Genomic DNA, 57,124 nt, shown 5'->3' on the forward strand with positions numbered 1-57,124 from the left:
ATTCGAGCGTGAAGGGCTTGGTGATCATCTCCATGCCGGTGTCGAGAAAGCCGTTGGCGCGCGTGGCCGACTCGGCGTAACCCGTCATGAACAGCACGCGGAGCGCGGGGCGAGTGGCCCGGGCGGCATCGGCAAGCTGGCGGCCGTTCAGCCCGGGCAAGCCGACATCGGTGACCAGCAGGTCAATACGCGCCGGCGAATTCAGTATCGCAAGTCCGGACGGTCCGTCGACGGCCTCCAGCACCTCGTAATTCAGGTCGCGCAGGATCTCGCACACGAGCTCACGCACCGACGCATCGTCTTCAACCACCAGGATCACGTGGCCGCCGGCTGCGCGATGCGCTTCCGTCAGTTCCGTTGTCACCTCGGTCTTGCCCGCACCGCCGGTGAACCGCGGCAAATACAGCCGGATGGTCGTACCGGCATCGGGCGCGCTTTCGATGGTCGCGATTCCGCCCGATTGCTTGGCAAACCCGTACGCCATCGATAAACCCAGCCCCGTGCCCTGCCCGAGCGGCTTGGTCGTATAGAACGGATCGAAGGCGCGCGCCTTGACGTCGTCGGGCATGCCGGCGCCCGTATCCGACGCCGATACCACCACGTACTGGCCCGGCGCGACATCGGGATGCGACGTTGCGAACTCGGGCCCCAGCTCCACGTTGTCCGTCTCGAGCGTCAGGCGGCCGCCTTCGGGCATCGCGTCACGCGCGTTGATCGCGAAGTTCAGCACGGCGTTTTCGAGCTGATTTGCGTCGCAGCGCGTGAGCCAGAGTCTCGGATTGGGAATCACGCGCGTATCGATCGCCTCGCCCATCGTGCGCTTGAGCAGATCGTCGATGGAATGCAGCAACTCGTCCGCGTTCACCGGCTTCGGGTCGAGCGGCTGACGCCGCGAAAACGCCAGCAGACGATGCGTCAGCGATGCGGCGCGGTTCGCAGCGCCGGTTGCCATCGTGATGAAGCGGTCGATGTCGTCCGTCCGGCCGAGCTGGGTATAACGGCGGATCAGTTCGAGCGGACCGGTAATGCCTTGCAGCAGGTTGTTGAAATCGTGCGCGATACCGCCCGTCAGTTGCCCGAGCGCCTCCATCTTCTGCGCCTGACGCAAGGCCTCTTCGGTTTGCTGCAGCGCGTGCTGGGTTTCCTTTTCGCTGGTGACATCGCGGCCGTTGCCGTACAAGGTGTCGCCCTCGGGCGCCGCAACCCACGATACCCATCGGTAAGACCCATCCTTGTGACGGTTACGATTTTCAAACCGCACGATCCCCGAACGCGCGACGGATTGCAGCGCGGTTTCGGTGGCTTCCACGTCATCCGGATGAACGATTTCCGCGAACGACTTGCCGATCAGTTCGTCCTCGCGAAAACCCAGGATGTCGGTCCACGCGGGATTGACCGCGCGCAGCACGCCCGAACTGGTCGCCACGATAAAAAGATCGCGCGAATTGCGCCAGATGCTGTTGCGCTCGCGAGTGCGGGCATCGACTTCGGCCGCGAGCGAATCGTTCAGGCGGCGCAATTGCGTTTCGCTCACGCGCAGGCGTTCTTCGAAACGCTTGTGGCCCGTGATGTCGTAGGTCACGCCAAGAAAACGCAGGCCGCCGCTGCTGTTGGCGATGGCTTCGCCGCGCCGTGCCATCCAGCGCTCTTCGCCATTGTCCGCGCGGCGGATGCGATATTCGAGGTAATCCAGCGCGCCCGTATGCATGTCCTGGTGCGCCGTCAGCACGCGTGCGCGGTCATCGGGATGCACGAGGTCCAGCAGCACGTCGAGATGGGTCTCATGGCGGGGCGTCAAACCCCACTGCCAGCAAAGTTCCTCCGATACCGCAATACGCCCGCTGTCCGGAAACAGCTCGAAGGTACCAATTCCGCCGGCCTGCTGCGCGATCCGCAAACGCTCTTCGCTTTCCCGCAGCGCGCGGTCGCCAGCGTGCCGCTCGATTGCCAGCGCCGTCACGCTCGCCACTTGCGCAATGTCGTCCAGTTCTTCGGGCGACGGCTTTTTCGGCATCGAATAGTAATTGGCGAAGGTGCCGAGCACGCGGCCATCGGCGGCGCAAATGGGCATGGACCAGCACGCGCGCAATTCGAACTTCCGGGCGATATCGCGAAAAGCGGCCCAGACCGGGTCTGTATCGATGTCCTCGACAATCACCGGTTCCCCGCGAAACGCCGCGGCCCCGCACGATCCCATTAAAGGGCCGGTTTCGAGGCCGTCGACAATGCGGTTGTATTCGTCGGGCAAACTCGGCGCCGCGCCATGAACGAGGCGTTTTCCGGTGGCATCGACCAGCAGCACGGAGGCGCGCATGGGCTGCTCCGAGCGGTTTTCCACCCGATGGATCACGTGTTCGAGCACTTCGGCGAGCGGCATGCCGGCCACAACGCGTCCCAGTACCGCGCGCTCGAATTCAAGCTGGCTCAGCGTCGAGAACAGTGGGGGTTTTTGCATGGTCCTAAGCAAAAGCCGGTAGGTCGCAGGTGGCGTAATGCACGACAAAACATACAGACTTTACGCACAACGCGACGGAATGTTCCAAATCTTAGCATCCGGGTCACACGTGCCACGGATTAGCTACCCGGATGAACAATTTGTGTACACCCATGCTGCGTCGGCTATTGGCCTGATCGCAATTATGTTTTTGGCACTCGGGCATGCATTGTGCGAGATTTCACGTGGTGAGCAGCACGCATTTTTCTCGGATTCCATTGGATTGATATGGCAGTTGAATCGCCCTGCATCAGCATCTGCAAGTTCGACAGCAAAACCGGCCTGTGCATTGGCTGCTTGCGCACGAAGGACGAGTGCAAGAAGTGGAAGAAGCTGAAGAACAAGGCCCGGACAAAAATCATCGACGACAGGCCCAAGCGCGAAGAGAAGTTGAAGAAGGCGCGCAAATAAGGTCGCAAGTTTCGCCAAGCAGACTTACCCATAAAAACGCGTGACGGCTTAACGCGAATCCAATAAATCACGGACACGAAAACCCAACAAAGGGAGTTCAGTCATGGTTAATCACGTTAAGTTGAACCGCATTTTGACGGTAGTCGCCGCGGCGCTTGTGACCTCGTTCGCCGCGCAAGGAGCCGTGGCGCAAACCACGGGCATGAATCACGGACAGAGCCCGAACGACGACATGAGCGCACCGGCGAATAATCCTCGTCTGATGCCGAATGCGCCGCTCGGGAGCGAATATCCCAGTCACGGCAATGTGCAGGCCGGAGAGATGAACCTGAATCCGACCGATCCGCGCGCTCAGCTGGTCAACGGTTTGCCCAATAACACGCAAAGCGGCGGTTATGGCTCGCCGCTCGCGGGCAACAAGGCGAACGTGCCGCAGAATTGAGTTGCTGAAGCGAGGCTGTGCGGTGGATGGCTTGCGGCGGTTCGCGCGAATGCGCTCAATGTCGCCAAAACCGATTTCGCGCACGCCTCGCCTCCCTGCAGGCATCAGTCATCGGGCGTTTTGTACGGCAACGGTAGCCTGGAAGGCGTGGTCGTGGTGTTGTCGATAACCCGATCCACGTCCGCTGTCTTTTCCAGCTCGGACAGAAACTTGGCGGTATCGAATTGCTTCGATACACACCCTTGCACATAGATAAATCGCCGCTGCAGCGTGAGCCATAGCGTCGAATTTTCACGCCAGTGCACGGTCGCGTTGATTGCGTTCAGACGCCGTTGCACGGCTTCGGCAATCTCGCCATCGTATCGATACGCATTGGACAAGCGGCATCGCCCCTCCACCCAGCAACTATTGCCGCGCTCGATGCGGTAATGGGCATCGTCGAGCCATTCCTGGTCGGTCTGCAACGGACCCAAAGGCGCGGGGCAATGCGCAACAGCCGTAGATATCTGAAAGAACGGATCGTTACCGTGATTCGTGCGCGCACCCGCTGCGATCGCATTAGAGCCCGCAATTGGACTCGCGAACGCAAACAGAGTGCAACACATGGCGGACCGGATCAGTGCGTTTGATGGGTTCATCGGCGTGGGATCGAGACGGCGATATCGCAAGAATACGCGCGTGAGCAAGCTTCGCTGGAACACTCCCCGACACGCGAGCACAAACCCGCACAATTCCCCGCAGATTCAAGACAGACGCGGGAGAGCCGCCTACCTACACTGCGGCTTCCTCTCCCTCGAACGCTCCCACTGTGCGCAAACGTCTGTCTCACCTTTGTCTTTCGACGCTCGGCCTGACCGGTGTCTCACTGGCGCACGCCGAGAACATCTATATGTTTTCGCTCGTGACCGGCATCGCACCGCGATATGAGGGTAGCCGCGATTATCGGCCGGTCGTCGCGCCGGTTATCGCCGCCCAGTTCGACAACGGCTTTTTTCTTAGCCCCATGGAAGGCGCCGGCTACAAGAAGGAATTTGCGAACGGCTTGTTTGTATCGACGGCGCTCGATTACGACTTCGGCCGCAGCGACAGCAATCGCGCCGACCTGCCCGGCTCTAATTACCTCAAGGGCATGGGCCGCATTCCGGGCTCGCTGATGCTCTCTGTGCAGGCGGGCGCGCATGTGTTCGGTACATCGACCATCAGCATGACGCTCGACCAACCGCTCACACATACCGGCCGCGGCTTGAGCGGTCACGTCGCCATGACCGTGCCGGTTCTGCAAACGCCCACGAATCAAGTCGATATCACCGGCTCCATCCACGCGGGCACCGGGCGTTATGCGCAAACCTTCTTCGGCGTTACCGACGCACAAGCGGCCAATAGCAACTTCCGGCCTTATTCGGTGAAAGGCGGTATCGACAGCGCGAAGGTTTCGGTTGGCTGGACCGCCACCGTCTTCTCCCCACGATGGTCCGTGCACACCGAAGCTGGCGCAAGCCGTCTTATCGGCAATTCCGGCGACAGCCCGATCGTGCAGAAGAAGGTCAATTACTTCGCGATATCGGCGCTGACCTACCGCTATTGATCCCCCCTCGTTCCCGTCGATCCTTTACGACCCTGTCCTGTTACCGAACGGAGCACACAATGTTCGCATGGCAAACCCCTCTCAACTACGCCTCCTATGCTTCCCGCTCCTGGCCTGAACGCCCGGCGCCTCACAGACAGGCACGTCCGGCCGGTGTGGCCAGTCTTGTACTCGCGGGGGCGACGGGTTTTATCGGCGGGAATGTGCTGGTTTCGCTGGTCAACGGCGGCTTGCTGGACCGCGTGGTGTGTCTCGTGCGTGCCGCCGACATCAGCGAGGCGATCGCGCGGCTACGCGCTTCAGCCGCGCGGTGCGGCTTGCCTCGCGTACAAGCGGAGCGTTTGAGCGCGGCGAACGTGATCGTGGGCGAACTGGGCGGCGAGTTCTGCGGCGCCGATCTCGCGCGTCTTCGCGACGCATCTCATGTGATCAACTGCGCCGCAATGGCATCGTTCTCGAGCAACCCGCAAGTGCTCGATATCAACGTGCGCGACACGTTGCGCTTTGCATCGCGTTTCGATGGAAGCGCCGCGCTGCAACGCTTCCTGCACGTCAGCACCGCAATGGCATGCGGCACGCAATGCGGCGGCAACGTGCGGGAGTCGGCGTTTTCGCAGGCGGACGCGGGACATCTCGTGCCCTACACGCAAAGCAAGCGGGACGCCGAACATCTGCTGCGCAGCAACTTTCCGCGCCTGCCGCTGGTGGTCGCGCGGCCATCGATCGTGGTGGGGCATACCGTGCTGGGGACACTGCCGTCGGCGAGCATTTTCTGGGTGATGCGCGTGGTGCATGGCGCGCGCCGTTTCACCGCACGCGCCATGAGCCGGCTCGATGTCGTCTCCGGCGACGATTGCGCACGCGCGCTGATGCTGCTTGCCGTGAAGCCGAATCTGGCGTTCGACCTGTACCACGTGTCGGCGGGAACGGAAGCGCCGACTATCGGCAAGATCCTGATCGCGATGGACGAAGCCACCGGCATTCACGGCCGCCGCTACACCATTTGCGGCGAGCGCGATTTTCGCAAGATGGCGCGTGACGTCGTCGGCCGCGAGAACTCGGCGAGCGGCCGGCTGATCGAACACGCGCTGCGGCTGTATGCCGGCTTTGCCGCGCTCGATTACACCTTCGACAACCATCGTCTGCGCGATGAAATCGGCTTCGAGCCATTGCCGTTCACCGACTATGTCAGCGAATGCGTGCGTACATCGCGGGGCGTGGGCATTGTCGAGCAGATGCGCTGGGACTTCAAATAAACGGTTCGCGCGGGACTGCGCCGCAATGACAGCTTCCTGCATGACCCGGCATGTGGAAGTGCTCCATGTAAGGACAACCATTCAAGCATGCTTGAGGTTACACGCATAGAATCGAATCACGTTCTTCGATACCAACCTCAAGGTGCTCCCATGACGCGTAAAAGTGCGATCGTAATTGGCGTAGGCGCGGAACTCGGCCTGGGTGCCGCGCTCTGCAAACTGATTGCGCAGCAGGATTATCACGTGTTTGTCGCGGGCCGTTCGCTTGAAAAGCTCGACACCGTCGTGCGCGCGATTACGGTGAACGGGCATCACGCCGAGTCAGTCGTAACCGATGCAACATCGGAACCCGACGTCCTCAATCTCTTCGATAAAGCCATGGCGTCCCGCGAAGGAATTGAACCGCCGTCGCTCGTCATCTATAACGTCGGCAATAACAGGCGTGTCGACTTTTGCGATTTGAGCCTGGACGATTTCGAAAGCTTCATGCGCACCGGACCCGTGGGCGCATTCCTCGTGGGCCGGGAAGCGGCGCGCAGACTCGTACCGCTGGGACGCGGCACGGTGATCTTCACGGGTGCTTCAGCGAGCCTTCGCGGCAAGCCTGGCTTCGCTCACTTCTCGGCATCGAAAGCGGGCGTGCGCATGATCGCCCAAAGCATGGCGCGCGAATTCGGGCCGCTTGGATTGCACGTCGCGCATGTGGTGGTGGATGGGGGTATCGACGGTGAAAGGCTCAGGACTTCGCGTCCGCAAGCCGTTGCCGAACGTGGCGAGAATGGCTTGCTCAACGTCGATGCAATCGCCGAAACGTTCTGGGCCATTCACGCGCAACATCCGTCGGCATGGACGCAAGAAATCGATTTGCGGCCGTTCAAGGAATCGTTCTAGTCTCCGGGGCTGATCGCACATCATCAATTGCGGTCAGTTCCCGAACAAGCTCACCTCGTAGCTGGCCGAGCGCGGTTATTTCAACAGCAAGCGCGTTCGGATAAAGCCAGGCTCTTTCGAAAGCGCCTGGATCAATCCATTCGATGGCGCGCGGTCCAGATCCGTGACCACATATCCCGTTTCGCCCTGCGTTTGCAAATGCTGCGCGACAATATTGGCGCCCTCCGCCGCAAGCTTTGTGTTGAGCGTGGCGAGCGCGCCCGGCGCATTGCCGTGAACGTTGAGCAAACGCGCGGCTGCGTCGAGCGGTCCCGGATTCACGTGCGGGAAGTTGACGGCCCCGACCGTGTCGCCCGTGGTCAGAAACGAAATCAGCTTGGTCGCGACCTCCGTGCCGATATTCTCCTGCGCCTCCTCCGTGCTGCCGCCAACGTGCGGCGTGAGGATCACATTCGGCAAGCCCTGAAGCACGCTTTTGAATTCATCGGCGTTTGTTTTCGGCTCTTCCGGGAATACATCGATCGCCGCACCGCCCAGCCGCTTCGCGTTCAACGCTTGCGCGAGCGCTTCGATATCGACGACCGATCCGCGCGACGCGTTGATCAGGATTGCGCCGGGTTTGAAGCAGGCGATCGTCTCTGCATCGATCATGCAGTTGGTTTGCGCGGTCGCCGGCACATGGAGTGTGACGACGTCGGCTTGCGATACGGCGTCGGCCAACGATTGCGATGCACGCGCCGAGCCCAGCGACAAACGCGCCTGCACATCGTAATAAACCACGCGCATTCCCATGGCTTCGGCAAGCACGCCAACCTGCGAGCCGATGTTGCCGTAACCCACGATCGCGATCGTCTTGCCGCGCGTTTCGAACGACCCGCTTGCGCCCTTCGCCCACTTGCCCGCATGCGCCTGTACGCTTTTTCCGGCACGCGGCGCAATAGCAGAATGGCTTCTGCAATAACCAGTTCCGCCACCGAACGCGTGTTCGAAAACGGCGCGTTGAACACCGGAATGCCTGCTTGTGCAGCGGCGTTCAGATCGACTTGCGACGTACCGATGCAAAAGCAGCCAATCGCAAGCAGATGACGCGCGGCATCGATTTCATCGCGCCGGAGATGCGTCGCCGATCGAATCCCGACAAGGTTGTGCGCCTGGAGCGCGCTCAGCAGCTCTGCGCCAGCAAGCGCGCCTGCGCGCCGCTCGACCTCGAGCTTTGACTCGCTGAAACGGGCAACCGCGGTGTCGTGGATATTTTCGAGTAGAAGTACAGAGGTCATGGAACGCTTTTGAGTCGGTGACCTGGGCGTTGTGGGCCCAGCAAGTGGCAAGAGTAGGCAAGGGCGCGCAAGTGGTGTCCCCGAACAAGTCGACGCCAAGCAATCGACGTCGTGTTCGATGTTACCGCTTGCAGCGCCCTAGCATTCGCCACCCTACTCGTGATATGGCCTTTATTTCAAGGCTTCCGGAATACTTTGTTTGGCGATTCCTTGACTGATTGTTTTCTTGGGAAAACAATCAGTTCGTTTGAAACGTCCCAATACTGTCGGGTATCGCACTAAACTGGGTTCTCACGCCACCAGAGGGAACCGTCAAAGCCATTACTCAGATTCGACCTTGTTGAAGGTCGCAGCAAGCAGGAAATCACGACCTTGCTCGATGCTGCGCTTCGTACGTCACCGGCGAGTTTTGAAGCCACACGGTATGCTAATAACGTAGGTTTTCTTACGTAACCGCCCCAGGATCCATGTCGATGAATTCCATTGCCAGACGTGCATCGCGGACTTACGCCATGCCTGAGCGCAGCGACCGGCTCGACTTCTATATCCGCGACCAGACCCTGCGCTCCGCCATCACGGAACGGCACAAGCACGACTACTTCCAGATCCAGATCAATCTGGGGGGCGACACGCAGCAGCATATCGGCGATGTAACCCGTGCGTTTCCAACCGGAGCCGTCGCGTTTATCGCGCCGCATCTGGCGCATATGATCCCGCATCCGGCGCAATCGCGGTTTATCGTGATCAACTTCGCGCTGGATTTCCTCGGGCTCGATATCGATGCCTACGATGGCCGTATCGACCTGAACAACGTTCCTGTCGTCCGCTTTCCGGAGCTGGCGCCCTTCCGCTTTCAGAGCGAGCTGGATTTCCAGCTCGTGCCGGCCGATCTCGCCGAGGTGGAACGCATCGTTCGGGTCATGATGGACATCGATGGCACGCGGGGATTTGGCGCCGTCGGCCGCTTGCGCGGATACCTGCTGCAGTTGATCGGACTGGTTTGCGCACGATACGCGGACTCGTTGCTGCAACTCGCGGCGCTCAGCGAGCGGGCCGTCAGCCGCCGCGGCTCAGTCAGCAAGGTGATGCGCCATGTACTCAAGCACCTGAACGACGACGCGCTGTCCCTGCGATCCACCGCGGACGCCGCCGGTTTGACGACGGGGTATGTCGCGCGTTTGATGAAGAAGGAAACCGGACGCACTTTCGTGCAATGGGTCACGGACCAGCGAATCAGCCGCGCAAAAGCGCTGCTCGCCGACGATACACGCCGCGTGAAGGACATCGCTTTCCTGGTCGGCTTTCGCGATGAAGCCTATTTCACGCGGCGCTTTCGTCAGGCTGAGGGTTCATCGCCGACGCAATTCCGTGCAGCGCAATTTGCGGGCCGGTTAGTTTAGTCCAAGGCGCGGGCCGGTTTTGTCCTGCTATCGAAGATGCTCGAAGCATATCGTTCATGGGTGATGCAGCCTTTCTGCACCGACACCCCCATCTCTTCGAGTACTCGATATGACCGAATACGTCTTCGCTCCTTCTCCCATCGTTGCGGTTCCCATCGCCGGATCGACGGCGTCGTTTCCAGTGCGCCGCGTGTTTTGCGTCGGACGCAACTACGCCGATCACGCTCGTGAAATGGGCGCGAACCCGGATCGCGAACCGCCGTTCTTCTTTACCAAACCCACCGACGCCGTAGTGCCCGCGGCAGGAACGCTCGCTTATCCGATGCTGACCGAAGACCTGCATCACGAGATCGAAATGGTGATTGCGATCGGCAAGGCGGGAAGCAGGATCGATCCCAAGGACGCGCTCGATTACGTGCTGGGTTATAGCGTTGGCGTCGATCTGACGCGTCGCGACCTGCAGGCAATCGCCAAGAAAATGAGCCGGCCCTGGGACTGGGCCAAGGGTTTCGATGAATCCGCACCCGTCACGCCCATTCATCTCGCCGAGAAAATCGGCCATCCGGGAACCGGCAGGATCTGGTTATCGGTGAATGGCGCAACGCGGCAAACGGGCGATCTCGCCGACATGATCTGGCCGGTCGCGGACATCATCAGCCACGTGTCGCAAGCAGTTGTCATCAAACCTGGCGACCTGATTTTCAGCGGCACGCCGGCCGGCGTCGGCGCGTTGAAGCGCGGCGACAAGGTTGCGGGCGGGGTCGATGGTGTAGCGGAGTTTGAGTTCGAGATCGGCAAGGCGTAGGCGCTTTCCACGCTTTTCGTTCATGCGGTCGCTTGCCTGGATGTGTATAACGTCAACACGTATTCCATTCATCGCGAGCGACCATGAGCAAACCTTTTCCGCCCGACGAACACGGTGGAGACAAGCGCCACCATCTGCGTTTTCATCTGCCGCACATGCATCTTTCATCGGTATTCGGCGATGACTGGTTCGCGCTCAAAGCCGAACGCTTCGCACGGTTCTTCGGCACGCCCACTTTTCTGATCGGACAGACAGTTATTGTCGCGTGCTGGATCGGGGTGAACGTCGCGGGCCTGACGAAGTTCGACATCTATCCGTTTATCTTGCTCAACCTCGCCTTTAGTCTTCAGGCTGCTTATGCTGCGCCGCTGATCCTGCTCGCGCAAACACGGCAGGCTGATCGCGACAAGGTGAATTCGGACGCCGATGCCCGACATCGGGAAGATATCGCCGCAGCGAACGAGGAACGCCAGAAGCAGGCGGCGAAGCAGGCGGATCAACTCGTCGCGCTGCTCGAGCAGAATACGCAACTCACCGAGATCACGCGGCAAATGAGCGAACGCATCGAAGCGCTGACGCTTGAGGTCCACGGCCGATTGGCGCAGGTGAATTTTAAAAGTTGAGAGGTGTTCGGTCTCCCGTAAAGGCTCACCTTGGAAGATTCGGCTTTTACCGGTGCGGGAAACACTGGATTCAGGTGATGACGATCCGCTTACCAAAAACGAACGCGAATCTGGAAACCCAGCGTAAAAGGCAAGTCGCTTGATGGTATCGGCGGAATCAAGATGATATTCGCGCCGATACGACCGTATTCGGCCATGATCAAAGGCGCAGCCACGGGCCCGACCTTATGATCGTGGCCAAATCCCCACTTGCCGTAATCGTAGCCCGAGATAACGCCGCCCATGACGGCGAGGCGGACGTAACCCCAATGCGTCAACTCCGGCGCCCACACGCCGCCGCCATAAAATGAAGGCGCTGAAAGCGAATTTCGAAAATATCCGCCAGTCACGGCCCACTGGGGCGAAACCCAACATTCCAAACCAACGCCCGGATTGAATTGATCAAAGTGTTTTTTAGGATGTACGTGGTAGGAGCCGATCATGGCGTCGGCCCACAGGCCATCGCCACATATTTCGGCTGCGGTGCCGTAAGCAGGTACGACAAACGCTGCCAGCGCGAAAAGCGCCGTTGGTAACAGAGACTTCTTGCGAATCACCGCTAACGTTTTCATTCGGCCCGGGCCTGTACGTTTACCTTCGCTCGGCAGCAGTCACCGAACGGGCGAGTTTTTTGGTATTAAATCCGAGCGAACTGTACATGAACGTTATGTTTATTTGTGTGAAGCTGCGAGGGTTTCAGAGCCCTTGAGTCGCGATTCGTCGCAACTCAGATATCAGTGAGTGCTGCCAGCTATTGATATGCGCGTCTGACCAAGAAACTTGATGCGCATAAAGTTTCCGCTTGGCGTGGGGCGACATAACAGGAAGGCCGTGCCGACTTGCGTCTGACACGGCCCTCGCTTGCTGATCTACTTCGAATGAAACAACCGCCACTTAATCAAATAGTGACGGCGCGGTCGAACCCCTTAGTGCTTCTTCAACGCGTCCTTCATGTCTTCGCGGGCATCGCCTGCACCTTTCTGCACCTTCCCGGCGGCCTGCTGCACGTCGCCCTTGGCTTCTTGGGCGCGGTCACCCGTCACCTTGCCGACGACTTCGTTGACCTTGCCCTTGGCTTGCTTTACTACGCCGTCTTTCTGATCCTTGTTCATCTTCATCTCCTTTCGTATCAAAAGCGCGAATCCGATGTAATGAAGTTCGCGGCGCCATGTCAGGAAATGTCCTGACCGTGTAGACAGCATCGCAAATCCATAGTGGGTCCGACAGCCGATGGCGTCTGATTAGCGCGTAGGCGGAATCGCACATTGCAAGCTTGCATCAGCGCAAATTGGAGCGCCGCGATAAAGGGAGATTGCGATAACCACTGTATATTTGTACAGTATCGTACCTTGCCGTTATCGCCGAAAGAGGGAGACAAAATGGACATCGAAGAAGATCGTATCGACACCCCCGAATTCGCCCGCGTGGTGAGAGACCTTAAGCGAATCACACGCGAGGTTGCGCATCGCTATATCGTGCAAGGAGTCCCACTGTCGTGGCGGCTCCTGCTCGCAATCGAAGCAGAGGCTCTCGCGGATCTTGGTTTTGCCGGCCGGCACGAGTCAGCGCTCAGAGCTCTGTTTGCACGCCCGGTTGACCTGAGCTTTCCCGAAACAGACGATCTTGTAGACTTTCGCAGGTCCAATGCGCTGCCGCCCGTGTTTGCATTCGCAGTTGATGCTTACGACCAGGCCGCACGCGCCGGGCATCCCGAGTTAGCGGTTGCAGTCACGCTTTAAAAGCGGCTTCGCCCGCAGGTTCACCTCTAAGGATCATTCCTGATGCCCCTGACCGCCAGGACCGACGACATTTTCGAGCGAGAGCGCGCGAGTTGGTACGCCGATCCGGTAAGTGCGTTCGATGCGTGGATGGCCGGTCAGGCATTCAAGGCATCGTCAGCGAACGTCTACCGCGCGCAATGGGGCCTGTTTCTTGAATGGCTGGACGTCAAACGCGTCAATCTCAAGACCGTGGACCGGCTCGCCATCGAACAGTTTGTAACCCAACTGGATATCCGGAAACCACAGCGCGTACGCTATCTACGGCTCATCGAGCGCGTGCTGGACCATGTTCGTCAGATAGAACTCGCGTCCACGAATCCTGCTCGGTTTATTGCACAAGATGGCGAAGCACCCTGGCGGGATGCACGGGAGAACGAGCCAACCGGTTTTCTATCGCACAACGAGCGCGCGGCGCTGGTCGCCTACCTTTTCTCGCCGATTGTTGATTTATCGGCCGGTCAACGCTGGCGTGAAAGCAGGGACCGTGCACTCGTCGGCGTATTTCTTGGCGGGGGAGTGAAAACGGGAGAGGCGGCCGCGCTGACCGTTAGTAGCTTTGACTGGAATCAGCCATGGCTCACAGTCGAAGCCTCAAATTCCGCGCTCATACGACAAACCCGGCTCGCGCCTTTCGCCGTCGCGTTGCTTGATCAGTGGATCAGCGAACGAAAAACCGCCGGATTGCCAGGCGACCTGTTATTTCCGTCTACCGCGTCGGGGCGGATCATGCACAAGGCCACGATGCTGCGCTCTATCGATGCGGTCACGCTGGCCGCCGGTATTGCAGATTCCCGGGTAGCCCGCGCCAGTCCCCAGACCTTGCGCAACACGTTTGCCGCGGACCGGTTTGAAAGCGGAACGATGCCCGAGCAGGTCGGACAGTGGCTGGGATTTCAGCAAGACATTTCAGCGCACAGGCTGCATCGGGCGTGGGAACGCTGGAAAGGTGAGGAAATACGGGAGCGTGATTTGGCCCATGCAAAGAATGACGCTTCGGTTGCGGACGAACGATCCGCCGGAAAATCAGGTCCCGAATAACCTCACCTTTCGACTTGCTGGCTCGCATCGAGCATTTCTGCGGTCTTGAAGCATGCGACAGCCATAATCCGTGACGCCGTGGCACCCGACGATCGCTCACAATCAGGGCACGAAAGCTCGAACTCGTTTCCGTGCTGAGCAAGTTCGGGCTCACCAGCCATGCATGTTGGACAACGCGACGGCAGCACGATAAACGCGTCGACTTCGGTGCCGAGCGCCAGAATTTCCTTGTTCAATAACCGTCCTTCTTCGACCAACGAGCAAATGAGCCGGGCTGCACTTCTACTGATTCCGCTTTGCGCGCGAAGGGTGTCGCGCTCGGAGGAGAGTTCATCGATTTCGTCGGATTTCTCGCGCAGTTGCAGCTCAAGTCGGTCGGCACGCGCTTTCGCAGTGCTGAGTTGCTGGATGAAATCAAATTCTTTCTGACTGGCCTGGCGCACACTCGTCTGGTACGTCGCGGCCATGCCGCGAAGCGAATCGAGTTCAACCAGCATCGGCTTGACGCGCCGCTCAGCCTCACTCACCGCGTCCTTGATCTGCTGCGCATAGTGCTCCGTGTTCTGCCGCAATTCGCAATTCAAGGTATCCAGTCGATCACGTAACGTGGCGTTTGTCAGTTGTTGGGCATCGAGACGTTTGGTCAGGGCATCGTTTTCACCCTCCAGACGCTGGATTAACGCGTGGAGACCGCCCTGAGCGCTTGAATCCCGGTCACGGAGCGCATGCATTTCTGCTTCCAATGCAGAATTGTGTGCCAACGCCGCGTCCGCCCGCGCTTCGCTTCGTAGGAGCGCTTCATTGACGGTAGCGAACCGTACTTCGAAATCGTGAAGACGACTCAATGCGGTGTCCGCGTCGCTCTTTGCTGCGTTACGTTCTATCTCGAGCGATTGACTGGCTAAATGCCTTGCTTCCTGAAACAGTTGCCCAAGGAGTTCGCCTGCGCGCTCCTGCAAAGCATCGGGAATCGCGCCACCATCGATGCGAATTCGGGACGCCGACCTAATTCGGGTCCAGAACGCATCGATATCCTTCGGAATGTCGCTTGCGCTTCCGGTCTGAGTTAGGTCCCTTACGGTAGCCATGGATGGCCGGATGCCGAAATCGAAGAAGAGCCGCTTGCATGCATGTTGCGAGAGGTCTTGCCTTCGTGCGCCATTGGCTCTTAATTCAGCAAGCTCAGTACGCAGATCGAGGCGCTCTCTATCATTCATAAACCCTCCCGGCACTTATTTCGTTCGATACATAATACATTACGTAGCAATCACTACGATTCCAAGAAAAGCTGAGAACTCGGCAAGTTTTGCAAGCGCTCGTGCTCCGTTACGCCAAAATCACCTTCCGGCGACAGTGGTTTCCGTGAAACATGTAGAGCTTAATAGCTTAACTTGTTGATTACTAGCAGTTTGTTTGGGCCGTGACTGCTTCGACGATGTTTCACGAGCCGAAGGGGTTGTAACGGTTCTCTATCTAGAATCTCCCCGTCTTGAGAGTATTAGAAGTAAACACCTTTGAACCCTAGTTAAAAACGTTAACGCCACGGCAAACCCTTATGGAGTAAGGCTTTCCGGACGCAAAGGTGAGTGTCTGCGGGATAGAAGGTGAGCGCTGACGGGGGCTGGAGGTGATGGGGTTCAGGAACGACAGTGAGTCATCACGGGAGCATCCGTGAGCGGATTCGGGAGTCGTGCCGTTTTGACAGGTGAGATTATTCGGGAGATCGCGGAGTGAACAAGCCCGCCCAGTAGACAAGGAGCATCTGCGACACCAATTTGTTAAGTGAGTGTTTGCGGGGGCTAAAAAAACGCAAAAAATCCAGTTAAAGTCGGTCATTATTACCTTATGGTGAGGGTTCACGGGGGCCAACGTCACTCGAGGGTGAGGTTATACAGGCGCCAAGACCAAATGCTTGCATGATCGCCTGCGATGTTTGCGGCTTAAGGTGAGGAGTTACGGGAGGGTTCGGGAGTGAGGTTTCAACCTTAAAGGCCTAATATTCTCGGTTTTAAGGGGTATTTGAGCCAGAGGCGGTAAAGGTGAGCTTTTTCGGGGGGCATCAACCGTCATTTGCCATGCCAGCGAGTACCCAGTAGTGATCCATCGGTGAGCGTATTCGGGAGCCCCTCTTGCACCTCGACGTTTTTCAACCAACGCTCGCCATCTGAAAAACCCGACTTCATCACCTAACATGTTGATAGTAATAAGAATATAAGGCAGATGCCGACAGCATCTCGTGCTTAGGGTGAGACTTTTCGGGAGGCTGCGATTTGAGTAGAAGTCGGCGCCACAGACCTTAGATCCTTGGCTAAGGTGAGCTTTTGCGGGGTCTTGGATCGTCGTAATCGGGCGTGTCCGGCGGATTTGGCACACGGCTGGACCTCGAAATCGCTCGGATGTGCCGCAAAGGTGAGGCTTTACGGGAGGTGCTCCATCGTTTATTTCAGGCTCGGGTGTCATCGTGGGGACGAAGGTGAGGGAATTCGGGAGCAGTGATGGTTCACGCGGATGGGCGCGTTACTCGGTGTTTAAAGCAGAATGAGGCTTCAAAGCGAGGTAACGGTGAGTGTTTTCAGGAGCGAAATCGTCAGGAATCAAGAGAAACAGCCTTCGTAAGTGGTATTCAATGAGAATTTGGCAGCCTCTGCACGGAGAAAGCCCCTTTTCGATGATGAGCAGTTTTGGCGGAAGACATGCGCAATCGAAAAATTTTTTTGGGTGAGGTAATACGGGATCGTAGTTCGGGCGCCAAAATATAAGCAAAAGAATGCGCCAAACCGTTTACCCGCGTGGCGCGGGGATACGCAAGGCGGACGACGAATGGTGAGGGTGAGAACTTTCGGGAGCGCACCTCAGTGAGTTCAGTGCGCAAGTTGCTGATCACCGCTCAAGGGTGAGTTTGTGCCTGTAGACGAGCGTCACCGTCGCCGGTATCCTTTCCCAAAATTCTCCCTGACACCAAGCATGGCAACCAAACGCGCGAAGAAGACTGACGTGGTGAGCCCGAGTTCGGCGGAGCTGCGAAAGGCCGTTGAGGCTATTGCAATTCAGCCCAAGAGCGGAAAGATCACCTTGTTGACTCGCAAGTTGTTCAACGTCTTGCTGGCAGTCGCACAGCAGGCCGACGAATCTGGTGATACCTATCGGGCGTTGCTGTCGGATATCGTCGCAAATTCAGCGTTCGATTCCAACGATACCGCTTTGGTCAAAGAGCACCTGCGCCGGATGGTGTCGGTTCAGGTCGAGTGGAGCACGGGCACCTCCAGCCAGAAGCCAGGCCGGAAATGGGGGATATCGACGTTGATCGCGGACGCGGAAATTCTTGAGGATCCCGCGACCAGGCGCGTGTGGGTTGAATTTTCCTTCGCACCGAAGATCAAGAAAAAGCTGCTGGATCCGGTGCAATACGCTCGCCTGAGTCTGCAGTTCCAGAGTCAGTTGCGAAGCAGCGCCGGCCTGGCTCTCTACGAAATCTGCGTCCGATATCTGACGAATCCGAGTCATCTCACCATGCGTGAGACGTGGGAATGGTGGCGGCCGATCTTGTCGGGCACGCCCGATACTGAAGCCGGCGACGAAGCGAAGCGCGAATACAAATATTTCAAGCGCGACTACCTCCGGCCGGCCATCGCCGAAGTCAACGCGGTGACAAATATTTTCGTCGAGTTGATCGAACACAGGGAAGGACGACGAGTCGCGGAGATACAGTTCCGCGTAACTGAGCGCAAGCAACCCATGCTTGCACTCGATGAACACCCGAATGTCTTTGACAGTACGCTGGTTGATCGGATGGTCAAGATCGGCATACCCCTGAAAGATGCCCAAACGCTCTACGCAGACAGCGAGGAAAACCGGATTCGGGCCGCATTGCAAATGACCGAGCAACGGATGCGGAGTACCTCGTTGCCCCCGGTAAGAAGCGCGGCGGCGCTATTCAAAGATGCTTTGAAAAAGGGTTACGCGCCCCAACTCGAGGCGCTGCCTGCGGCAACGGCCCCCGCGAAAACCAACGGCGCGCCGGCAGACGATCTCAAAGCGCGCCTGCTTAGCGAGTTTTCGGTTTATCGTCGGAAGGAAGCTCGCGCGCTGTACGAGGAGCAAGGTGAGTCGGAACGTGAACTGGCGCGCCAGACCTTCGAGGAAAATGTACTTCCGGAGCTCGGCGGTCACATGCGCGACGACTGGCGTAAGCGCGGACTCGACTCGAAGATGGGGGAAACGTCTTTCTTCGATTGGCTCGCACGCAAGACTTGGGGAGAGCCGACCGATGGGGATCTGCTGGCGTTCACATTGAATCAGAACCGCGCAGCGTAGACTAAAACGGCGGTTGTACGGCGCAAGACTTTCGTGTCTGGCGCCGTGGTGGATGAGTCGCTACGGGACTACGGGTTACCAGATTCTGTCTGCAGCATCATTTCTATCTGCTGCAGCAGCGCGTCGCGCTTATCCTTCGACAGGCCACGCAATCGCAACTCAAGTCGGTCATCGCCGTAGGTTTTAAGATCGCCCACGGCAATCCCCTCCAGTTTGATTTCCAGTCGCTGAGCATAGCGTTGGCGACCGGTTGGCTTCGGTGTCTCTTGCGCGCTAGCGCGCCCTTTCACGATATCCGCGACTTGTCGGGTACTCAGATCGTCGGACGCAATCTTGTTAATCAGGCGCAGCGTCGCATCCGCGCCTCGTGCACTGTGGAACCGCGAGACCTGATACGCCATGTTCGAGCCGAACCGGTCTGGCCGGGCAACCATCTCGTGCATCACATTTTCGGGTAGCTTCGCGATAGCCAGCGCGACCGCGATGGTCGATTCGTCCAAGCCTAGATGATCGGCGAGTTCCCGCTGGCTTTGAAAGTAGTTTTCTTCAAGGAAACGCTTCCAGACGACAGCGTTGTCGAAGACTGTCTGGGAGTCGCGCTGTACGTTCAGATCATAACCAAGCTTATAGCTTTCGATCCCGATCGGGAGGTCGATGACAATCGCCTTCACTGTTTCCTTATTGGCTTCTTTGAGAGCACGAACTCGCCGCCCTCCATCGCTTACAAAGAAAGTGCCGGGATTATCATGGTCGGGTATCACGTGAATGGCCTGCTGCTGACCTTGCTTGGCGAGATTGACGGCCAGCTCGGCGATCGACGCTTTCAGGTAAAAGTGGCGAGGATTAAACGGACTCGGTTTGATTGCTTTCAACGGCAATTCGATCACTTGACCCTGAACGTAACGATTTTTTCGGCGCCAGCTTTTGAACGCATCCGATTCCGGATTCTGTGTGTCACCCTCGTATTCGGCTTCAGTGTATCCGCTGGATCTGCCGGTCACTTGCTTGTCGTTGCCCGCCTCTTGATTAACGATTTCGTCGATCGCGTTAATGCGATCGAGCGCCGTGCGCTTCTCGCTGCTCGTTGTGTCGGGCCGGGCCTTGAAGCCTTTGGCAAACGGATTCGGTTTCATTCAGGGTCCTTTATGCGCATAAAGTCAGGGAAGCATGGCGAGAACTTCGTCTGCACACGCACGTATTTCGGCCGCGGCAAGGCGTGAACCTCTGTCGCTCATCTGGAGCACGGTCTGACCCAAAGCCATTGCCTGCTTGTAGCACTCCCGTGTTGGGATCTGCGTCTTGAGCAAGGGGAAGCCTAGTTCTTCGAGCGCCCGCTTCAGTTCTCGAGTCAACATCCGCTTCTCCTCGGTCTTGTTAAGGAGAAACACCGCATGCAGGTCTTCGTTCATGACCTGGGCTTGCTGGATGAGCTTGACCAGACCTACGCTTGACCAATAATCAGCAGGGGATGAGGACGTCGGAACTATGGCAACGGTTGCGGCGAGAAGCACCACACCAGAAACCTTCTCGGTGATGGATGGCGGACAGTCCACCACGATGATGTCGTAATCATTCACGAACTTCTTGATCTCGCGATGGATTTGAGCGCCTGCCTCGGAAAGATTCACTACGGGAAACGGAATGCCACTCGCCTCGTCCGACGCGGCGCTGGCCCAATGCACTAGGGTATTCTGGCCGTCAGCGTCTACGACGAGCACCCGTTTCCCCTTTTCGTGAAACGCAGCGCCTAAGTGCATTGCGATCGTGCTCTTTCCCACTCCACCCTTCTGTTGCGTGATCGCAATGATTTCAGCTGCCACGTTTTGCTCCCAAATTTAGCTTTTTGAATTTTACATTAGAAGCTGAAAAATTCTAGCGATAACGTAGGTGGTTGGCCGTTCGGTCAAGAAATCGGCGGAGTTTATGCGCATAAAGTCGACTTGCGACTTATGTGTCAAGGTTCGGTCGCGTGGACAGTACTATCGCGGCCCGTGCTGGAGTCTAATTTGTGCAACCGAGTGGCGAGCCTTTGCATCAGCAGCTTACTGGCCTGCGTCGACCGCACGACGCTTTATGCGCATAAAGTCCGGCCGACTATGACTTAGAGCAAGACAAACATGAACGGCGCTCACAGGATGAGGCGCTCGATTCCGTTGGGTCGTACCCCTCGCGCATGTGCTTGACGCGATAAAGGGAGAGCTTGCTGTGTAGTCATGTAGACGTCGATGCTCAATATAGTGATCAAAAAAATACGGCTAGAACCACCGGTGGTCTATTCACAACCCCGCTACCGTTCCACGATGCCGCTCCAAGCATCCCGTAAGCAAGCACTCGTAAAATCGCGGCCACTAAGCGACGGCGAACAGCCGCGGGTACGCTAGCCTCTTCTCTCATTCAGCCAAAGGCATTTCAGTGCATCTGACTTCGACTTTCGCCGCGTGGTCCGACCACGACACGCGTCTTCTCATCGCATGCGCGCTCGGATTGGCATCGATCATTGTTCTTATTAGCGCGCTGAAACTGGCGCCGTTTTTATCGATACTCGTTGGTACTTTCGTCGCCGGCTTTACCGCAGGCTTGCCACTTGAGGCCGTCGCGAGCGCTTTTAGTAAAGGCGCGGGCGGCCTGCTGGGCGACGTCGGAATTATCATCGCGCTCGGCGCGATGCTCGGTGCATTAATGGCGGAGTCAGGCGCTGCCGACAGGCTGGTCTCGACCATTCTCGATCACTCCACGCCACGGTCCTTGCCCTGGTTGATGGCGCTGGTGGCAATCGTGATCGGCTTGCCGCTCTTTTTGAAGTCGGCCTTGTCATGATGGTGCCGATCATCTTCGTAATGGCGCGCCGCTCGAAACAGCCGATCTTACGGATCGCAATCCCGGCGCTGGCCGGCATGACGACGCTGCATGCGCTGCTGCCGCCGCACCCGGGCCCGCTTATAGCGGTGAGCGCACTGCATGCGGATCTTGGAATTACGATGGGTCTTGGTTTCATCATCGCAATTCCTGCTGTGATCCTCGCGGGCCCCGTGTATGGAATATGGCTGTCGCGCCGGATGCACGTCGACGAACCGGAGGAGATGGGCAAGTTGTTTGCATCGAAGATGGATGGTGCCGGTGCGCTCGACGCCCCCAGCTTCGGTATCTCGCTCTTGACGATACTTTTGCCCGTATTGTTGATGCTCGGCCGAACCGTAGCGAAACTAGCTGTCAAGCCCGAAACGCTGCTATTCGATACGCTCAATTTTCTCGGTGAGCCGCTGATTGCTCTTGGACTCACCGTTCTATTCGCAATCGTCGCGTTGGGCTGGACGCGTGGCATGCCGCGCGACAAAGTGAGTGGCATCCTGCGCAAAAGCCTGCCGCCTATCTGCGCGCTGCTGTTGACGATCGGCGCCGGTGGCGGCCTGAAGCAAACGCTGGTGTTGGGAGGGATCAGCACCACGATCGGGAAGATTGCCATCGGTTCGCACATGCCGCTCATTCTGCTGGCATGGCTGATCGCCGTTGCGCTGCGCCAGGCGACCGGCTCGGCCACGGTCGCGACCACAACGACGGCGGGCATCATCGCCCCGGTCGTGGCAGGGCTGAGCGCGACACACAACTCGCTGCTGGCGCTGGCGATTGGCGCGGGGTCGGTCTTTTTCTGCCACGTGAACGACGCCGGTTTCTGGATGATCCGTGAATACTTCGGTCTGCAGCTAAAACAGACGGTGTACGTCTGGTCCGTGCTTCAAACGATCGTCTCAGTGGTCGGGCTGGCGCTCACGCTGGTGATGTGGGGCGTGCTGACATAAGCACTGACGTGAAACGTGGGCAGATTGGCGAGGCAAGCGGAACTCCGAATCTAAAATGAGAAAAAAGGAGATTTATCATGCTTGCCTTGCGCCCCACCTGTGAATGCTGCGAAAAGCCACTCCCGCCAAACGCCCGTGACGCCATGATATGCAGCTTTGAATGTACCTTCTGCGAATCGTGCGCGCTGTCACGGCTTCAAAACGTATGCCCGAACTGCGGCGGCGGCTTCCAGTTTCGCCCGATCCGTCCGAAAGCGCGACTCGACAGCCGCCCGGCCTCGACGGAAGTCCATCCAGCGGGCATAGATGAACACCAACATCGTGCGTTCCTGGATCGCTACGGCTCCATTGCGCCCTTTGATCGATAACATCTGCCGCCCCCTAGGGAATTCACCGATCTGAGCGCCGCTCATACCGGTGCGCAGTAATCATCGATTCCTCCTCGGCGGCGCTGGCTCTCACAATCTGTTCATCGATCCACTCCTTGAACGGAAGCCAACATGCCAACACCCCAATCCGAGCGCACTCTTCACATTGGCGAGGGTTTTGAAGGGCCGGGCGTCAATCTCGCCCATATCAATGTGCTTGTCGGACCCCGCAGCGGTCCTGCTGGACAGGCATTCGCGACCGCGCTCGCTACGCCGTCGGCGGGCCACGCGCCGTTTGTCATCATCGCTCGGCCGGGTGTTCCTACCAAGCCCCTGACGCTGTACGTGAACAAGGCGCAGATCGCCAATGAGTTCCACGGGAACGCGACGTGGGGCGCTTCGCAGGCGGGCATCGCAAAGGCCGTCGCTGAATCGCTCGAAGACGGCACGTTGCCGCCGGAAGCGGAAAACGACTGGGTGGTCGTATCGGCGAACTGGGTCAATCCGTCAGCTGACGATCTGGATGCCGTGTTCCGCAACAATTATCGCGCGACTAAAAACGCCATCAAGGCGGCCATGAAAGGTCTGCCGTTAAAGCGCGACGTATTCGCCGCGGCGCGTGAAGTGTCGAATCCCTTCTATACCCCGAGTTCGTCGCAAGCCGCCCTCTAAAAAACCGCATACGGGTGTCGCATGCCGGCACTCTACGGAGAATTGAATAATGGAATACGTTCGACTGGGCCAGTCCGGCCTGAAAGTGTCGCGCTTGTGTCTTGGCACCATGAACATGGGAACGCCGCAATGGAAACCGTGGATTTTCGACGAACAAAAGAGCGAGCCCATTGTTCGCCACGCGTTGGACGCAGGCGTGAACTTCATTGATCTCGCTGATTTCTATTCGTTGGGCGTGGGAGAAGAAGTGGTTGGCCGAATCCTTGGACGCCTTGCACGGCGTGAGGAAATCGTGGTCACCACCAAGGTCGGCTACGACATGGGCGAATATCAAAATGCGGGCGGTCATTCACGCAAGCACGTGCTCGATGGTATCGACGCATCCCTGCGCCGGCTGGGCATGGATTACGTCGACATCTATATGCTCCATTATTTCGACACTACCACGCCCGTTGAAGAAACCATGGCAGCGCTGGACGATATCGTCCGGTCGGGCAAGGCGCGTTATATCGGTGTGTCGACCATGTACACGTGGCAGCTTGCGAAAATCATTCAGGTTTGCGAACGAAATGGCTGGCACAAGCCGATCAATATGCAATTGCAATTGAACTTGGCATACCGCGAGGAAGAGCGCGAGATGATGCCGTACTGCGCGGACCAAGGTCTGGGTGTATCCGTATTCAGCCCGCTGGCGCGAGGGCTGTTGACGTGCGACACCGCGTCTACGCGTAACCAGACTGACTTCTTTACATCGCAGATGTACGGCGATGCGGCATCCCGTGAGATCGCCGCCTCTGTTGAGCGCGTCGCCCGGAGACGCGGCGTGAGCGCCGCGCAAATCGCCCAGGCGTGGGTACTGCAGCGCAATGGCGTGGCTAGCATGCTGGTCGGCGCAGATTCACCGGCCCAGTTCGACAGCGCACTTAACGCGCTCGGCATGGAACTCGACGCGGACGAGCTTTATGAACTCGAGCGCAACTACACGCCGTGTGATGTCATCAACGATTACACAGCCGGCCGCCGGGTCGCGCGTGAAGCACGCGTGCCGCAGGGCGCTTTTGTTCAGGCAATGAAGGACGCGGCATGAATCTTCTTCGAAAAGAACACTACATCGATGGTGTATGGCAGAGCAGCGCTGAGACCTATCCGGTCCTAAATCCCGCAACGGCAGACGTGATCGCAGATGTCTCGAAAGCGGGCGCGCGTGAAACGCAGCAAGCCATTCAGGCAGCGGAGGGCGCGTTCCCAGCCTGGCACGCGCTGACCGCAAAGGAACGCGGCGCTCGGGTGCGGCGCTGGGGCGAGCTGATGCTCGAGCATCGCAATGCCCTCGCCGAATTGCTTACGCGAGAGCAAGGAAAGCCGCTCGCGGAAGCACAAGGGGAGGTCGCTTATGCAGCGAGTTTCCTCGAGTGGTTCGCTGAAGAGGCGAAGCGCAGTTATGGCGATGTCATTCCGAGCTCGAAGGCGGGATCGAAGATCATCGTCACGCGGGAACCGGTCGGCGTGGTGGCGGCCATCACGCCGTGGAACTTCCCCCTCGCAATGATCACGCGCAAAGCCGGACCTGCGCTGGCAGCGGGCTGTACGATGGTCCTCAAGCCGTCTGAGGAAACGCCGTTGAGCGCTTTGGCTCTGGCCGTACTCGCCGCAGAAGCAGGAATCCCGGCGGGCGTGTTCAATGTCATCTCGGGCGACGCTGTGGCAATCGGGGCGGCGTTGACTGCGTCTCCGGTCGTACGCAAGCTGTCGTTCACCGGCTCGACGCGGGTCGGCAAACTTCTCGCAGCCCAATCCGCACACACGCTGAAGAAGCTTTCCCTGGAACTCGGCGGCAACGCGCCATTTATCGTATTCAACGACGCAGATCTGGACGCCGCCGTGCAGGGCGCCATGGCATCGAAATTCCGTAATACCGGCCAGACGTGCGTGTGCGTGAATCGCTTCTTTGTTCAGGCGGGAGTTTATGCCGAGTTCACGCGGCGTCTGACGCTTGCCGCCGGCAAGCTTCGCGTAGGCAACGCGCTCGAGCAAGAGGTCGATCAAGGCCCGCTTATCAACCATGCCGCGTTGAAAAAGGTCAATGATCACGTGCAGGACGCCGTGGCCAAAGGCGCAACTGTCATGACGGGCGGCCGTGCCCATTCATTGGGCGGCACGTTCTACGAACCAACCGTGCTGGCCCATGCGAACCAAAGCATGTCGATAGCGCAGGAAGAAACGTTCGGCCCGGTCGCCGCCTGCTTCCAGTTCGAAACAGAGGCTGAAGCAATCAAGCTTGCCAACGACACACCCTTCGGACTCGCCGCGTACTTCTATACCCGCGATCTGGGCCGAGCGTGGCGTGTCGCGGAAGCACTCGAGACGGGCATGGTTGGCATCAATGAGGCAATCATATCCACCGAAGTGGCGCCGTTCGGTGGCGTCAAGCAATCGGGTCTGGGCCGCGAAGGATCCAGATACGGCCTCGACGAATACATGGAACTCAAATACATGATGATCAGTGGCCTGATCGCGACCGAACGTTGATTGTCGCTAGTCGATTGTGACCGCGTTGTTGCTGTCGCATACAGCTGGCAGCCACGCGAGTAAGTGAAGAACAAACAGGAGACGCAGTGAGTCATCAGGACACCTCAAGTAGTGCCATCCCCAATGGTCCCGGACCACATGCAGGTATGGCGCCAATCCGCACACCCGACCATTCGGCCTCGAAGCCCATGCTGCTCGATGACATTCCGCTGAACCGCTTCCATGTGAAGATCGCGGGCCTGACTTTCGGCGCGCATTTCACCGAAGGTTACGCGTTGGGCACAGTGGGATACGCGCTGGCCTCGATGAACCGGCAGATGCCGCTCGATTCGTTCTGGATGGGTGCAATCGGCAGCTCGGCGTTGATCGGCATTTTCCTTGGCAGCCTGATCTTCGGGCGCCTGTCTGATCGGCTTGGCCGCCAGCGCATTTTTCTCACCAGTTTTGTCATCATTACCATTGCCGCATTCCTTCAGTTCTTCGCCACATCGCCGCTGGAATTGTTTGCGCTTCGGGTTTTGATCGGCTTCGGTATGGGCGGCGACTTCACGGTCGGTCACGCCATCCTGGCAGAATTTTCGCCTCGCAAGCATCGTGGTGCGCTTCTTGGATCGTTCAGCGTTGTCTGGACAATCGGTTACGTGGTGGCGAACGTACTCGGCATGTCGTATGGAGAAGCCAGTCCGGATGCATGGCGCTGGCTGCTTGCATCGGCGAGTCTTCCTGCATTCATCGTCCTGCTGCTGCGCATTGGCACGCCAGAGTCTCCGCGCTGGCTGCTCGGAAAGGGGCGGGTGAAGGAAGCGCACGATGTGGTCCGCAAGCATTTCGGCCCCGACGTCATTCTCGACGCTGAACATAGCAGTCATGTCGGCGGTGGGAAGCATGGTTACGCACGGCTGTTTCAACCTGACCTGATTCGCAGGACATTGTTCAACTGCGGATTCTTTGTGTGTCTCGTCATTCCGTATTTCGCGATCTACACATTCTTGCCAGGCATCCTGAAAGTGATCGGCCTGAGTGGTGGTTTCGGTGCGGACCTGTTGCTCAATGCTGTACTGGTCATAGGTGCGGTGCTCGGAATCTGGCTCACCATCAAGTTGCCCCGCCGGCACTTTTTGATTGGATCGTTTGCCGTGACCTGCGCCATGCTGGTGGCCATGAGCCTGCTGCCGTCATCTGCAACGCTTGCGATGATCGCTGCGTTTGCTGTTTTCACATTGACCATGTCGGCATTCAGCAATCTGGTCGGCGTGTTTCCGCCCGAATGCTTTCCAACCGAAGTACGCGCGTCAGGCGTTGGACTTGCCATTGCGTGCAGCCGGCTTGGCTCGGCAATCGGTACGTTCTTGCTACCGGTCGGCATCGCGCAGATCGGGTTTCACTACACCATGATGATTCTCGCCGCTGTTCTGCTTGTTGGCATGATCGTATCGATCGCCTGGGCTCCTGAGACACGCAACCTGACTCTGCGTGCCGCGAGCGGATCGTCATGAGCTCCAAGCGTGCTGCCGGATAGGTTGGCTTCGCGCAGCAGTTCCCGATAAACCTCACCTTAAAAAAGGCGTCCGCTTGCGGACGCCTTTCCGCATTTGAAAACGCGATCGCATCAACCAAAAACCATCCTGATTTCGATATTAGGAATTCTTAGTTTCGTCCTAATTCTTCGGAGAGTTCCGAGGGTAATCCGAGGCATCGCGCCTTAAGATTCATTCACTCGCAGACGAACCGGTTCATCGCCTCTCACCAGAATCCAGACGATGAAAAAGGCGGCTCGCACTGCGCGGACGGCACTACGGGACACGTAGTTCAAGCGCCGCAAGTGTTCGAAACCTCGTTAATTTCTCTATTGGAAAATCACCATGAAATCATTCATCTCCACCATCGCTGCTGCTGCAACTATCGCGACCATTGCTTTGGCTTCGACTGGCGCGAGCGCTGCTGACGGCACGATCACATTTACCGGTGCAGTGACTGACACAACATGCTCGATCGACGCAAAAGTATCTGGCGCTGCTGATAAAAATGTCACGCTGCCGACCGTAACAAACAGCACCCTGGCTTCGAAGGGCTCGACGGCCGGCACGACCTCCGCAACCGACCTGACGTTCTCATTGAGCGGTTGCTCGACAGAATCGAAGGCAGTCGCTCGTTTCGAAAATGGCCCGACGGTCGATCAAACCACGGGTTACCTGGCAAACCAAGCCCCCGCCGGTGCTGAAAATGTGCAGGTTCGCTTGCTGAACGCGTCGCACCTGCCCATCAATGTGGCGACGGGCGAGAACAACGACATGGCCGGCAACGGTGCGGCCATCGTTTCGGGCAACGCTGACCTCAAGTACTTCGCAGAGTACTACGCAACGGGTGCGGCAAAGGCTGGCCCGGTAAGCACGTCGGTTCAATACACCGTCGACTACCAATAAGGTGTACCAACGGGCATCTGCAGGTGCAGGTGCCTGTTTTTTTTCAAATTTTCGAGATACGTTTTTTACGGAGATGCATCAATCATGAAGTCCCTCAGGCAAATTGCATATGGTTTGGGCTTGATCGCGGCCCTCGTTGCCGGAAGTGCGGGCGCAAGCGTGACAGTGGGCGGAACACGCGTGGTGTATCCCCTTGAAAATCGTGAGATGACGGTCAAGCTGACCAATGATCGCAGCGAACCCTCGCTGGTTCAGGTCTGGATGGACAAAGGCAATGCCGCGGCGAAGCCGGGCGAGGCAAGCGCGCCCTTCGTGTTGACGCCGCCGATCTTTCGCATGGACGCCGGAAAATCCCAGACGCTACGAATGATGTACACGGGCGATGCATTGCCGCAGGACCGCGAGTCGGTGTTCTGGCTCAACGTGCTCGACGTACCGCCGAAGACTGCCAAGGATTCCGATGTCAACACGCTTCAATTCGCGTTCCGGACTCGAATCAAGGTATTTGCGCGTCCGAAGGGTTTGCCCGGAACCGCCGATGAAGCACCGGCAAAAGTGACATGGAAACTCGTACCCGCCGTCGATAACAAAGGGTATGAAGTGAAGGCGACCAATCCGACGGCCTATTACGTGTCGTTCAGCAATATCAATGTGGTCGGTAGCGGTCAGACCTTCAGCAACGACATAGGCGGCATGGTCGAGCCGCATGGAAGCGCGCAGTTCCCGATCAAGAACATGAAAACAGCGCCGGCCAACGCCCGTGTCAAATTTTCGACCATCAGCGATTTCGGCGGCGCCGTGTCGCTCGACGCACCTCTCGCGCCATAAGACGTCGCCTGATCGGGGCGGCCATCGCCCCGGGTAACTGAAGGCGTCGCGGGCAGCAACTGGCCGACGCCTTCCTCAAAAAAACCTTTACGCATTTGCCGAACGGGCTGTCCGAACAGCCCGGTGGGTCAACTCGCGTCTGAACCGACTGAATAGACCGAATCAACGCAGGCCGAACCATGAAACAAGCTGCTCAACATGCTTTCTCCCGTCAAAGCCAGGATGCGTTCCGGCTTCGTCTGAAGCCGATTGCCGCAATCGCATTTTCAATGATGGCGTGCGCCGCGATTCCGCAAGCAATGGCTGATGCCTCGGGATTGGATCAAAGCAAAAGTGGCACGGTTGCTGAAGTGAGCTTCGATAACACCTACCTGCGCCAGGATGGTGGAACGCCGATCGATACCAGCCGGTTCACGCGCGGCAACGCGGTTTCACCAGGAACCTATTCGGTTGACCTGTACGTGAACGGTGCGCGCCTGAGCCGCCAGGACATCCGCTTTGTTTCCAGAGGTGGCCCATTCAGCGCCAAGCCGTGTTTCACCCGTGCAATGTTGCAGCACGCGGGCGTCGATATGGCCAAGGCGGATGCGGCCGGTGGCCGGAAGGCACCGGCAACGACCCCGGCAGCCGATACCGACACCTGCGAAGAGATTGGCACGCTGGTGCCCGGCGCGACGGTCGACTTCGACTTTACCCAGCAAACCCTCGAACTGAGCGTGCCGCAGGCATTCATGCGTAACGCGGCACGAGGTTACGTGCCGCCCGAACAATGGGACCAGGGCGTCAACGGCGGATTTGTGAGCTATAACGCCAACACATTCCGGACCGACGGCTCGGGCCCCGGCTCAACCCAAAGCTATCTCGGCCTCAACGCCGGCGTGAATCTGGGCGCATGGCACCTTCGGCATCAATCGTCGATATCGTCGGGAACGGGGCAGCCCACACAGTTCGACAACATTGCGACCTACGCCCAACGCGATGTCGAAAAGCTCGGCGCGCAACTGACGCTCGGCGATGCCAGCACAAGCGGCGAGATCTTCGACAGCGTGTCGTTTCGCGGCGCACAACTCGCCACCGATGACCGCATGCTTCCCGATTCAATGCGCGGTTATGCGCCGGTTGTGCGCGGTGTCGCAGAATCGAATGCACGCGTGACGATCCGCCAAAACGGCCAGGTGCTGGAAGAAACAAACGTTGCGCCCGGTCCCTTCGAGATCAATGATCTGTATTCGACCGGCTACGGCGGTGATCTGGTCGTGACGGTGACCGAAGCCGATGGCCGCAGCAAGGAGTTCACCGTACCGTTCGCATCGGTGGCGCAATTGCTGCGTCCCGGCGTCACCCGTTTCAGCGCGACGGCAGGCCAGCTGCGTAACGATTCCATCGATACAAAACCCGTTTTCGGCCAGTTCACGCTTCAACATGGCCTGACGAACACAGTGACGGCTTACGGCGGTGTGGTTGCATCGAGCGGATATGGCGCGCTGAACTTCGGTGGTGCATTGAACACCGGCTTCGGCGCGTTTTCGATGGACGTCACCGGCGCCATGACCAGCGTGCCGCAATCCCAGTCGATGCACGGCGCGAGCTTGCGCGTGGGCTACAGCAAGTTTGTCGGGGCGACCAATACGAACGTGTCTGTCGCGGCTTACCGGTTCTCGACAGCAGGGTATCTGAACATGAACGATGCAGCGTCCATTCGCGATATCTCGGAGCATGGTGGCGATATCGATGCGATTTATAGACAGCGCAACCGCATGCAGGTATCGATCAACCAGAAGCTGGGCGATCACGGCACGATGTTCGTTACCGGATCGTCGCAGAATTACTGGAATCGCGGCGGCACTGATACCTTGTTTCAGGCGGGCTACACCAACGCGTTCAAATACGGAACCTATAGCCTGACGGCCGGCCGCACGCGGACCATGGACGGAGAGTTATCGAACGAATTCTTGCTGAGCACGACGATCCCGCTCGGGCATACGGCGCACGCGCCGATGTTGACTACCAACGCCTCTTACAACTCGAACGGCGCCACGAACATGCAGGCAAATGTGAGTGGTTCGCTGGGCGCCACGAACCAGTTCTCCTACAACGGCTACGGCACGTACAACGTCGGCGGCAATTCTGCCAACAATGGCAACGCCGGTGTGAGCGCAACCTATCGCGCGCCGTACGCTACGGTGAATGCATCCGCAAGCGGTGGCGGCGGCACGCGGCAGGTATCGGCGGGCGTGCAGGGATCGGTCGTGGCGCACCCGGGCGGAGTGACATTTTCGCAAACAGTAGGCGATACGTTCGGCATTGTGAATGCGCCTGCTGCTGCCGGCGCGACCGTGACGAACGCACCGGGAACGACGGTCGATTCACGTGGATATGCAGTGATTCCGTACCTGTCGCCCTACAGCATGAACGTGATCGATATCGATCCGAAAGGCACGTCCACCGATGTCGAATTTAAATCGACATCCGCGCAGGTGGCGCCCCGTGCAGGCTCTATAGTGATGATGAAGTACGAGACGGTGAGTGGTCGGGCGGCGCTGATTCAAGCGCCGAAACTAGGTGGTGGAACGTTACCATTTGGAGCGAGCGTGGAAAACGAACAAGGAAATATGGTGGGCGTAGTTGGTCAGGACAGCAGAGTTTTTGCGCGAGGTCTTGAAGATCAGGGCGCGCTTACGGTGAAGTGGGGCAGTGGCCCCGTCGAACAATGCCGGATCAGCTATACGTTGCCAAAAAAAGACCCAAAGGCATATAACCCAGGGTATTTATCGGTGCAATCGCATTGTGTGCCCTGGGGTGAAATGCAGGCGAATGGCGTTACGGGAACAGGGGCGTCGGGAAGCGCCATGCGCTGACACGAAGCTGGCTTTTCAAGTGACTCAACGTTCCGGCCAGAAGCGCACGAGTGGTATCAGTGCAATCCGGCCGGTAACGAGGCGCTCATTTGATTCGTTCCGCTTCACTTGCCTCATAACGCAACCAGGCCGCGAACGAACTCACCGTTTCAGTTTCACGATGCGTTTCCGGCACATCGAGCCAATATCCAAACGGTCCGACCATCTCCACGTCGGACATTCTCACGAGCGCGCCTTCGGTCAGCTCGTCATCAATCATGTTCAGGTCCACAACCGCGAGTCCGACACCACGCCGCGCCGCGTGAATCGCTTGTTGCAGATTCGAAAACTCGATGCCGTTATCCGCGTAGCGCGCGGGCATCCCCGCCTTGGCCAACCAGTTTGGCCATAATTTCAAACGCACGTCTTCGTGCAGTACATGCAGCGCGGGCAATTCATCAAGCAGGCGCTCGACCGGTACGCCGGCCAATCCGGCTGCGCCTACCAGTGCGTGTCTTTCCATCAGCAAAAGCTCCGAGCCGCCTTCAATGGTTGACTCGCGCGCGGGTTCGCGGCCGAACCGGACGCTGCAATGACATTCGCCGCTGTCCTGCGTCCGGATCGATAAATCCACGTCTGGCAGTTGCTCCGCGAGCGCGCCCAGCCGCGAAGAAAACCATTGCGTTGCAAACGTGGGGGGCAACGACACAACGAGACGCCTGCGTTCCACAGCACCTGATAAATGCCGTGTTCCTCGCTCGATGACATCAAACGCTTCCGTCACTGAGGGCATCAATGTCACGCCTGCCGGCGTCAGCCGAATCCCTTTGTGGTCGCGCTCGAAAAGCTTCACGCCCAACGATTCTTCCAGCAGCCGGATTTGCCGGCTTACAGCTCCTTGTGTGACGCACAGCGCTCGTGCTGCGCGGTTGAAACTCAAATGCCGCGCCGTCTCTTCAAAAAAACGTAGCGCAATTAACGATGGAAGGTGTCGCATAGTGATTCCTGACTGCCAGTCTCCCCAGTTGTTCTTGTTGGCCAGGTACATGCGCCCCGTTGTTTGCGAGCGAGGGTCTTTGTCCCGCGTTCGATAAAATTACCTTGATTCCGGGACCGAAACAATAGACCTTTCGGCCAACGTTGAAGCAGCAGGAATTCTCATAAGGGGCTATCAGCAAAGCTGCGAACCCGCGGATAAGACGCAGGGGACTAGGCCATTCGACTAGTAGTTGGCGGGGCATGAATCGCCTATGCTGGATACATCCCGTTCCAGGAGGCTGCATGACCGTACGCAATCTCGACGCGCTATTCCATCCGAAATCGATCGCCGTGATCGGTGCGTCGCTGCGCGCGGGCAGTATCGGCGAAATGGTGTGGTCGCGACTCAGTCGCGCGGGATTCGCGGGTGGGATCTGGCCGGTGAACCCGAAGCATCGTCAGATCGATGACGCTGTGGCCTACGCCCGGATCGAGGATCTGCCCGATGCACCCACCGTGGCAGTGTTGTGCACGCCACCCTCAACATGGCCGGCGATCGTCCAGCAGTTGGGCGAACGGGGCACGCGGGCAGTCGTAATCGTTGGGCAGTCGGGCGAAACCCGTGGCCAGACGGTCAGCAACTGGACAAACCGGACACTTGCCGCGGCACGGCCGTTCTTGTTGCGCGTGGTCGGTCCGGCAAGCCTCGGTGTGATGACGCCGCTCACTGGCGCCGTGCTGGGCGCGCCGTCATCTCCGGTTGCGGCTGGAGGGGTAGCGTGGGTATCGGCGTCGAATGCGCTGACCAATGGCGTGCTCGGTTGGGCGAACGCCCGCGGTCTTGGCTTTTCTAGAGTGGTGGCGCTGGGCGATGAGGCAGATGTCGATGTCGGGGATACCCTCGATTTTCTTGCAAGCGACGCCCGTACGCGTGCAGTCCTGCTTGCCGTTGAATCGGTGCGAATGGCGCGCAAGTTCATGTCAGCGGCGCGCGCTGCCGCACGCAACAAACCTGTGCTCGTTCTACGCACCGGCCACGACGATCCGTTCGACGCGTTATACAGCGCTGCATTCCGGCGTGCGGGTCTGGTACGCGTCGATTCTTTGGACGACCTCCTGGACGAAATCGAGACGCTCGGGGTTGGCCGTGTGGCGGCGAGCGATCGTGCAACCGTGATCACGAGCGACCGGGGCGTAGCAGCGCTTGCAGCCGATGCATTCGCCACCGCCGGCGACGCACTCGCACTCTGGCCCGACGCGGCCCGCAAGTCCGTCACCGCAGCATTGCCGGGCGCGCGGCTCGGCAATCCGCTGCAACTGGGCGACGCCGCCACTGCCGCTGATTTCGGCGCGGCGCTCGAAGCGCTGGCGCCGCATCGTGAGACCGGGACTGCGTTTGTGGTCCATGCGCCGACGCATGCAGCACCGGTTGCCGAGGTCGCGCGCATGATGATCGCCCAGAAGGATCATGCGTATCGCGGATTACTGGCGTGCTTTTTTGGTTGTGTCGATGAAGCCACGCGCGACGCGTTGCATGCGCACGGCATTCCGGTTCACACCACACCGCAGCGGCTCGCACGGGGTTTCGCCCGGCTGGTTGACTATCGCCAGGGCCGTGAATTGTTGATGCAGACGCCCGACGGGCCGCTACCCCAGGCGGTGGGGGCGCTCGACAGCGCGCAGGCTCAGGTGATGGCTGCGTTGAGCACTGGCGTGGCCGAGCTGGATGGCGAGCGTGCGTCGCGGGTTTTGAGTCAGTTTGAAATTGTCGTGAAGGCGGGGCCAACGGGGCCGCGTAGCGACGACGCCATTGAAATCGATGTACGTCTGCTCAACCACCGCATATTCGGTCCGGTATTCGAGTTCAGGGCTGCCGGCGCGCTCGGTTTGCCGGATTCCTTGCACGAGTTCGCCCTTCCGCCGCTAAATCCATTGCTCGCCCGCGACCTCGTGATGCGCTCGCCAAGGGCGCGGGAATTGCCGGCCGAGACCTTGTTGAATGCGCTGACGGCTTTGTCGAATGCGGTGTGTGAAATCGAGCAGATCGTGGCTCTGCGCCTGACAGTACGCGTCACGCGCCAGGCGGTCGTGGTTTATGAGCCGCACCTGACGCTGGCCGCGCACCGCACGCCGCTCGCCATCCAGCCGTATCCGCGCCGGCTTGAGGAGACGCTGGACTGGAACGGATTCCAGGTCACCGTACGTCCAATCCGTCCTGACGACGAAGCCGCCCACAGCGCTTTTGTCGCGGCAATGACGCCCGAGGACCTGCGCCTGCGTTTCTTCAGCTCAGTACGCAGCTTCGATCACTCGCAGCTCGCGCGCATGACGCAGATCGATTACGACCGAGAGATGGCGTTTATCGCAGTGACGGGTGAGGACGAAGCAATGCAGACACTGGGCGTGGCCCGCGCAATAGCGGATCCGGACAACGAGACCGCCGAGTTCGCGGTAGCGGTGCGGTCGGATCAGAAGGGCAGGCGTCTGGGCATGTTGCTGCTGTCGCGGATCATCGCGTATTGCAAGTCGCGCGGAACGCGGTGGCTCGCCGGCGAGGCGCTGCGGGAAAACACCGGAATGATCGCGCTCGCGCGCCGCTGCGGTTTTCAGATCACGCCGACAGATGACCCGGGCGTGGTGGGATTCCGCATGCGGCTGACCGACGCCGATTCGGCGCCGACGTGAACCGTTAACGCTTAAGCCGCGAGCTTGGCGAGCGCTTCATCGACTTGCGAACGCGATACCGCCAGTTCTTCCAGCCACGCGTCGGCGTAGACGCTGCCGGTTTCGCGCTCCAGACGCGCGATGGTAGCCGCGCACCGGCTCGTGTCCTTGGGCGTTGCAATAAACGACTTGACCGATGCGCCCGAAGTGAACGCTTCGAACAAGGGTACGCGGATGTCGTCGGGCAGCGCTCGGCTCGTCCATTGATATGGCTTGCCGTTGAACGACAACTGCGGCGGCATGACGCGTTCTTTCTTCGCTGCAGGGATCAGGCCGAAGTTGCGGGCGGCATCGGCGATCTGGTCGGCGGTGAACAGCTCGTCCGCGCTGATATCGAATTGCGCAATGAATGTTTCGATGCTTTGCATCGCTGCTGCGCGGTCGTCACGCTTTTTCTGCGCGCGTGCAACGATGTCGCGCAGTTCATCGGCTTCTTCGCTCGTGATCGTAAAGCTGGACTGTTTTTGCTGGAGTTCGGAGAAGCGCTGGAATTCGGGATCGGACAGAAGTTTCGCCATGGCCTTGCTGAATGAAGACGCGGAAGATCGTACGAAAACGACCAGCCGCTTTTTGAGAGGGGCGCCATTCTATCAAGCCGGGCTGGAATACCGCGCATCGCGCACGGCATCGAGTTCAACCATCGACTTCAACCACCGAATTCAACTCAGGCTCGCGATACATCGACAGCGCCGCGGCCGCTTCGCCGAGCATTGCGCTGACGTCGTCAAGTGACGGTGCGACGTATTCATCGATACGCCTGAGAAACGGGCAGGTCAGCGTCGCGACGGCCTGACCCGAAGGCCCGAGCAGCGGAAAACTCACATCCATGACGCCGAACGTCTGCTGACTTTCCTTATGCAGGAAGCCGTCCGCGCGAATCCTCGCGTACGCGCTTTCGAGCGCGACCGGGTCCAGCGCTGTCTCGCCCTTGACCTGCGTGTGTTCGGCAAGCATATGCGCGCGCTGTTCGGCGCTTTGGAACGCGAGCGTCACGCGCCCTGAACCGGTATCGATCAACCCGATGCGCGCGCCAAGCCGCACCGAAATACCCCACGTGCCCGGCCCGTCGACCTGCGCGATCACAAGAAGATTGCCCCGGTCGTACGTGGCGAGATGACACGATTGCTCGGCGCGATCAGCGAAACGCTGCATGACCGGCAGCGCTTCGGTGATCAGGCGGTTCATCGGCGGATGGCGATGCGCGAGCGCATACAGCTTGAGGCTCAGCGAATACCGGTCGCCCGCCGGCGAGCGCACCACATACTGCCGCGCGACCAGCCGTTCGAGCATCCGGTACATCTCGCTCGCGTTGCGCCCGAGCGATTTCGTGATCTCGGCGCGCGTCAATCCATCTTTTTGCTCGGCGAGCAATTCGAGGATATCGAGCCCTTTATCCAGCGCGGGCGCGCGATAACGGTCGGCGTCGGAGGGATCTTCTGCCTGCATGTCGGCCTTGTTGAAAACGATAAACGCACGATGCTAAGGGAAAACACGGACCGATTCGGTGCGCAGTTAGCTTGACTTCGACTTGTCCGCATATGAATAATACGTTCACTGATGAACGATTGTACTGATACAAACCCGCGCTAGCGACACAATCGAAAACGAATTCAAGGAAGTCTGCGTGCCGCACACCCCGCACAACCGTACCGACCCACGTCTGATTCTTCAAAGCCCGCAAGACAATTGCCTGATTGCAGGTGCGCGTCTGGAGGCGGGCGAGCGCGTCGAGATTGAAGGGGAGGTCGTCACGCTGGCAAAGACCATCGACCTTGGACACAAAGTCGCGCGCCACGCGTTGCGCTTGGATCAAAAAGTGCTCCGTTACGGCGCGATTATCGGCCACGTGAATTCGGACGTTCAGCCCGGCGACCACCTGCACACCCACAATCTCGAGAGCGACTACATCCCGACCTTTACCCACGACGCCGGCCACGCGTTCGTGGATCACCGGGAAAAGCCAAGCCAATGACAGCAACCACCGCTCCCCAGCTTCAGGGTTTCTTGCGCGCCGACGGCCGCAAGGGTATTCGCAATGTGATCGCGGTTGCTTATCTCGTGGAGTGCGCGCATCACGTGGCGCGCGAGATCGTCACGCAGTTTCGCCCCGCGTTCGATGCCTTCGATGAACCGAATACCGAACAGGAACCACCGGTTCATCTGATCGGCTTTCCCGGCTGCTATCCGAATGGCTATGCCGAAAAAATGATGGAACGGCTGACCACACATCCGAATGTGGGCGCGGTGCTGTTTGTATCGTTGGGATGCGAGAGCATGAACAAGCACTATCTCGTCGATGCCGTTCGCGCGAGCGGCCGTCCCGCCGAGGTCCTGACGATTCAGGAAAAGGGCGGCACCCGCAGCACGATCCAGAACGGCCTCGACTGGATTCGCGGAACGCGTGCGACGCTTGCCGCCCAGCCAAAAGTGCCAATGGCGCTCGATGAACTCATCGTCGGCACGATTTGCGGCGGTTCCGACGGCACCAGCGGCATTACGGCAAACCCCGCGGTAGGTCGCGCATTCGACGCATTCATCGATGCCGGCGCCGCCTGCATCTTCGAAGAGACCGGCGAACTCGTCGGCTGCGAATTCCATATGAAAAGCCGTGCGGCGCGGCCGGAACTCGGGCAGGAGATCGTCGCGTGCGTGGATAAAGCCGCGCGCTATTACTCGATCCTGGGACACGGTTCGTTTGCGGTCGGCAACGCGGACGGCGGCCTCACGACGCAAGAAGAAAAGTCGCTCGGCGCGTACGCGAAAAGCGGCGCGTCGCCCATTGTCGGCATCATCAAACCGGGCGATATCCCGCCGGTCGGCGGCTTGTATCTGCTCGATGTCGTGCCGGACGGCGAACCGCGTTTCGGTTTTCCGAACATCAGTGACAACGCCGAGATCGGCGAATTGATCGCATGCGGCGCGCACGTGATCCTGTTCACGACCGGGCGTGGTTCGGTGGTCGGCTCGGCCATCTCGCCCGTGATCAAGATCTGTGCGAACCCGGCGACGTACCGCAATCTCTCCGGCGATATGGACGTAGATGCCGGCCGCATCCTCGAAGGCCGCGGAACGCTCGACGAAGTAGGCCGCGAAGTATTCGATGTCACCGTGAAAGTCGCGGCAGGCGCTGCGTCGAAGTCCGAATCGCTGGGTCATCAGGAATTCATCCTGACGTACAAGACGTTCGACCCGGTCGGGCCTGCGTGCTTGCCGGCGAACGCTACGCCGCGGCACGCGGTATCGATTGCTCCGGTTTGATCCACGCATTGAATAACGCACCGAATTACGCATCGAGAACCACGCGATGAACCCAATCACCGGAAACCCCGTCGTGAAAAAGCGCAAGGTTGGAAAAACATCGCTGGAAGTGACGGCGCTGTCGTTGGGCAGTGCGCCGCTTGGCGGCCTGTATCACGACTTGTCGGAAGAAGATGCGCAGGCAACGATCGATGCCGCCTGGCAAGCTGGCATCCGATTTTTCGATACCGCCCCGCACTACGGCCATACGAAAGCTGAACATCGCATGGGCGATGCACTGCGACGCTATCCGCGCGAAGACTACGTGTTGTCCACCAAAGTCGGACGCCGTTTTGTCCCGCGTACGACGCCATATGACGGCAGCGAAGGCTGGTCGAATCCCCTGCCTTTCCAGGCGATCTACGACTACACCTACGACGGCATTCTTCGTTCATTCGAAGATAGCCAGCAGCGTCTGGGAATCGTGGATATCGATATTGTTCTGATCCATGACATCGGCCGCATTACGCACGGCGAGAAGAACGCGTTTTACTGGCGGCAACTCACGGACGAAGGCGGTTTTCGCGCGCTCGATGAACTACGGGCATCGCGTGGCGTGAAAGCGGTCGGACTCGGCGTGAACGAAGGCGCGGCGGTTCAGGAAGCGATGGCGGAGTTCAATATCGATTGCGCGTTACTCGCCGGCCGATACACCTTGCTCGAACAAGCCGTCCTCGACGACTTGCTGCCCGAATGCGAGAAACGCGGCGTCAGCATCTTGCTGGGCGGTGCGTTCAACTCGGGCATTCTCGCGCGTGGTTTGACGCACGATAATGTGCCGCCGAAAGCGATCAACCAGAAGTTCAACTACGGCGATGCGCCGCCTTCGATCATCGAGCGCGTCGATGCGCTGGAACGAATATGCCGCGAGCATGGTGTCGCATTGTCGAGCGCGGCCCTTCAGTTTCCTTATGCGCATAAAGTTGTCGCCACCGTGCTGATGGGCGCGCGCAACCCCGACGAGGTACGGTCGAACGTTGCTTCATTCGCTGATCCTCTGCCCGCTGATTTATGGGACGCGTTGCGGGCGGCGGGACTGCTGCATGCATCGGCACCCGTGCCCGAACGTTCCGGCGAAGCCGAATCATGAGCGTTGAATCCGTCGATGCGCATCAGCATTTCTGGGACCCATCGCGCGGGGACTACGGCTGGTTGACACCTGAGCTTGGCGGCTTATATCGCGTGTTTGGTCCGGATGACTTGAAGCCGCTTCGCGAAGCGGAGAATGTCTCTCGAACGGTGGTTGTGCAGGCGGCGCAGACCGTCGATGAAACCCGATACCTGCTTGATCTCGCGCGCAATGATTCATCTATCGCGGGCGTGGTCGGCTGGGTTCCACTGGACGCGCCGAACGCAGCCGATTTGATTGATGAACTGGCACGTGAGCCGAAACTCAAGGCCGTGCGCCCAATGCTGCAGGACCTGCCAGATGATCGCTGGATCGAGAATCCCGCGTTGGCGCCGGCAATTCACGCGCTGATAAAAAACAATCTCGCCTTCGATGCTTTGATATTTCCGCGCCACGTTGCGTCGCTGACGGTATTTGCGAAGCGTTTTCCTGATTTGCGGATCGTCATCGATCACGGCGCTAAACCGCAAATCAAGGACGGAGACGCCGGGTGGCAAATCTGGGCGGATGGCATTGCAGAGTTGGCGGCCTTGCCGCAAGGGTTGCGTTGCAAGCTCTCAGGTTTGGCGACCGAAGCTGCACCGGGCTGGACAACGGCAATACTGAAGCCTTACGTCGATCATCTTTTGAAGCAGTTCGGACCGGATCGCTTGATGTGGGGAAGCGACTGGCCGGTGCTGAACCTGAACGGCGATTACGCACAATGGCATGACGCAGCGCGGCAATTGACGTCGCACCTGAACGCACCACAACAACAAGCCATTTTCGGCGACACCGCAAAGACGTTCTACCGCTTATAGGGCGTGAAGAATCCCGACGGTATACATGGAATTTCGCATCAGCAATCGCAACGAAAGCCGGGAATGGTAAAAAGACGTGTCATGTGAATGCTATGGTTCTACCTCACATTTTCTGAAACGCTGCTCCTGGCGAGCCCTCTTTACACATGGGGCACATCGAACACCTCGTCAACCGAATCAAAACCTGAAACTGAAGGATCACTCACGATGAAACTGCTGCGCTTTGGGCCGAACGGTCAGGAAAAACCGGGTTTGCTGGATCAGAACGGCAAGATTCGCGACTTGTCGAACGTTATTGACGACATCGCAGGCGACACGCTATCCGACGCCTCCCTTGCCAAACTGCGCGCAATCGATCCGTCCACGCTGCCTGAAGTGACGGGCGAACCGCGCATTGGCCCGTGCGTGGCGCGCGTGGGCAAGTTTGTGTGTATCGGATTGAATTACGCCGATCACGCTGCCGAATCGAACCTGCCGGTTCCGACTGAACCGGTGCTGTTCGGCAAATGGACCAGCGCGATTTGCGGCCCGAACGACGATATCGAGATTCCGCGTGAATCGAAAAAGACCGACTGGGAAGTCGAACTCGGCGTGGTGATCGGCAAGCATGCAAAGTACGTCAGCGAAGCAGACGCGCTGGACTACGTTGCAGGCTATTGCGTGATCAACGACGTTTCCGAGCGCGAGTGGCAGATCGAGCACGGTACGCAATGGGACAAGGGCAAGGGTTTCGACACCTTCGGCCCGATTGGTCCGTGGCTTGTCACGAAGGACGAAATCGCCGATCCGCAGCGTCTCGACATGTGGCTCGAAGTCGACGGTCACCGTTATCAGAACGGCAGCACCAAGACGATGGTCTTCGGCGTTGCCGAACTGGTCGCGTATCTGTCGAAGGTGATGAGCCTGCAACCGGGTGATGTCATCTCCACGGGCACGCCTCCGGGCGTGGGCATGGGCGTGAAACCCGCGCCGGTTTACCTGAAAGCAGGTCAGACGGTTCGTCTCGGCATTCAGGGATTGGGCGAACAGCAACAACGCACGGTCGACGCGAAGTAAGCCAGCACCATAAAGAAAAGGGGCCGTTCCAACAACCATTGGAACGGCCCCTTTTCGTTTCATTGCAATAGAAACTTCAAGCGCTCACCGGCTCCAGTTCCGCAGCCATTTCGCTGATCCGATGAATCGTTCCTTGTGCGACCGCGACGAGGCGTTCCGTGCCGCCATCGGTGACGTACACGTCGCATTGACACGTTGCCTGCGTCATTCCGGCATAGATCACGCGTGCGCGAGCCATCAAGGTGCCCGATACCGCCGGCCGCAGATAGTTGATCTTGTATTCGCCGGTGACCACCTTCGGCCCGAGGCGCAGCGCGCCGGCAAAGGTCAGGGCGTTATCGACGAGATAACTCACCACACCGCCGTGCACAAAACCGTGTTGCTGCCTGAGTTCATCACGAATGGTCAGGCATAGCGTGAGACTCGTGGAGTCGACCTGCATGAGCTTCGTTCCCAGCAAGGCGCTAAACGGCTGCGCGTTCAACGCGCCCCGTGCGATATCGACAATTTCGGCCATTCGGACACTCCTACATTTGGTTTCGGTCCAGTCAGCTTGAGTCCCACAAATCCGCATCGGGGCGAGGGCCATCGGCGCGGTCCTGCAGAAGACTGTAGGTAGCGCTTCTCCACTGTGCAAGGACGATCTCGAATTTGCGGACAAATTACCGGTTTAAACGTGATTTATCGGCGATCTGAATGCAGGACGGGATAGTTCACGCAGAAACACGAAACCTGAAACGCGAAACGCCTCGCGCGAATGGCGAGGCGTCCGGAGCACGCTCGAAACACTTTTTGAAGCTTCAGGGCAACGCGTCGTACGCGGTTGCGAGGTGGTAGGGCGTAGTCGAAGGCATTTCCGACCGGACGATAACGCCATCCGCCGTCTGGCTTTCGATCCACCCGTTCGGCCGCAGGAACCGTTTCGTAAAGCGTTCGATCTGCGCGGGCAGTTGAGCGCGAACGGCATCGCCGGAGTGCGTGGCGAGCGCGCGCAGATATTCGGTCTGTGCCCAGATGCGCTGGGTCGAATCGATCACGCCGCCATGTCCACTGACCGATGCAGCCACGCCGCCCGTCACCGGATCCACGCCGCATTGCTGCACGAAATCGAACGCGCGGAACAACGCGTGCTCAAGCCCGGCTGCTCCGAAAGCCGCGTGCCCGCTGCCTTCGACCAGGAACAGCCATTCGAATTGATGACCCGGTTCGAGCCAGTTATTGGCGCTTCCAATCGGCAATTCAGCGATACACCCCGTTTCCTGATGCACGAATGCGCTCGAGACAGCGGCCGCAAGCTTTTCCAGCCGATGGTCGAACACGGCGAAGCCAGTGGCGTCGCGCGCGGCGAGCCACGCTTCGGTCAAATGCATCAACGGGTTTTGCAGCGGCGAGCCGAGTGCGGTGGAGAAGTCCTCGGTCATTGCGGATTGAAACAAGCCGCCTTCGGCGCTCATCAGGCGCTCGATGATCGCCGATGTTTCTTCGAGCACCGTCAGCGCTTTCTGCGCGGCCGCCGGTGCCGCACGCCGGGCATATTCCGCGCAGGCAAAAATCACGAATGCGTGCGTATAGAGGTCTTTTTGGCGCTCGTGCGGCGCGCCGCTCGCGTCGACGCTATAGAACCAACCGCCGTTTTTCCTGTCCTGAAAATAGGTCTGAAGCGAATCGAACAGCGTATCGGCGTGTCCGATGTCCCCCGCGTGCGCGAACACGAAGAGCTGGCGGGCGCATGCCATCGCGCGGTAGCGACGCGCGGGGACGGGCGTCACGCCATCGGCGGAAACGGCTTCGTAGGCGAGACGCATTGCCGGGTTGTAGCCCGGGCCGCGCCAGATGGGCAACACGACGCGCTCGTAATGCGCCTTCAGGGCCGCGCCGGTGGAGGATGTTCCCGCAGTGAAATCTGGGTCGTGCATACGGCTTCAAGAATAAAGGTTGAGCCCGGCGGCGTTGCCACCGGACGCGGGCACCAAGGATAAATCAAAACGGCCGCCTGCCGGACCATCGTCGGTGCCCCGACGCCTGCAAGGCCACCGCAAAACGCAATCAAAGGAGAAAACGCACTTATGCTAGGCAATATGGACCTCATCGCGCGGCTCATCCTGGCCGCTGCGCTCGGCAGCGTGATCGGCTTCGAACGCGAACGGCTCTCGTGGGCGGCCGGGCTGCGCACGCACATGCTCGTATGCGTCGGATCGACGCTCATCATGATCGTGTCGGCGTTTGGTTTTGCCGATGTCCTCGGCCGCGATCACATCGTCCTCGATCCATCGCGGATCGCGGCGCAGGTGGTATCGGGGATCGGCTTTCTCGGCGCGGGCTCCATTCTGTTGCGCGGCGAGATCATCCGCGGCCTCACGACGGCGGCGAGCCTGTGGTCGGTCGCCGCGATCGGACTCGCCGTGGGCGGCGGACTCTACACGGCATCGATCGCTGCCACCATCATCATCCTGATCATTCTTGCGGGTATCAAGCCGCTGGAACGGCGGTTCATATCGGTGAAACAGCGCCGTCAGTTGACCTTGCTCGTGGAGCGCGGCACGTTGAATTTCCACGCGCTGCACGAGGCGCTTGGTGCGGGAAGCGTGCGGGTGAAGCAGTTTGTCGTACAGCAAAGCGATGATTCCGCCGACCTGGATGAAGTGCAGATTTCGCTGTCGCGGGTGTCGGCGACGGAATATCAGGCGATTTGCGCAAGGTTGCGCGCGCTGGATACCGTGCGTGAATTCAAGGAAGAAGGCGCACTGTAGCGATGTGGTTGCCGAAATTATCGGCACCGACGTGCGACAATGCGCGCTCAAAAAATCCCGCAGACGTTTGGCGCCGGGCCGCTTTATAAGTGGTGGTGGTCGCTCGCAAGCTTCGCTTTCCGCGTTGTTCTTCATCATCGACTTATGCCCGATTCCGCTGTAGATCCCGCTCGTCCAGATGTTTCTCCTGCCTCGGCCGATGATCCTGCCAAGATGGCTGCCTGCGCGCCCGCTCCGATTGACGCCGCCGCCGCCAGACTTGCTCGTGCCGCGCGGCCAGTGCAGCGTGGCGGCGTGATGAGCCGCGCGCCGTACGGAGCGCCGACGCTCGATCTGTTCGCCGAGGATACCGAGCGCGCCACGCTCCAGGCGTTGAACACGGACATCCGGCAGTGCACGCTGCCGGGCTTCGAATTGCCGGACGTGTTCATGGCGGCGGTGGAGGCTGTCTCGTCGATGGAAGACGCGCAAGAGCACTTGGCATCGATACGCGCGACGCGGCACGAAGCAAGAGAGGACGATACTGCCGGTTGTAGTCAACCCGAAGTCCCCGCCAACGGCGAATTGCCGCTGGCGTCAGCCGATCACTCGAACACGGAACCGCACACCGGCTCCCGAAAAAGCTCACCGCGGGTCGACTAGGACTCGGGCCGCCACTCTCGCGGCTCACACTTACCTGCGTTGAATCCATCCGTGTAGGAAACCTAGCCGCAACAATCCGGTAACCCTTACTGTTTTTGCGGTCTTGATACTGCTCTGTCGTTGCTAAAACGCATTGATGTAGAAAAACTACGAAGAAAATGTTGCGTTGCGCTAGGAATCCGTCAGTGAAAACCCTATAATCATGCCTAAGGGATAACCCTGAACCAACCAACCGGAGTTTGACATGAGCTACCTCTTCGCACTGCTGCAAAAAATCGCATCGCTGTTTGAATCGCCGCATCTTCCGATGGACTCGGACTATTCCTACCAAGCCCGCCAAGCCGAAGCAGAGCGCGTTCGCAAGGCACGTGGCACCGTTTTCGGTATTCGTCTGTGAGCTGTCGCGAAAGCAGCGCGGACCGCGTCGAAATTTGATCATGCTGTTGTTTTCTGCTTGACATGAAATTTTCGTAGTGCGGTCCGCCTGTTTTCTTAGAATTTGAATGATGTAGTTTTTCTAGCTTGGAAACGTTTTACCGATAGCCTGGTTGTCTCCGCGGCCATCGTCACAAATTCCCCGCTTCATCGGCGTTGCTTCGTGCGCTTTCCGTTTCGCTTTCCCCACCGTATCGATTTCCCATACTCGCTTGGACGAGGCCTGATTCACGCCTTCGATTACAACCACATAACGGATCAGGTTACTGAAATCGTTCCGTAATATGTCGTACGAAAAACGTGGTTTCATATTTTCGTTGCTTACACGCTGCGCCAAAAAAACCAGTGGCCCGCCGCGATATATACGTCCTGAAAGTCAATTCAATCAATAACTTGAAAACTTTACGACCAAGCTCGGACTGTTCTTTCCGTTGATACGAACACTTACAAGCCCTCACGTCGTGCAATCTGCGGCGTGGCTAAAGTGGTTTCAACGACGCGGCACTGGCACAACACATCCCCACGTTCACCGCGCGTCTTGTGAGAAGCTAAAAAGGAGAATAGTCATGAAAACATCACGCACGATCATCGCTGCCTTGCTTGCCGGCGGCGCGTTAATGACGGGCACGGCGGCATTTGCTCAGGTCGACAACGGCATGATTCACGGACCGGCCATGCAGCAAACCTACGGCGAGCCCCACATGTTGAAGACCGCCGTGGTGATCAACCTCGGCTGGCACGGCGACCGCTATTGGGACGGTCATCGGTATTGGCAGCGCGACGAATGGATGCGCCATCACCCGCACGATCAGGGTCCGCACCACCCGCCGCATGATGACCACCACCATGACTGATCTCACGGGCTGAGATCAGACCGAGATGCACGGCAAAAGCCGGCTTCCTGAAAAGGCCGCCGGCTTTTTTTCGCCCTGGATTTGCCGGTCCGATGCACGTCACGGCCGTTTGGCCGAGGCGCGGGTTTCAGGCCGCTACGCTATCCTAGCCGGCAAGGGTTGAATGATCGGCTTAAAAACAGCGGAGAGAAATTGAATCAGATCACTATCGGCGTGGTGGGCAGTGGCCTCATGGGCGTTGGCATTGCAACACAGGCGGCGCTGCACGGTTACCCGACCATCGTTCATGACATCGATGCCGCGCGGCTGGCGTCGGTGCAGGCAAAAGCAGAGGCAATCCTTGACGAACTGATCGACGCCGGCGTTTTCCATGCGGACGATAAAGCGGTTGTCCTCGGGCGCATTGAAACCACGGACAAGCTCGAACGTGTGGCGACGGCGGGGTTTATCGTGGAAGCGATTCCCGAATTGCTCGAACTGAAAAACCGGACCTATAGGGCGCTCGAACCGTTACTGCGCGACGACGCCATCTTTGCCAGCAATACCAGCGGTTTTCCGCCCGATCTTCTCGCGCAAGTGCTGGAAAACAAGGCTCGGTTCGTGATTGCGCATTTCTGGAATCCACCGCATACCATCCCGCTCGTTGAAGTCGTACCGGGTACAGAAACCGATCCCGAGGTCACACGCCGCACGGCAGATTTGATGACGGCCATCGGCATGGAACCCGTTGTGCTGACAAAGGCTATTCCGGGCTTCGTTGGCAACCGGCTGCAGTTTGCCGTGTTGCGAGAGGCGCTGGCTATCGTGAGGTCGGGCGCGGCGACCCCGGAAGTTGTCGATGCCGTGATGAAAGCGTCGCTCGGCCGGCGTTACGGCATGGTCGGACCGCTGGAAAGCGCGGATCTGGGCGGGCTCGACACGCTGCTCGACATTGGCTTGCATTTGATGCCCGAACTTGCGAAGGATGAAGACGTCCTGCAGCTGATGCGCGAGCGCGTGGAAAACGGTCACGTGGGCGTGCGCAGCGGGCAGGGCTTTTATGATTGGGACGACGCACACCACGCGCGCGTGAAGGCGGGGCGCAAACGGCTGATCCATCACACGGCAAAGCAGACCAGGAAGAATCATGAATGACAGCAGCAATACCTCCGGCACACATTTCTACCACCCCGACGAAGGACATCAGCTTCGACACGATCCGTTCAAGGCGATCGTTGCGCCGCGGGTGATCGGGTGGATATCAAGCCGGGATCCGAACGGCCGCGTCAACCTCGCGCCGTACAGCTTTTTTGGCGCGTTCGCGACGTTCCCGTACATCATCGGGTTCTCGAGCGAAGGGTACAAGGACAGCATCACGAACATCGAGGAAACCGGCGAGTTCGTGTGGAACCTATCGAGCAGGCCGCTCGCCGAGCAGATGAACAAGACATCCGCGCCGGTCGCGCATGAGGTCGATGAATTCGAACTCGCCGGGCTGACCAAGGCGCCGGGCGTGAATGTGAACGTGCCGCACGTGGCGGAGTCTCCGGCGGCGCTCGAATGCAAGCTTCTGCAGATCGTCCGGCTGAAAGCGCTGGACGGCACGCCAATGAACAACTGGCTCGCGCTCGGCCAGGTGGTCGGCGTGCATATCCGCCGTGAGTTCCTGAAGGACGGCATCTTCGATACCGCCGCCGCGCAGCCAATCATGCGGGCGGGATATCGCGGGGACTACGCCGCAATTGGCGAGATGTTCGAGATGATCCGGCCGACGTCGTAGGTTGATCAGACCCGGAACACGCTCACCGCGCGGTTGAGCGCTATCGCATGTTCGAGCAGTTCAGCGGTTGACTGTTCCGCTTCGCCGACCAGCGCCGCATTCTGCTGCGTCGCTTCGCCGATCTGCGCGACCGCGAGATTCACCTGCTCGATACCGCTCGATTGCTCGCGCGACGCCACGCTGATTTCACCGATGATCGCATTCACCCGCGCGACGCGTTCCACGATTCCGGTCATCGTGCCGCGCGCTTCTTCGGCGATCCGGTAACCATCGGCGACCCGGCCGACCGATTCCGCGATCAACCCCTCGATTTCCTTCACCGCGGCGGCGCTGCGTTGCGCAAGGCCGCGCACTTCGGACGCCACGACAGCAAATCCCCTGCCGTGTTCGCCAGCACGCGCCGCTTCGACGGCCGCGTTCAACGCCAGGATGTTCGTCTGGAACGCAATGCCTTCGATCACGGAGGTGATGTCCGAGATCTTGCGCGCTGATGCATCGATTGCGCTCATCGTGGTGACGACGCGGCTCACCGCTTCGCCGCCCTCACGTGCCGCTTCGCTTGCCGATGCCACCAGTTGATCCGCCTGCGCCGTATTGGCGGCGTTTTGCTGCACTGTCGATGTGATCTGTTCCATGCTCGCGGCCGTCTCCTCGAGACTGCTGGCCTGCGTCGCGATGCGCTGCGAGATGTCGCTGCTGCCGGCCGCGATCCGTCCGGTGCCATCCGACATGTCCGCCGATGCACTGCGCACTTGCGTGACGATACGCGCCAGGCCCGTCGCGATGCCATCGATTTCGATCATCAACCGGCCGACGTCGTCTTCGCGCGTGGTGGCGAGGCGCACGCTGAGATCGCCTGCGGCGATCTGTTCGCACGCGTGCGTGACGTGTTCCAGCGGTTGCGTCACGAGCTTGCGCACGGCAAAAAGCAGCACGGCGACCAACCCGGCGATCACGAGCAACCCCAGCACCAGGAAACGATGGCGCATGGCTCGCATATCCGCGAGAAGTTCATCGCGATACGCAATTCCGCCGATCACCCATTGCCATTCAGGCACTGAGCGAAACACGATCTCCTTCGCGCCGCCATGCACTTGCGGGTTCGCAAGCTCGGGCGTGGAAGGGGCATCGAAGGAAAGGCGGCCTTCTTTTGCGTCCAGCATCTGCTTGAACGGCGCGATGCGTTCATCGGCTGTCTGGAGCGACGTGCCGGTCGAGTCGCCTATGCCCGGATGCACCAGAAGCTTGCCGCGATTCGGCCCGCTCGATGCATCGATGACAAAGAAGTAGCCGTTCTCGCCGACCTTCAGATCGCGAATGTTCTGCTGCAGCGTGGCGATCTCCGCCGTGATGTCCACGCCCACGAACAACGCGCCGATCACGCGGCCCGATGCATCGGCGACGGGTTTGTACTCGGTGATGTACTGCTTGCCGAACAGCGACGCCATGCCGGTAAATCGCTTGCCGCCCACGATCAGCGCATATGCCGGGCTCTTGCGGTCGAGCAGCGTCCCGATCGCGCGCTCGCCATCCTGTTTTTTCAGCGAGGTCGTCACGCGCACGAACTCGTCGCCGCTTCGCGCAAACACGGTCGCAATCGCGCCGCTGCGTTCGAGGAACTGATCGGGAATCGAGAAATCGAGGTTCATCGGCTTGTCGCCGGCTTTAAATGTCGGCGTCGCCAGTCCGCCGATATCGACCTTTTGCGCTTCGTCCAGCGCAAAATCCGTCGGGAGGAAGCTCGAAAACAGCGTCATGGCGCGTTCGACTTCTGCGGTGACGGCTTTGTCGTAGAGACGGATCATCGTGCCGATTGCACGGTTATCGTCGTCCATGCGGTCGAGCGCCTGGGCATCGATCTCCTCGCCGGCCGAATGGGTGACCGCAATGGTGAAACCGGCGACGACCATGGCCGCAAGAACGCACGCAAGAACAGCGAACTTCGCACCGGCACTTGCCCGGCGGAGGTTGAATTTCGACATAGTGATTTCTGAGATACATGTAGGGAATATGAAGCGTTAACGGCAGCGAGGCGGCATTCTTGACCTGAAACGACCGTTCGCAACGCTTCTGGGTCCCAGGAAAAGGCTGAAAGCTGCCTGAAATTCGAAGAAAAGCGCGGCCACTTGCTCTGGCGCGACATCCGAAAAATCCCACAAAATCGCTCTCGATCGCGCGCAAACCCTGTCCCAACAAGGCTCCGTCTTTTTTTCTTCGAGAAAATGCAAATCGAGGTGTCGTATTTCCACATGTGGGCGTCGGAAATAGTCGGCAACCCGCACTTTTTTCTGGCAACTATGTATGCAGAGCGCGGACGCACGTCCGCCAACCAGGAGAGCGTTCGATGAAATCCGAAAAGGTCGTGGTCGAAAACCTGTGCAAGGTCTTCGGTACGAGCCCGAAGCAGGCGATCGACATGCTTGCCGGCGGCGCAACGAAAGAAGAGGTCTTTGCCAGGACCGGCCAGATTGTCGGCGTCCACAACGTGTCCTTCGACGTACGCGAGGGCGAGATTTTCGTGCTGATGGGCTTGTCGGGTTCCGGCAAGTCGACGCTGATCCGGCTGATCAACCGGCTGGTCGAGCCGACCGTGGGTAAGGTCCTTATCGACGGTCGCGATGTGGCGTCTGTCCCGCGCTCGGAGCTGACATCGCTCAGGCGCAAGGACATGAGCATGGTGTTCCAGTCGTTCGCGCTGATGCCGCAACGCACGGTTTTATCGAATGCGGCGTTCGGACTGGAAGTGGCGGGGATCGGACGCAAGGAACGCGAAAAACGCGCGATGGGCGTGCTCGAACAAGTGGGTCTTGCGCCGTTTGCGCAGAAGCTGCCCGCGCAGTTGTCGGGCGGCATGCAGCAGCGCGTGGGTCTTGCACGGGCGCTGGCCGTGAACCCGTCGCTGATGATCATGGACGAGGCGTTCTCCGCACTCGATCCGCTCAAGCGCAAGGAAATGCAGAACGTGCTGCTCGATCTGCAGCGCGAACAGCAGCGCACGATCATGTTCGTGTCGCACGATCTTGAAGAGGCGCTGCGCATCGGCACGCGCATCGCGATCATGGAAGGCGGCCGCGTGGTCCAGATCGGCACGCCGCAGGAAATCATTTCGAATCCCGCCGACGACTATGTGCGCGCGTTCTTCGACGGTATCGACACAAGCCGTTATCTGACGGCCGGCGATCTCATGCAGACCGATGTCGTGCCGTTGATGAGACACGGCTCGCAGATCGATGCATCGAGCGTCTCGCAAGCGCTCAACGGCAGCGCCGACTACGCGTTCGTGATGGACCAGGAACGCAAGATCCGCGGTTTCGTGTGCCGCGATTCGGTGGGACAGGCATCGCCGGAAATCAACGTCATTGAATGCATTCAACGCACGACGCCGCTCGATGTGGTGGTCAGCCGCGTGGTCGCAAGCCGCGCACCGCTGCCGGTGGTCGACGCGGACGGATCGTATTGTGGTTCGGTCAACAAGACGAACGTCCTCAAGGCTCTGACTCGACATAGAGGCTCCCATGTCTGAAATTATTCCGCTCGGCAGTTGGGTCGATCACGGCGTCAAATATCTGCTCGACCACGATGCAAAAACCTTCGATGCGATCGGCCGGGTTATCGAGAGCTTCGCAGCGATGGTCGAACACGGGCTGCAAGCCATCCCGATGTGGCTGATGATGGCGATCTTTGTCGGCATCGGCTTATGGCGGGTCGGCTGGCGCTTTGCGCTCTTCGTGTTGTTGTCCCTGCTGCTGATCTATGCAACCGGCTTCTGGGACGAGATGGTGATCACCCTTGGCCTGACGCTGTCGGCGACCTTGATCAGCTTGTTGCTTGGCATTCCGCTCGGCATCTGGACGGCGAAGAGCAGGACCATCGAGACCATCGTGCGTCCGGTGCTCGACCTGATGCAGACCATGCCCGCGTTCGTGTACCTGATTCCGGCTGCCATGCTGTTCGGCCTCGGCCGCGTTCCAGGCATCCTGTCCACGGTCATCTTCGCCATGCCGCCCGCCGTGCGTCTCACATCGCTCGGGATCAAGCACGTGAATCGCGAGATCGTGGAAGCGGGTCAGGCGTTCGGATGCACGCCTTGGCAATTGCTTTACAAGGTGCAGTTCCCGAACGCGTTGCCGTCCATCATGACCGGCGTGAACCAGACCATCATGATGGCTTTGTCCATGGTGATCATCGCGTCCATGGTCGGCGCCGGTGGTCTCGGCAACGACGTGCTCGCAAGTATTCAGCGGCTCGATATCGGGCTCGGGTTTGAAAGCGGCTTGTCGGTGGTGTTGCTTGCGATCATCCTGGACCGCATTACGGAAAGCTTCGGCCGTTCGCCGGGTATGGCGCGCGCACCGCTGCTGTCAGGAATTCGCAGTGTCATGCGTGTGCGGCGCACGCCGGCTGCGCAACAAAGTTGAGTTTTTTGCAGGGCACGCGGTCAAATCAGCCAAGGATAAAAACCCGATGAAGCGAGACGCGATGGTGCCGGACCGGATTCATCCAGCGAGTCAACCGTCTGACTCGCCGTTATCGAAGCTGTCGCACTTCGGGTTTTTGACGCTGCCGAATTTTTCGATGATCGCCTTTACGAGCGCTATCGAAGTATTACGGATGGCTAACTATGTTGGACGCGCGGAGCACTACACATGGTCGGTGATCACGCCTGATGGCGAACCGGCGCGTGCAAGCAACGGCATCACGGTGAAGCCGACGAGGACGCTTGCCGAAGCGGGCATGCCGGATGTATTGATCGTGTGTGCGGGCTGGCATGTCCGCGATTACGTGAACGACGACGTGATTGCGTTGCTGCAGCAGGTCGCACAGCAAGGCATACCGCTAGGCGGCATATGCACGGGCGCATATGCATTGCTGGCGGCCAATCTGCTCGATGGCTACAGATGCACCGTGCATTGGGAAGATATGTCGCCGCTGCACAAGAGCTATCCTCATGTGCGTTTCGCCGATGAAATCTTTGTCATCGACCGGGACCGCGTGACGTGCACGGGCGGCACCGCGCCGCTCGACCTGATGCTGAATCTTGTCGGCATGAGGCTTGGGCAGGCGCATGCGGCGCAGGTGTCCGAGCAATTCATCGTTGAACGGATTCGCGGCACGACCGATCATCAACATATCCCAGTAGACGCCCGTGTTGGTTTCTCGCGCGCCGAGCTGATCGAAGTCGTGCGGCTGATGGAAGCCAATATTGAGGAGCCCCTTTCCCTGGAAGAACTTGCGCGGCTCGTGAAGCTCTCGCAGCGGCATTTGCAGCGCATGTTCAAGATGTTCCTGAGCGTATCGCCAACGCACTATTACCTCACGCTGCGCCTGCGGCGTGCGCGCGAGTTATTGCGTAATAGCGATGCCTCCATTTCGCGCGTCACCGCCATTTGCGGTTTCCACTCGCCTTGTCATTTCAGCAAGGCATATCGCGCGCAATTTGGCCATGCGCCGAGTATCGAGCGCAGGCAATCGGCTTAAAGATCAGTTTTAAAAGTGACGCGCCGTGTCTGGCGCGGCATCGTCGTGTCTGCAGTTTCCACAATAGGGAGAAATATGAAACTTCACGGAATTGCGTCGTCGTGCGCGCTTGCGGTTTTAATGAATGTCACGATGTCCGGCGGCGCGTTTGCGGCCGACGCGGCGGCGTGCCAGAACGTGCGTTTCGCCGATGTCGGCTGGACCGATATTGCCGCGACCACGGGACTCGCGACCACTGTGCTGCAGGGTCTCGGATACAAGCCGACAAAGACGATCGCTTCCGTGCCGATTACGTTTGCGGGTATCAAGAACAAGCAGATCGATGTATTCCTCGGTTACTGGTCACCGACGATGGACCCGATTGTCCAGCCGTTCCAGAAGGCAAACCAGATCAAAGTCCTGCCCGCGCCCAACCTGACGGGCGCGAAATACACGCTCGCAGTTCCCGATTACGCGTACCAGGGCGGCCTGAAGTCCTTCAGCGATATCGCCAAGAACTTCGACAAGCTCGATGGCAAGATCTATGGCATTGAACCAGGTAACGATGGCAACGCGTTGATCAAGAAAATGATCGACTCGAATCAGTATGGCCTGGGCAAGTTCAAGATGGTCGAGTCAAGCGAAGCCGGCATGCTGGTCGAAGTGGGCCGGGCGATTCGCGAGAAGAAGTGGATTGTGTTCCTGGGATGGGAACCGCACCCGATGAATGTATCGATGAAGATCGATTATCTGAGCGGCGGCGACGACGTGTTCGGCGCGAATTACGGCGAAGCAAAAGTGCTGACGGTCACGCCGCCGGATTATGCCGCGCGATGCCCGAACGTCGCTCATCTCGTCGATAACCTGAAGTTCTCCACAGATATAGAAAATCATGTGATGACGCCGATCATGAACAAGACCGATCCGAACAAGGCGGCCAAGGATTGGTTGAAGGCGAACCCGGCGGTGCTGGATAAATGGCTGGCGGGGGTGAAGACGTTCGATGGCAAGGACGGGCTGGCGGCGGTCAAGACCTACGTATCGCAGTAAGCTTAAGTCGCGCGGGTGAACCGGTACTAGATAGCCCGCGCGCGCCCTGGAAATGTTTCATCGAAATCCGCGGCAAGTTCGAGCGTTGCGACGCTCGCCGCGTCTTCGGGCGCGGCCGTGCCGCGTTGCTCGCGATACATCATTGGCGCAAGCCCGAACTGCTTCCTGAATTCGCGGCCCAGGTGCGAAGCATCGGAAAATCCGCAACTCGAGGCAATATCGGCAACAGTTTTGTCGGAGCTGGTCAGCAACCAGGCGGCTGTGCGCAACCTCACTTGCTTGGCGTAAGCCTGTGGCGCCTTGCCCGTTTCGGCCTTGAACAACCTTTCCAGTTGCCGCGTCGATAGATCCAGTTTGTGCGCAAGTTCATCGAGCGTCAGTGAGCGTCCCACGTGCTGTTCCATCAGCAAGATTGCGCGCTTTACTTTCGGATGCGTCGCGGGCGCCAGGCCCGGCGGATGCGGTTGCGGCGCGTTGCCTTTTTGCATGTCATCGACAAGCAAGATGCGCAGCGCCTTTTGCACTGTCGCAGCTTCGAAATGACGCAGCAGGATTGCAGCGGCAACATCGATCGATGCACGTCCGCCCGAGCACGTGATGCGCCGGTGATCCATGACGAATAACCGGTCCGCGACCAGCATTTCTTCGTTCACGCCGGGAAAACGTTCCACGAAATCCCAGTAATGAAACCAGCTTACGCAAATTCGATAACCGTCCAGCACGCCCGCGCGCATCAGGGAGAACACGCCCGTGCAAATGCCGACGAGCGTGGCGTTGGTGGTCGCGGCGCGGCGGATGAATTGCAGCGTGGCGTCGTTTGCGCCCGCGCCTGAATGCAGCAGGCCGCCCACGACGACTACGTAGTCGAATGACTCGGCTTTGTCGAATGTTTCCCAAGGCGTGATCTGAATGCCGCAACTCGCACGCACCGGTGCAAGCGTTTCGCCTATCACGCTCCACGAGCACCTGACCGGCTTGCTGAAATCGCCTTCGTCGGCGGAAAGACGCAATAAATCGACGAAGCCGGAAAAGGCCGTCAGCGTGAAATTCGGCAACAGCACAATGCCAAAGCGAATGCGCTGTTTGGCCGCCGTATCGGGCGACTGGGCGGGAAGGAGGTCAGCGGGATTCATGCGCTTGCCGTAGATGTAAAACCGAAATCAGGGAATGCGGATTCAAGAAACGCGACGCGATAATGGGCCAGCATATCACTGACATTAAGTGCTTTGAAATTTCGAATCGCCCAATAGAAAAACGGCTTGCCCGGTAAAGAGCAAGCCGTCTTTGATAACCCCTGGCTGGCCAACCACTCCCGCCACAAGCTATTAACCGTCCCGGAGAACTTAATGAGCCGTGTGCGTAACGTGCTTGGCTTTCGGAAACTTGTGATGATGATGCGGCTTCGCGTACGAAACAGCCGGCGCAGCCACTGCAGCAACGATCAGAACTGCAAGGAATTTCTTCAGAAGATTGTTCATGAGGCGAACCTGATAGCGAGAGTTTGACGAGGGGTTGACGTGCGTATTGCAAAACGCCGACACAGTGTAGCGCAGCGATTCCCCAACCCGAAATGGTCGAGAACGCCTGCTGCGAAAGTGTTGTATTGCTGCCTACGTCGTCAGTATCGCAATCCTCGTCGCTTTCCCGGCTTCACGAAATCTCAGTAAAAAACCCTGCTAGCAAGCAAGGGAACGCCGGCCCGGCATTCCCCGCCAGCGCATGGCTTACGAGCCCGAGCCGCTTGCCGTCACGGGAGCGGCGGGACCGCTCGGGGTTGCCGTACCCATGCCGGGCGTGTTGCTCTTGCCCATCGACGAGGAGCTCTTGTGCTTCATCGACTTGTGGTGCGTGGTGCCGGTCGTGCCCGTGCCAGCGGCCTGGTTGGTGGTCTGGGCATTGTCACCCGCTTGTAAGCCGGTGGCCGAGCTCGGCGGATTGTTTTGGGCGAATGCCGTGCTGGAAACGCAAAGTACGGCGCCGATCGCGCATGCCATTGAGAAGTGCTTCATGCCTGTATTCCTTTCTGTAAGACTGGAGACGTCCATGGATCGTGTGACTTCGAACAAGCGGACGCTCACTTGCTTGCTCAAACCCTTGTTCAGCATGTGACGTGCCACCACCATCGTGGATATGTTTTCACCTGCCAGTTTCCGCCGTTGAATATCGCAAATACGCCTGATCGCGCGGCGTCATCAAACTGACTTGGCACGCTGGCGTCGCCGTCCCACGTCCATGCCGTTTTTGTTCTATCGGCGGAAATTCACGTGCGGTGCAATGGCTACCTGGTGATTCCCACGCATTCCACTTTCAAGGCAAGCCATGAATGTCAGCGTCTTCGATCTGTTCAAGATCGGCATTGGTCCGTCGAGTTCGCATACGGTCG

At 58.9% G+C, this 57,124-nt stretch carries 52 protein-coding genes and 4 pseudogenes (2 of these 56 running past the window's edge); 37 read left to right on the forward strand and 19 right to left on the reverse strand.

What is annotated here, in order from left to right:
- On the reverse strand, positions 1-2,455 hold the 5' portion of the coding sequence (locus AXG89_RS19570) for a PAS domain-containing protein (protein ID WP_062171812.1). It extends 44 nt beyond the left edge of the window; only the first 2,455 of its 2,499 coding nucleotides appear in the window; it begins with the start codon at positions 2,453-2,455; its stop codon lies beyond the left edge, outside the window.
- Positions 2,456-2,722: 267 nt separating this feature from the next.
- Here AXG89_RS19570 and AXG89_RS19575 point away from each other — a divergent pair, with 267 nt between their 5' ends.
- Positions 2,723-2,905 carry a DUF1289 domain-containing protein gene (locus AXG89_RS19575; protein ID WP_062171814.1) on the forward strand — a complete coding sequence of 61 codons (183 nt, stop codon included), beginning with the start codon at positions 2,723-2,725 and terminating at the stop codon, positions 2,903-2,905.
- A 103-nt stretch (positions 2,906-3,008) separates the two neighbouring features.
- The gene (locus AXG89_RS19580; RefSeq protein WP_119024671.1) at positions 3,009-3,347 is read left to right on the forward strand and encodes a hypothetical protein; all 339 of its coding nucleotides are present in this window, start codon (positions 3,009-3,011) and stop codon (positions 3,345-3,347) included.
- Positions 3,348-3,451: 104 nt separating this feature from the next.
- Here the strand turns inward: AXG89_RS19580 and AXG89_RS19585 are convergent, their stop codons facing one another.
- Positions 3,452-3,985 carry a hypothetical protein gene (locus tag AXG89_RS19585; RefSeq protein ID WP_119024681.1) on the reverse strand — a complete coding sequence of 178 codons (534 nt, stop codon included), beginning with the start codon at positions 3,983-3,985 and terminating at the stop codon, positions 3,452-3,454.
- Between the two features lie 251 nt (positions 3,986-4,236).
- On the opposite strand from AXG89_RS19585, the gene AXG89_RS19590 reads away from it, so the two are divergent.
- From AXG89_RS19590 to AXG89_RS19600, 3 genes are all read left to right on the forward strand, one after another.
- A complete protein-coding gene (locus AXG89_RS19590) occupies positions 4,237-4,932 on the forward strand; it encodes a MipA/OmpV family protein (protein ID WP_062172601.1) in 696 nt (231 codons plus the stop codon).
- 59 nt (positions 4,933-4,991) lie between these two features.
- Positions 4,992-6,188 carry an SDR family oxidoreductase gene (locus AXG89_RS19595; protein WP_062171817.1) on the forward strand — a complete coding sequence of 399 codons (1,197 nt, stop codon included), beginning with the start codon at positions 4,992-4,994 and terminating at the stop codon, positions 6,186-6,188.
- 150 nt (positions 6,189-6,338) lie between these two features.
- Positions 6,339-7,079, forward strand: coding sequence for an SDR family NAD(P)-dependent oxidoreductase (locus tag AXG89_RS19600; protein WP_062171820.1), 741 nt, complete (start codon positions 6,339-6,341; stop codon positions 7,077-7,079).
- Positions 7,080-7,154: 75 nt separating this feature from the next.
- Here AXG89_RS19600 and serA read toward each other — a convergent pair whose 3' ends face one another.
- Together serA and AXG89_RS44650 are read right to left on the reverse strand one after the other, a co-directional pair.
- Positions 7,155-8,018 carry a phosphoglycerate dehydrogenase gene (gene serA / locus AXG89_RS19605; RefSeq protein ID WP_442861751.1) on the reverse strand — a complete coding sequence of 288 codons (864 nt, stop codon included), beginning with the start codon at positions 8,016-8,018 and terminating at the stop codon, positions 7,155-7,157.
- A pseudogene (locus AXG89_RS44650) lies at positions 7,961-8,356 on the reverse strand (phosphoglycerate dehydrogenase); the annotation flags it as partial. The pseudogene AXG89_RS44650 and the gene serA, both read right to left, overlap by 58 nt.
- Before the next feature lie 473 nt (positions 8,357-8,829).
- Here AXG89_RS44650 and AXG89_RS19610 point away from each other — a divergent pair.
- From AXG89_RS19610 to AXG89_RS19620, 3 genes are all read left to right on the forward strand, one after another.
- Positions 8,830-9,756 (forward strand): helix-turn-helix transcriptional regulator, encoded by a 927-nt coding sequence (locus tag AXG89_RS19610; protein WP_062171822.1) that lies wholly within the window; start codon positions 8,830-8,832, stop codon positions 9,754-9,756.
- Between the two features lie 109 nt (positions 9,757-9,865).
- Complete coding sequence (locus AXG89_RS19615) at positions 9,866-10,561, forward strand: fumarylacetoacetate hydrolase family protein (RefSeq protein WP_062171824.1); 696 nt, start codon at positions 9,866-9,868, stop codon at positions 10,559-10,561.
- 83 nt (positions 10,562-10,644) lie between these two features.
- Positions 10,645-11,184 (forward strand): DUF1003 domain-containing protein, encoded by a 540-nt coding sequence (locus AXG89_RS19620; protein WP_062171826.1) that lies wholly within the window; start codon positions 10,645-10,647, stop codon positions 11,182-11,184.
- An 89-nt stretch (positions 11,185-11,273) separates the two neighbouring features.
- On the opposite strand, the gene AXG89_RS19625 is transcribed toward AXG89_RS19620, so the two are convergent.
- Both AXG89_RS19625 and AXG89_RS19630 read right to left on the reverse strand, forming a co-directional pair.
- The gene (locus tag AXG89_RS19625) at positions 11,274-11,738 is read right to left on the reverse strand and encodes a hypothetical protein (protein WP_236873478.1); all 465 of its coding nucleotides are present in this window, start codon (positions 11,736-11,738) and stop codon (positions 11,274-11,276) included.
- Between the two features lie 411 nt (positions 11,739-12,149).
- Positions 12,150-12,335, reverse strand: a complete 186-nt coding sequence (locus tag AXG89_RS19630) for a CsbD family protein (RefSeq protein ID WP_056363795.1) — start codon at positions 12,333-12,335, stop codon at positions 12,150-12,152.
- Between the two features lie 267 nt (positions 12,336-12,602).
- Here AXG89_RS19630 and AXG89_RS19635 point away from each other — a divergent pair, with 267 nt between their 5' ends.
- Together AXG89_RS19635 and AXG89_RS19640 are read left to right on the forward strand one after the other, a co-directional pair.
- Entirely contained in the window at positions 12,603-12,962 is a 360-nt protein-coding gene (locus tag AXG89_RS19635; RefSeq protein WP_062171831.1) for a DUF2471 family protein, read from the forward strand.
- A 42-nt stretch (positions 12,963-13,004) separates the two neighbouring features.
- Entirely contained in the window at positions 13,005-14,042 is a 1,038-nt protein-coding gene (locus AXG89_RS19640) for a tyrosine-type recombinase/integrase (RefSeq protein ID WP_062171833.1), read from the forward strand.
- 2 nt (positions 14,043-14,044) lie between these two features.
- Here the strand turns inward: AXG89_RS19640 and AXG89_RS19645 are convergent, their stop codons facing one another.
- Positions 14,045-15,259: a DNA-binding protein gene (locus AXG89_RS19645; protein ID WP_062171837.1), complete on the reverse strand. Its 1,215-nt coding sequence runs from the start codon at positions 15,257-15,259 to the stop codon at positions 14,045-14,047.
- A 1,747-nt stretch (positions 15,260-17,006) separates the two neighbouring features.
- Between AXG89_RS19645 and AXG89_RS19650 the strand changes: the two genes are divergently transcribed.
- A complete protein-coding gene (locus tag AXG89_RS19650; protein ID WP_062171840.1) occupies positions 17,007-18,356 on the forward strand; it encodes a replication initiation protein in 1,350 nt (449 codons plus the stop codon).
- 68 nt (positions 18,357-18,424) lie between these two features.
- On the opposite strand, the pseudogene AXG89_RS19655 reads toward AXG89_RS19650, so the two are convergent.
- The 3 genes and pseudogenes from AXG89_RS19655 to parA form a co-directional block, all read right to left on the reverse strand.
- Positions 18,425-19,288 (reverse strand): annotated as a pseudogene (locus tag AXG89_RS19655) (ParB/RepB/Spo0J family partition protein); the annotation flags it as partial.
- 83 nt (positions 19,289-19,371) lie between these two features.
- Positions 19,372-19,489: pseudogene (locus tag AXG89_RS44655) on the reverse strand (ParB/RepB/Spo0J family partition protein); the annotation flags it as partial.
- A gap of 24 nt (positions 19,490-19,513) precedes the next feature.
- Complete coding sequence (parA, locus tag AXG89_RS19660; RefSeq protein ID WP_062171845.1) at positions 19,514-20,176, reverse strand: ParA family partition ATPase; 663 nt, start codon at positions 20,174-20,176, stop codon at positions 19,514-19,516.
- A gap of 592 nt (positions 20,177-20,768) precedes the next feature.
- Between parA and AXG89_RS19665 the strand changes: the two are divergent.
- The 9 genes and pseudogenes from AXG89_RS19665 (at position 20,769) to AXG89_RS19705 (ending at position 31,831) form a co-directional block, all read left to right on the forward strand.
- Positions 20,769-22,153 (forward strand): annotated as a pseudogene (locus tag AXG89_RS19665) (GntT/GntP/DsdX family permease).
- A gap of 77 nt (positions 22,154-22,230) precedes the next feature.
- Entirely contained in the window at positions 22,231-22,521 is a 291-nt protein-coding gene (locus tag AXG89_RS19670) for a DUF1272 domain-containing protein (RefSeq protein WP_075358219.1), read from the forward strand.
- A 132-nt stretch (positions 22,522-22,653) separates the two neighbouring features.
- Positions 22,654-23,193 carry a formaldehyde-activating enzyme gene (gene fae / locus AXG89_RS19675; RefSeq protein WP_062171850.1) on the forward strand — a complete coding sequence of 180 codons (540 nt, stop codon included), beginning with the start codon at positions 22,654-22,656 and terminating at the stop codon, positions 23,191-23,193.
- Between the two features lie 49 nt (positions 23,194-23,242).
- Entirely contained in the window at positions 23,243-24,280 is a 1,038-nt protein-coding gene (locus tag AXG89_RS19680; RefSeq protein ID WP_062171853.1) for an aldo/keto reductase, read from the forward strand.
- On the forward strand, positions 24,277-25,722 hold the full coding sequence (locus tag AXG89_RS19685; protein ID WP_062171855.1) for an NAD-dependent succinate-semialdehyde dehydrogenase: 1,446 nt from the start codon (positions 24,277-24,279) through the stop codon (positions 25,720-25,722). Before AXG89_RS19680 ends, AXG89_RS19685 begins: the two co-directional genes overlap by 4 nt.
- Before the next feature lie 86 nt (positions 25,723-25,808).
- Complete coding sequence (locus AXG89_RS19690; RefSeq protein ID WP_062171859.1) at positions 25,809-27,218, forward strand: MFS transporter; 1,410 nt, start codon at positions 25,809-25,811, stop codon at positions 27,216-27,218.
- Between the two features lie 366 nt (positions 27,219-27,584).
- Complete coding sequence (locus tag AXG89_RS19695) at positions 27,585-28,145, forward strand: fimbrial protein (RefSeq protein WP_062171862.1); 561 nt, start codon at positions 27,585-27,587, stop codon at positions 28,143-28,145.
- Between the two features lie 84 nt (positions 28,146-28,229).
- A complete protein-coding gene (locus tag AXG89_RS19700) occupies positions 28,230-28,973 on the forward strand; it encodes a fimbrial biogenesis chaperone (protein ID WP_062171865.1) in 744 nt (247 codons plus the stop codon).
- Positions 28,974-29,152: 179 nt separating this feature from the next.
- A complete protein-coding gene (locus tag AXG89_RS19705) occupies positions 29,153-31,831 on the forward strand; it encodes a fimbria/pilus outer membrane usher protein (protein ID WP_062171868.1) in 2,679 nt (892 codons plus the stop codon).
- 85 nt (positions 31,832-31,916) lie between these two features.
- Here the strand turns inward: AXG89_RS19705 and AXG89_RS19710 are convergent, their stop codons facing one another.
- On the reverse strand, positions 31,917-32,807 hold the full coding sequence (locus AXG89_RS19710) for a LysR family transcriptional regulator (RefSeq protein WP_062171872.1): 891 nt from the start codon (positions 32,805-32,807) through the stop codon (positions 31,917-31,919).
- Between the two features lie 284 nt (positions 32,808-33,091).
- Here AXG89_RS19710 and AXG89_RS19715 point away from each other — a divergent pair, with 284 nt between their 5' ends.
- Positions 33,092-35,473: a GNAT family N-acetyltransferase gene (locus tag AXG89_RS19715; RefSeq protein ID WP_062171874.1), complete on the forward strand. Its 2,382-nt coding sequence runs from the start codon at positions 33,092-33,094 to the stop codon at positions 35,471-35,473.
- A gap of 11 nt (positions 35,474-35,484) precedes the next feature.
- Here AXG89_RS19715 and AXG89_RS19720 read toward each other — a convergent pair whose 3' ends face one another.
- Positions 35,485-36,030 carry a hypothetical protein gene (locus AXG89_RS19720; protein WP_062003519.1) on the reverse strand — a complete coding sequence of 182 codons (546 nt, stop codon included), beginning with the start codon at positions 36,028-36,030 and terminating at the stop codon, positions 35,485-35,487.
- Between the two features lie 115 nt (positions 36,031-36,145).
- Positions 36,146-36,958, reverse strand: coding sequence for an IclR family transcriptional regulator (locus AXG89_RS19725; protein WP_062003520.1), 813 nt, complete (start codon positions 36,956-36,958; stop codon positions 36,146-36,148).
- Between the two features lie 178 nt (positions 36,959-37,136).
- Between AXG89_RS19725 and AXG89_RS19730 the strand changes: the two genes are divergently transcribed.
- The 5 genes from AXG89_RS19730 to AXG89_RS19750 all read left to right on the forward strand — a co-directional run bounded on the left by AXG89_RS19730 (position 37,137) and on the right by AXG89_RS19750 (position 41,794).
- Positions 37,137-37,484 carry a UxaA family hydrolase gene (locus AXG89_RS19730; RefSeq protein ID WP_062171877.1) on the forward strand — a complete coding sequence of 116 codons (348 nt, stop codon included), beginning with the start codon at positions 37,137-37,139 and terminating at the stop codon, positions 37,482-37,484.
- A complete protein-coding gene (locus AXG89_RS19735; RefSeq protein WP_062171879.1) occupies positions 37,481-38,770 on the forward strand; it encodes a UxaA family hydrolase in 1,290 nt (429 codons plus the stop codon). The genes AXG89_RS19730 and AXG89_RS19735 overlap by 4 nt, the downstream gene beginning before the upstream one ends.
- 46 nt (positions 38,771-38,816) lie before the next feature.
- Complete coding sequence (locus tag AXG89_RS19740) at positions 38,817-39,899, forward strand: aldo/keto reductase (RefSeq protein ID WP_062171880.1); 1,083 nt, start codon at positions 38,817-38,819, stop codon at positions 39,897-39,899.
- The gene (locus AXG89_RS19745) at positions 39,896-40,738 is read left to right on the forward strand and encodes an amidohydrolase family protein (protein WP_062171882.1); all 843 of its coding nucleotides are present in this window, start codon (positions 39,896-39,898) and stop codon (positions 40,736-40,738) included. Before AXG89_RS19740 ends, AXG89_RS19745 begins: the two co-directional genes overlap by 4 nt.
- Positions 40,739-40,945: 207 nt before the next feature.
- Positions 40,946-41,794 carry an ureidoglycolate lyase gene (locus AXG89_RS19750; protein ID WP_062172602.1) on the forward strand — a complete coding sequence of 283 codons (849 nt, stop codon included), beginning with the start codon at positions 40,946-40,948 and terminating at the stop codon, positions 41,792-41,794.
- 76 nt (positions 41,795-41,870) lie between these two features.
- Here AXG89_RS19750 and AXG89_RS19755 read toward each other — a convergent pair whose 3' ends face one another.
- Together AXG89_RS19755 and AXG89_RS19760 are read right to left on the reverse strand one after the other, a co-directional pair.
- Positions 41,871-42,311 carry a PaaI family thioesterase gene (locus AXG89_RS19755; protein WP_062171883.1) on the reverse strand — a complete coding sequence of 147 codons (441 nt, stop codon included), beginning with the start codon at positions 42,309-42,311 and terminating at the stop codon, positions 41,871-41,873.
- A 283-nt stretch (positions 42,312-42,594) separates the two neighbouring features.
- Positions 42,595-43,710 (reverse strand): AGE family epimerase/isomerase, encoded by a 1,116-nt coding sequence (locus AXG89_RS19760; protein WP_062171886.1) that lies wholly within the window; start codon positions 43,708-43,710, stop codon positions 42,595-42,597.
- A gap of 150 nt (positions 43,711-43,860) precedes the next feature.
- Between AXG89_RS19760 and AXG89_RS19765 the strand changes: the two genes are divergently transcribed.
- The 6 genes from AXG89_RS19765 (at position 43,861) to AXG89_RS19790 (ending at position 48,234) form a co-directional block, all read left to right on the forward strand.
- Entirely contained in the window at positions 43,861-44,544 is a 684-nt protein-coding gene (locus AXG89_RS19765; RefSeq protein WP_062171889.1) for an MgtC/SapB family protein, read from the forward strand.
- A 144-nt stretch (positions 44,545-44,688) separates the two neighbouring features.
- Entirely contained in the window at positions 44,689-45,186 is a 498-nt protein-coding gene (locus tag AXG89_RS19770; RefSeq protein WP_143325545.1) for a hypothetical protein, read from the forward strand.
- A gap of 244 nt (positions 45,187-45,430) precedes the next feature.
- The gene (locus AXG89_RS42215; RefSeq protein WP_162916086.1) at positions 45,431-45,583 is read left to right on the forward strand and encodes a hypothetical protein; all 153 of its coding nucleotides are present in this window, start codon (positions 45,431-45,433) and stop codon (positions 45,581-45,583) included.
- Positions 45,584-46,187: 604 nt separating this feature from the next.
- The gene (locus tag AXG89_RS19780) at positions 46,188-46,475 is read left to right on the forward strand and encodes a hypothetical protein (protein ID WP_062171902.1); all 288 of its coding nucleotides are present in this window, start codon (positions 46,188-46,190) and stop codon (positions 46,473-46,475) included.
- A gap of 231 nt (positions 46,476-46,706) precedes the next feature.
- The gene (locus AXG89_RS19785) at positions 46,707-47,609 is read left to right on the forward strand and encodes a 3-hydroxyacyl-CoA dehydrogenase family protein (protein WP_236873479.1); all 903 of its coding nucleotides are present in this window, start codon (positions 46,707-46,709) and stop codon (positions 47,607-47,609) included.
- Positions 47,602-48,234 carry a flavin reductase family protein gene (locus AXG89_RS19790; RefSeq protein ID WP_062171910.1) on the forward strand — a complete coding sequence of 211 codons (633 nt, stop codon included), beginning with the start codon at positions 47,602-47,604 and terminating at the stop codon, positions 48,232-48,234. Before AXG89_RS19785 ends, AXG89_RS19790 begins: the two co-directional genes overlap by 8 nt.
- A gap of 5 nt (positions 48,235-48,239) precedes the next feature.
- On the opposite strand, the gene AXG89_RS19795 is transcribed toward AXG89_RS19790, so the two are convergent.
- Entirely contained in the window at positions 48,240-50,216 is a 1,977-nt protein-coding gene (locus AXG89_RS19795; protein ID WP_062171912.1) for a methyl-accepting chemotaxis protein, read from the reverse strand.
- A gap of 362 nt (positions 50,217-50,578) precedes the next feature.
- On the opposite strand from AXG89_RS19795, the gene AXG89_RS19800 reads away from it, so the two are divergent.
- The 4 genes from AXG89_RS19800 to AXG89_RS19815 all read left to right on the forward strand — a co-directional run bounded on the left by AXG89_RS19800 (position 50,579) and on the right by AXG89_RS19815 (position 54,741).
- On the forward strand, positions 50,579-51,757 hold the full coding sequence (locus AXG89_RS19800) for a quaternary amine ABC transporter ATP-binding protein (RefSeq protein ID WP_062003539.1): 1,179 nt from the start codon (positions 50,579-50,581) through the stop codon (positions 51,755-51,757).
- A complete protein-coding gene (choW, locus tag AXG89_RS19805; RefSeq protein ID WP_062003541.1) occupies positions 51,750-52,652 on the forward strand; it encodes a choline ABC transporter permease subunit in 903 nt (300 codons plus the stop codon). Before AXG89_RS19800 ends, choW begins: the two co-directional genes overlap by 8 nt.
- Positions 52,653-52,698: 46 nt before the next feature.
- Positions 52,699-53,712, forward strand: a complete 1,014-nt coding sequence (locus AXG89_RS19810) for a GlxA family transcriptional regulator (RefSeq protein ID WP_062172603.1) — start codon at positions 52,699-52,701, stop codon at positions 53,710-53,712.
- Between the two features lie 120 nt (positions 53,713-53,832).
- Positions 53,833-54,741 (forward strand): choline ABC transporter substrate-binding protein, encoded by a 909-nt coding sequence (locus AXG89_RS19815; RefSeq protein ID WP_372237047.1) that lies wholly within the window; start codon positions 53,833-53,835, stop codon positions 54,739-54,741.
- A gap of 26 nt (positions 54,742-54,767) precedes the next feature.
- Here the strand turns inward: AXG89_RS19815 and AXG89_RS19820 are convergent, their stop codons facing one another.
- From AXG89_RS19820 to AXG89_RS19825, 3 genes are all read right to left on the reverse strand, one after another.
- Entirely contained in the window at positions 54,768-55,874 is a 1,107-nt protein-coding gene (locus tag AXG89_RS19820; RefSeq protein WP_062171918.1) for a GlxA family transcriptional regulator, read from the reverse strand.
- Positions 55,875-56,084: 210 nt separating this feature from the next.
- Positions 56,085-56,219 (reverse strand): hypothetical protein, encoded by a 135-nt coding sequence (locus AXG89_RS44170; protein WP_255580681.1) that lies wholly within the window; start codon positions 56,217-56,219, stop codon positions 56,085-56,087.
- Between the two features lie 246 nt (positions 56,220-56,465).
- Positions 56,466-56,750, reverse strand: a complete 285-nt coding sequence (locus AXG89_RS19825) for a hypothetical protein (RefSeq protein WP_075358231.1) — start codon at positions 56,748-56,750, stop codon at positions 56,466-56,468.
- Between the two features lie 310 nt (positions 56,751-57,060).
- Between AXG89_RS19825 and AXG89_RS19830 the strand changes: the two genes are divergently transcribed.
- Positions 57,061-57,124 carry the start of an L-serine ammonia-lyase gene (locus AXG89_RS19830; protein ID WP_062171923.1) on the forward strand. 1,331 nt of this gene lie beyond the right edge of the window, so only the first 64 of its 1,395 coding nucleotides appear in the window; the start codon lies at positions 57,061-57,063; its stop codon lies beyond the right edge, outside the window.

It is taken from the genome of Burkholderia sp. PAMC 26561, from assembly GCF_001557535.2.
GTDB lineage: Bacteria > Pseudomonadota > Gammaproteobacteria > Burkholderiales > Burkholderiaceae > Caballeronia.

Bases quoted from the DNA above. Each gene is read 5' to 3' on its own strand.
- AXG89_RS19575 (WP_062171814.1), top strand. From the start codon at position 2,723: ATGGCAGTTGAATCGCCCTGCATCAGCATCTGCAAGTTCGACAGCAAA.
- AXG89_RS19580 (WP_119024671.1), top strand. From the start codon at position 3,009: ATGGTTAATCACGTTAAGTTGAACCGCATTTTGACGGTAGTCGCCGCG.
- AXG89_RS19585 (WP_119024681.1), bottom strand. From the start codon at position 3,985: ATGAACCCATCAAACGCACTGATCCGGTCCGCCATGTGTTGCACTCTG.
- AXG89_RS19590 (WP_062172601.1), top strand. From the start codon at position 4,237: ATGTTTTCGCTCGTGACCGGCATCGCACCGCGATATGAGGGTAGCCGC.
- AXG89_RS19595 (WP_062171817.1), top strand. From the start codon at position 4,992: ATGTTCGCATGGCAAACCCCTCTCAACTACGCCTCCTATGCTTCCCGC.
- AXG89_RS19600 (WP_062171820.1), top strand. From the start codon at position 6,339: ATGACGCGTAAAAGTGCGATCGTAATTGGCGTAGGCGCGGAACTCGGC.
- AXG89_RS19610 (WP_062171822.1), top strand. From the start codon at position 8,830: ATGAATTCCATTGCCAGACGTGCATCGCGGACTTACGCCATGCCTGAG.
- AXG89_RS19615 (WP_062171824.1), top strand. From the start codon at position 9,866: ATGACCGAATACGTCTTCGCTCCTTCTCCCATCGTTGCGGTTCCCATC.
- AXG89_RS19620 (WP_062171826.1), top strand. From the start codon at position 10,645: ATGAGCAAACCTTTTCCGCCCGACGAACACGGTGGAGACAAGCGCCAC.
- AXG89_RS19630 (WP_056363795.1), bottom strand. From the start codon at position 12,335: ATGAACAAGGATCAGAAAGACGGCGTAGTAAAGCAAGCCAAGGGCAAG.
- AXG89_RS19635 (WP_062171831.1), top strand. From the start codon at position 12,603: ATGGACATCGAAGAAGATCGTATCGACACCCCCGAATTCGCCCGCGTG.
- AXG89_RS19640 (WP_062171833.1), top strand. From the start codon at position 13,005: ATGCCCCTGACCGCCAGGACCGACGACATTTTCGAGCGAGAGCGCGCG.
- AXG89_RS19645 (WP_062171837.1), bottom strand. From the start codon at position 15,259: ATGAATGATAGAGAGCGCCTCGATCTGCGTACTGAGCTTGCTGAATTA.
- AXG89_RS19650 (WP_062171840.1), top strand. From the start codon at position 17,007: ATGGCAACCAAACGCGCGAAGAAGACTGACGTGGTGAGCCCGAGTTCG.
- AXG89_RS19670 (WP_075358219.1), top strand. From the start codon at position 22,231: ATGCTTGCCTTGCGCCCCACCTGTGAATGCTGCGAAAAGCCACTCCCG.
- fae (WP_062171850.1), top strand. From the start codon at position 22,654: ATGCCAACACCCCAATCCGAGCGCACTCTTCACATTGGCGAGGGTTTT.
- AXG89_RS19680 (WP_062171853.1), top strand. From the start codon at position 23,243: ATGGAATACGTTCGACTGGGCCAGTCCGGCCTGAAAGTGTCGCGCTTG.
- AXG89_RS19685 (WP_062171855.1), top strand. From the start codon at position 24,277: ATGAATCTTCTTCGAAAAGAACACTACATCGATGGTGTATGGCAGAGC.
- AXG89_RS19695 (WP_062171862.1), top strand. From the start codon at position 27,585: ATGAAATCATTCATCTCCACCATCGCTGCTGCTGCAACTATCGCGACC.
- AXG89_RS19700 (WP_062171865.1), top strand. From the start codon at position 28,230: ATGAAGTCCCTCAGGCAAATTGCATATGGTTTGGGCTTGATCGCGGCC.
- AXG89_RS19705 (WP_062171868.1), top strand. From the start codon at position 29,153: ATGAAACAAGCTGCTCAACATGCTTTCTCCCGTCAAAGCCAGGATGCG.
- AXG89_RS19710 (WP_062171872.1), bottom strand. From the start codon at position 32,807: ATGCGACACCTTCCATCGTTAATTGCGCTACGTTTTTTTGAAGAGACG.
- AXG89_RS19715 (WP_062171874.1), top strand. From the start codon at position 33,092: ATGACCGTACGCAATCTCGACGCGCTATTCCATCCGAAATCGATCGCC.
- AXG89_RS19720 (WP_062003519.1), bottom strand. From the start codon at position 36,030: ATGGCGAAACTTCTGTCCGATCCCGAATTCCAGCGCTTCTCCGAACTC.
- AXG89_RS19725 (WP_062003520.1), bottom strand. From the start codon at position 36,958: ATGCAGGCAGAAGATCCCTCCGACGCCGACCGTTATCGCGCGCCCGCG.
- AXG89_RS19735 (WP_062171879.1), top strand. From the start codon at position 37,481: ATGACAGCAACCACCGCTCCCCAGCTTCAGGGTTTCTTGCGCGCCGAC.
- AXG89_RS19740 (WP_062171880.1), top strand. From the start codon at position 38,817: ATGAACCCAATCACCGGAAACCCCGTCGTGAAAAAGCGCAAGGTTGGA.
- AXG89_RS19745 (WP_062171882.1), top strand. From the start codon at position 39,896: ATGAGCGTTGAATCCGTCGATGCGCATCAGCATTTCTGGGACCCATCG.
- AXG89_RS19750 (WP_062172602.1), top strand. From the start codon at position 40,946: ATGAAACTGCTGCGCTTTGGGCCGAACGGTCAGGAAAAACCGGGTTTG.
- AXG89_RS19755 (WP_062171883.1), bottom strand. From the start codon at position 42,311: ATGGCCGAAATTGTCGATATCGCACGGGGCGCGTTGAACGCGCAGCCG.
- AXG89_RS19760 (WP_062171886.1), bottom strand. From the start codon at position 43,710: ATGCACGACCCAGATTTCACTGCGGGAACATCCTCCACCGGCGCGGCC.
- AXG89_RS19765 (WP_062171889.1), top strand. From the start codon at position 43,861: ATGCTAGGCAATATGGACCTCATCGCGCGGCTCATCCTGGCCGCTGCG.
- AXG89_RS19770 (WP_143325545.1), top strand. From the start codon at position 44,689: ATGCCCGATTCCGCTGTAGATCCCGCTCGTCCAGATGTTTCTCCTGCC.
- AXG89_RS42215 (WP_162916086.1), top strand. From the start codon at position 45,431: ATGAGCTACCTCTTCGCACTGCTGCAAAAAATCGCATCGCTGTTTGAA.
- AXG89_RS19780 (WP_062171902.1), top strand. From the start codon at position 46,188: ATGAAAACATCACGCACGATCATCGCTGCCTTGCTTGCCGGCGGCGCG.
- AXG89_RS19785 (WP_236873479.1), top strand. From the start codon at position 46,707: ATGGGCGTTGGCATTGCAACACAGGCGGCGCTGCACGGTTACCCGACC.
- AXG89_RS19790 (WP_062171910.1), top strand. From the start codon at position 47,602: ATGAATGACAGCAGCAATACCTCCGGCACACATTTCTACCACCCCGAC.
- AXG89_RS19795 (WP_062171912.1), bottom strand. From the start codon at position 50,216: ATGTCGAAATTCAACCTCCGCCGGGCAAGTGCCGGTGCGAAGTTCGCT.
- AXG89_RS19800 (WP_062003539.1), top strand. From the start codon at position 50,579: ATGAAATCCGAAAAGGTCGTGGTCGAAAACCTGTGCAAGGTCTTCGGT.
- choW (WP_062003541.1), top strand. From the start codon at position 51,750: ATGTCTGAAATTATTCCGCTCGGCAGTTGGGTCGATCACGGCGTCAAA.
- AXG89_RS19810 (WP_062172603.1), top strand. From the start codon at position 52,699: ATGAAGCGAGACGCGATGGTGCCGGACCGGATTCATCCAGCGAGTCAA.
- AXG89_RS19815 (WP_372237047.1), top strand. From the start codon at position 53,833: ATGAATGTCACGATGTCCGGCGGCGCGTTTGCGGCCGACGCGGCGGCG.
- AXG89_RS19820 (WP_062171918.1), bottom strand. From the start codon at position 55,874: ATGAATCCCGCTGACCTCCTTCCCGCCCAGTCGCCCGATACGGCGGCC.
- AXG89_RS44170 (WP_255580681.1), bottom strand. From the start codon at position 56,219: ATGAACAATCTTCTGAAGAAATTCCTTGCAGTTCTGATCGTTGCTGCA.
- AXG89_RS19825 (WP_075358231.1), bottom strand. From the start codon at position 56,750: ATGAAGCACTTCTCAATGGCATGCGCGATCGGCGCCGTACTTTGCGTT.